The following is a 57041-nucleotide window of genomic DNA, read 5'->3' as shown; positions in this document are numbered from 1 at the left end:
GCGGTCGAGCAGGAGGGCGAACAGCGCGAACCCCACCAGGACCACGGCCGCCACCACCGCGGCCTGCAGGAGCAGGAGCTCGGTGGAGAACCGCAGGCGTCGTCGCCGCATCGGGTCACCGTAGCGGCCCGCGCCCGCATTGTGAGCAGAACGCTCAGAAGTACCGGCAAGGAGAACAAGTCCAGCAAAGAATGAGAAACGGGTGTGAGGTTGTGACGCGGGTTACCGTCCCCGCCTGTGCACTTCACCGTCGAAGGAGCCATCGTGACCACATCTGCGACCGGACGCCCGGTCGGGCCACCGGGGTCACCCCGTCGCCCCGGGGTCACGCCCCCCGACGACGCCGTGCCCCCGCACCACCCCGCCCGCCGTCGCCCCACCCTGTCCGGGAGTCCCGCATGACGATCCTCGCCGCCTACCAGCAGACCCCCGAGGGGCAGGCCGCGGTCGTCCGTGCCCTGGCCGAGGCCCGGCTGCGGGACACCGATCTGGTGGTCCTCACCGCCCCCGCGCACAGCGGGGGAGAGGCCGTGCACACCATCGACCACGTGGATGCCGCTGCGGCGGAGGGTCTCTCGGTCTCCATCCGGCCCGCCGTCCGCACCGATCACCTGGCCGACGAGATCGTCGACCTGGCCACCGAGCTGTCCGCCGACATGATCGTCATCGGGCTGCGCCGTCGCTCGCCGGTCGGCAAGTTGTTCCTGGGGTCGGCCGCACAGGACGTCCTGCTCAACGCGACCGTCCCGGTGCTGGCCGTCCGTTCCTCCTGATCCCGGGGCCGGCCCGACCGGTCCGCACCAGTGCATCCCGTCGCCGCACACCCCCGACCCGGTCGTCCCTCGACCGGTCCCGCGTCCTGGAAGGCCAACGATGGCATCCACCACCACCGGACCCTCGCCGTCCGCGTCCACCGCCGTCCCCCCACCCGGGAAGGGCGGGAAGCGTCGCAATCCCGCCCTGCTGGTGGCCTGGGGCGTCGTCGCCGTCCTCGTGATCGGCGCCGGATTCTGGAGCACCCTCGGGTCGGGGACCGGGCAGTCCGCCCGTAGCCGGCTCGCTCTCATCGCTCCCGCCGCCCCCGGTGGCGGCTGGGACGGCGTGGCCCGCGAGGCGCAGCGCGCGCTGCGCGACGAGGGCGTGGTCAACAACGTCCAGGTCGTCAACATCCCGGGCGCCGCCGGCACCATCGGTCTCGGTCAGCTCGCGGACATGACCGGCCAGGCCGGCACGCTCATGGTCACCGGCACCGTCATGGTGGGCGGCATCATCGCCAACGACAGCGACGTGACGCTGTCCGACGTCACGCCGATCGCCCGGCTCGCCGAGGACTACGAGGTGCTCGTCGTCCCGGCCGCGTCCCCGTACACCACGCTGGACGAGTTCCTGGCCGGCTGGAAGGCCGACCCGCAGGGCACCGCGATCGGCGGCGGCTCCAAGGGCGGGACCGATCACCTGCTTGCCGGTCTGATCGCCGAGAACGTGGGCATCGACCCGGAGCAGCTGAACTACCTGGCCTTCTCCGGTGGCGGTGAGGCGCTGAACGCGATCCTGGCCAACACCGTGGCCGCCAGCATCTCCGGCTACAACGAGTTCGCCGACCAGATCGAGGCGGGCAACGTCCGGGCGCTGGCCCTGGGCACCAAGGAGCGGGTCGAGGGCATCGACGTGCCCAGCCTGGGCGAGCAGGGGGTGGACGTCGAGCTGACCAACTGGCGCGGCCTGGTCGCGCCCCCCGGGCTGAGCACGGAGCAGCGGACAGCCCTGGACGAGATCGTCCGGGAGATGGTCGCCTCGCCCGACTGGCAGGACACCATCGCCCGCAACCGTTGGCAGGACACGTATCTCGCCGGCGACGAGTTCCAGCAGTTCCTCACCCAGAACACCCAGGAGATCCAGCAGATCGCCGACGAGCTCGGAATCGGGGCCTAGATGACCACCTCCCACTCCTCCCGCCCGGTCGGCGTGCCGGTCGGCACCACCGACCCGGCAGAAGGACCCAGCCCCGCCCATCCGCCTGTTCCCCCCGGCGTGCCGCGCACCTCCGGCCTGGCCGAGCTGATCGTCCCGGCGATCCTGGTCGCCGTCGCGGGCTTCCTCATCGTCGGCACCGTCTCCATGCAGCTGCCCCCGTCGGTGCAGGTGCCCGGCCCGACGTTCTTCCCCATCGTGGTCATCGTCCTGCTGCTGGGAATGGCCGTGCTGTCGACGGTGCAGATCCTCCGCAGCCGCCGGACCGTGGCCGCCACCGCCGAGCTCGGTGACGCGAATGTCGACATGGACGGCGAGGCGATCGTCGAGACCCCGCCGGACGTCCCGCCGGGCCGTGAGCCGTGGCCGCCGCGCGCGGTCAGCGACTGGCGGGCCCTGCTCACCGTGCTCGGGTCGCTGGTCGCGTTCATCGTGCTGCTGCGCCCGGCCGGCTGGATCATCGCCGCCGCCCTGCTGTTCTGGGGAGTCAGCTACGCCCTCGGCTCCCGTCGGCCGATCTTCGACATCTCCGTCGCGCTGGTCATGTCCTCGGCCATCCAGCTCATCTTCGGTGTCGCGCTCGGCCTCAACCTGCCCGCCGGCTTCCTGCAGGGGGTGCTCTGATGGGAGACCAGCTCGGGAACCTGATGAACGGGTTCGCCAACGCGCTCACCCCGATGAACCTGATGTGGGTGTTCGTCGGCTGTCTGCTCGGCACCGCCGTCGGTGTGCTGCCCGGCCTCGGCTCGTCCATGGCGGTGGCCCTGCTGCTGCCCGTCACCTTCAGCCTCGACCCGGTCGCCGCGTTCATCATGTTCGCCGGCATCTACTACGGCGGCCTGTTCGGTGACTCGACCACGGCCATCCTGCTCAACACCCCGGGCAACTCCAGCGCCATCGCGTCCACCTTCGAGGGCCACCGGATGGCCAAACGGGGGCGGGCGCCCCAGGCGTTGGCCACCTCGGCCATCGGCGCGTTCACCGGCGGCCTGCTGGCCACCATCCTGGTCGCGTTCTTCGCCCCGGTGCTCGCCGATCTGGCCACCGTGTTCGGTCCGGCCGAGTACTTCGCGCTGGCCGTCGTCGCGTTCATCGCCACCGCCGCGGTGGTGTCGGACTCCGCCGTCAAGGGCATCGCGGCGCTGGGCATCGGCCTGGCCCTCGCGCTGATCGGCATCGACGGCATCAGCGGTGCGTCCCGCTTCACCTTCGGCCTGCCGTCGCTGCTGGACGGCATCGACATCGTCGTCATCACCGTCGGTCTGCTCGCGCTGGGCGAGGTGCTGCACGTGGCCTCCCGCATCCACAAGGACTCCACGGCCACCGCGATGACCGTGGGCAAGCGGCCGTTCCTGTCCAAGGGCGAGTTCCGCGAGGCGATGCCGGCGTGGCTGCGCGGCACCGCGTGGGGGCTCCCGTTCGGGGCCATCCCGGCCGGCGGCTCGGAGATTCCGACGTTCCTGGCCTTCGGCACGGAGCGCCGGTTGGACCGCCGCCGCAAGGACCCCCAGTTCGGCAAGGGCGCCATCCGCGGCCTGGCCGCCCCGGAGGCCGCGGCGAACGCCACCGCCGGCTCGGCGATGGGGTCGCTACTGGCCCTGGGCCTGCCCACCTCGGCGACCGCGGCGATCATGCTGGCGGCGTTCCAGCAGTACGGCATGCAGCCCGGGCCGCTGCTGTTCACCCGCAACGGCGATCTGGTGTGGGCGCTGCTGGCCAGCCTGTTCATCGGCATGTTCGTGCTGCTGATCATCAACCTGCCGTTCGCACCGCTGTGGGCGAAGCTGCTGCTGATCCCCAAGCCGTACCTGTACGCCGGGATCACCGTGTTCGCCGCGCTGGGCGTCTACGCCACCAGCTCGTCGATCGTCGACCTCGTCCTGCTGGTGCTGCTCGGCCTGCTCGGGTTCGTGCTGCGCCGGTTCGGGATGCCGCTGGCCCCCGTGCTCATCGCCGTCATCCTCGGCCCGCTGGCCGAGACCAGCCTGCGGCGCACGCTCGCCGTCAGCGAGGGCGACGCCGGTGCGCTGTTCGCCTCCGGCATCACGCTGACCCTCTACGGGCTGCTCGCCGTGGGCATCGTCTGGGTCGTCATCAGCAAGATCCGCGGGCGGGCCCGGGTCGACATCTGATCCCGCGCAGTGCCTCTCGACACCCCGGGTGGGTCCCCGCCCGGGGTGTCGTGCTGTCCGCAGGGGGTGCCGTCGGGGACGGGACAGGATCGCCGGCCCGGTCCGCGTCGGGGGATCCCGGGCCGGCCCGCACCCCGCGCCGGTCGGGGGCTCACGCCGGGTTCAAGCGCAGGCTGTCAGGCTGATCGCTGTGCATCCTGCCGTCGAACCGCCGGTGACCGTGATCCGGGAGCTGCGCGCTGCCCTGGACCAGGCCTTCTCGGCCCCGGGTGCCGATGCCCGGGCCGACGAGCTGTTGGCCGGCGGCGGGGCCGGCCTTCCGGACGCCCACCCGGCGATCCTGGACCACGACGCCGTTCGGGCGGCCGATCCGCTCGGCCTGGACCGGGAATTCGGGGAGCTCCCGGCGGTCAACGCCGCCGGTGACGCCCGGACGTTGCTCGGGTGGGTCCGCACCGCCGCGCGCCGGGGGGATCCGGGATGGGCGGCCGAGGACGCGGTGGCCGCGCTGCGCGACGCCGGGATGCTCCTGGCCAGCCTGGGGCGTGCGGGTGTCGACCCGTCGGTCGCCGCGCCGGAGTGGGAACCACTGCTGACGGCGTGGGCCCTGCGCACGGACATGGTGCCCAGGGACACCGTCGTGCACTACGGGTTCTGGAACCCGGTGGGGGACAGGGAGCGACGCTTCCTCGACCGGGGCCCGCAGGAAGGGGCGCTGATCCAGAGCGTGCGGACCAGCTGTCGGCTGCTGCCGCTGGCCGGAACCGCCCTGGACGTCTCGTGGCGGTGTGGTCCGACGAGTCCCGCCGGGCTGGCGGCTCTGGCGGTGATGCGCGATGCCGTCGTCGCCTTCGCCGGCGAGTTCGCCCGGGTCCGGCAGATCGTGGACCCGCACTTCTTCATCGAGAAGCTGCGTCCGTTCTTCGAGCCGATCACCGTCGCGGGAAACCCCTGGAGCGGCCCGGCAGCCGCCTTCATCCCGCTCTACCTCGTGGACGAGGCGTTGTGGGGCGGCGGGGAGGCACTGGCCGCGATGCATGCCGAGGCCTTGCGCTACGGACGTCCGGAATGGCGGCGTGCGCGGGAACGGATGGCCGCGCGACCCGCCCTGTCGACCTGGCTCGAGGCGGGCGAGCGGGGTGATCACACGCCCGAGCTCGCGACCGCACTGGAACTGACCGACAGCGCGGTGCACGCTCTCCTGCGTTTCCGGGGCCAGCACGTCACGACGGCCCGGCGGGCGTACTCCGATCAGGACAGCGCCTTCCGCCACGGCAGCGGTGGATTCGTCCCGGAGGATCTCAAACGGGTGGTCGACGACGAGCGGGCGGCAGCCACCGGCCTGCACGCCGCCGAGCAACGGGCCGGGGCCTGATGAGCGCGGGATCGACGATCTTCGAGCCCGCCGAACTGGCGGGTGATCCGGACGTCCAGCGCTGCCTGGCCGCGTTGCGCGCGATGTACGACCACCCCGGGCCCGACGCGGTCGACGCGCTGAGACCCGTCCTGGACGCGTCGTTCACCTTCACCCCGGCCGGGACGAGCGATTCCGCTCTGCAGCAGACCTATGTGGGGGCCGAGGGGTTCACCGCGTTCCTCGAACGGCAGGCCGCCCTCACCGACGACTCGTGGTGGCCGGAGGTGCAGACCGTGCGGGTCGGACCGGAGGTCATCACGGTGGCCGTGATCGCTCGTCCACGCCGGCGGGACGGACTGCGGGCGGAGTTCGGCATCGTCCACCGCTGGACACGCCGGGCCGACACCCTGGTGTCCTTCGTCAGTCACACCGAACAGCAGCAGGAGTACGACCGGTTCCACGCCCACGACGCCGATCACTACGGCGGGACCGGCTCCCGCTCCTGACGATCCGGTCGTCGCGTCCGCCGCGCCGCGGCCGGATCGGGGTCAGACGGCCGGTCGGGAGTCGGCGCCGCCCAGCCATTCCGGCATCTCGGTGCCGAGCGTGGCGCGGGGGGAGACGGTCCGGGCCAGCACGGTACGCTGGGTGACGAAGTTGACCAGGCCCATGAGGCCGGTGCAGCCGTAGACGACGAACAGGGTGGTCAGGTCCTCCGCTCCGGGGTTCACGATGTTCCATCCCGCCAGGACCAGGCTGCTGACGACGAGCCCGACGGCGGCCATCCCGATACCGGCGGTCTGCCCGTGGCTCACCGAGCCCGGGCCGTGCGCCCGGAAGGTGAAACGGCGGTGCAGCTCACTGCTCAGCAGCGTGGAGCCGACGGTGGCCAGCAGGTTCACGGCGAGGTGCGGGACGGTGGTGGTCGCGCTGATGGCCAGGAACAGCAGCCCGTAGGCCGCGCTCCCGGTCGCGCCGACGGCCACGAACCGCAGGAAGGTCGCCAGGACGGAATCGCCGACGGCCGGTGCGGTCCCGGGCGCCGTCACCACATGGCGCCGCGTGCCCGGCCATGACGTCCACATCTGCAGTTCCTTCCGCGGGGTACCCGGTACCCATGGACTGCAACGGGAGCGGCCCGCGGTCATTCCGGTGATCCGGTCCCGGCGGGGTGATCTGTACGACCCCGCCGGGCGTCCGGGTCCGGGTCAGGGGCCGGTGAGGCCTTCCGCCTCCTCCGGGCCGGTGCGACCGTTGCCCCAGATGGTGCGGGTGTCGGTCTCCGACCGGTGGGCCTCGATCGCGCCCTCGGCCGCTTCGAGCTTGCGGTCCAGGGCCTCGGGGTAGGTGTCGGTCATCAGCGTGGGATCGTTCATCTCGTCGGAGTCGTCGGCCGGATCGCGGACGTCGTCGGACTGGTCGACGATGGCCTGCTGGTCGGCGGTGAGGTCTTCGGGTCGGGTCATCTGCTCTCGATACCCGCTCGCTCCGGGTTCAACCACGATGACGCCGAACGCACACGCCTCAGGCGAGGAACGCAGCCGGGTCGAAGTCCTCGATGGGGATGATCCGGACGCGGGGGAGCGGCACGTTGAACGCCTTGACCTGGTCCTCCAGGTCGATGATCTGCAGGCCCTGTTCCGTCAGCTCGGCATAGGCGGAGTTGACCAACTCGCGGAAGCCGACGAGGGCGACGCGGCGGGTGCCGTCCAGCAGCGGGCGGATCTCCTCGAGGAAGTCGCCGTCGTGGGAGAGCAGGGCGACGTCGGCCTCGCGGTCGGCCAGCGAGGCCAGGGTGCGCTGGATGGCCACGTCGACGACCTTGACGTCCGGCGGCCCGGACAGGATGACCGGCCGGTACTGCATCGTCATCAGGGCCTGGACGAACGGGCTGGGCAGCGGGGTCAGTGCGGCGTTCAGGAAGAACAGGCCGGTGACCTGGTCCTGCCACTCGGTCCGGACGTACTCCAGCACCCGCTCCCAGCGCGGGCGCTCACCCGGCGCCGGTCGCCGCCGGAAGATGCTCTGCCCCAGGGTGGCGTCGATGTTCTCGCCGTCGATCAGCACGTAGGCCTGCCCTGGCATGGTCATCGCGCCACCCTCTCACGATCACTGCACCAGGGCAGGCCATCACGCTGCGTTCAACGACGGGTCGGGGTCAGGACAGGTGCAGCGGCTGCGGCGTGGCTTTGTGGCCGTTGTCCGAGCCCACTGCGTCCTGTCCGTCCTGGCCGGCGGCCTTCGCATTGCCGGTCAGGGTGGGCACGATGGAGACGATCACCGACTTGGACGTAGGGGTGTTGCTCTCCAGTGCGGTCGAGTCCAGCGGGATGAGCGGGTTGGTCTCCGGGTAGTACGCCGCCGCCGAACCCCGCGGGGTGTCGTAGGAGACGACCCGGAAGCCGGAGACGCTGCGCTCGATGTCGTCCTCGACCCAGCGGGTGTGCAGGTCCACGAACTGGCCGTCGGTCAGCCCGAGGGCGGCGATGTCGTCCGGGTGCAGGAAGACGACCTTCCGACCGCCCTCTATCCCGCGGTACCGGTCGGACAGGCCGTAGATGGTGGTGTTGAACTGGTCGTGGCTGCGCAACGTCTGCAGCACGACGTGCCCCTCCGGCACCTGCAGGACCTCGATCGGGGAGGCGACGAACTCGCCGAGCCCCGACTTCGTCGGGAAGGTCCGGCTGTCCCGCGGGGGGTGCGGCAGGACGAACCCACCGGGCCGACCCACGTTCACCTCGTAGGCCGCACAGCCCGGCACGACCTTCGAGATGTGGGTGCGGATGACCGAGTAGTCGTCGCGCATGCCCTGCCAGTTCAGCCCGTACCGGTCGCCGATGGCGGCCTCGGCGATCCGGGTGATGATCTCCACCTCGGACTTCAGATACGGGCTGGCGGGCTTGAGCGGCCCCCGGGAGGAGTGCACCGAGCAGGTCGAGTCCTCCACCGAGATCCACTGCGGGCCGCTGGCCTGGATGTCCTTCTCGGTGCGGCCCTTGGTCGGCAGGATCAGCGCGGTGTCCCCGGTGACCAGGTGCGAGCGGTTGATCTTGGTGGAGATGTGCACCGTCATGCGGGTGTTGCGCAGCGCCTGGGCCGCGACGTCCGTGTCGGAGACGGCCTGGACGAAGTTGCCGCCCAGCCCCAGGAAGAAGTGCGCCTTGCCGTCCCGCATGGCCCGGATCGAGTCGACGGTGTCCAGCCCGTTCTCCCGCGGCGGGTCGAACCCGAACTCCTTCTGCAGGGAGTCCAGGAAGTGCGCCGGCGGCCGCTCCCAGATGCCCATCGTCCGGTCGCCCTGGACGTTGGAGTGCCCACGGACCGGGAACAGGCCCGCGCCGGGCTTGCCGATGTTGCCCTGGGCGAAGGCGAGGTTGACGACCTCCTTGATGGTGGCCACCGCGTTGCGGTGCTGGGTCAGCCCCATCGCCCAGCAGTAGATCGTCGCGTCGGACTCGCGGATCAGTTGCGCGGCCTCGGTGATCTGCGCGCGGCTGAGCCCGGTGGTCTCGACGACCGCGTCCCAGTCCAGCGCCTCGACGTGCGAGCGCCACTGCTCGAACCCGGTGGTGTGCTCGGCGATGAACTCGTGATCCAGCGCGTCCCACTGCACCAGCAGTGCGCCGATGGCCTGGAACAGGGCCAGGTCGCCGTTGATCTTGATGGGTAGGTGCAGATCGGAGATCTCGGTGCCACGCCCCACGACGCCACTGGGGTTCTGCGGGTTCTTGAAGCGGACCAGTCCGGCCTCGCGCAGCGGGTTGATCGAGATGATCTTCGCGCCGTTCTGCTTCGCGATCTCCAGGGCGGAGAGCATGCGCGGGTGGTTGGTCCCCGGGTTCTGCCCCGCGATGACCAGCAGCTTGGCGTTGTGCACGTCGTCGATGCTGACGCTGGCCTTGCCGATGCCGATCGACTCCTGCAGGGCGATGCTCGTCGACTCGTGGCACATGTTCGAGCAGTCGGGCAGGTTGTTCGTGCCGAAGGCGCGGACGAACAGCTGGTAGGCGAAGGCGACCTCGTTGGAGGCCCGGCCCGAGGTGTAGAAGATGGCCTCGTCGGGGGTGTTCAGGCTCTTGAGCTCGGCCCCGATCAGGGCGAACGCCTCGTCCCACTGCACCTCTTCGTAGTGCGTGGCACCGGGACGCTTGATCATCGGGTGGGTGATCCGGCCCTGCTGGCCCAGCCAGTACTCGGACTGCCGGTCCAGCTCGGCGATGCTGTACTGCGCGAAGAACTCCGGGGTGGCGCGCCGGGTGGTGGCCTCCTCGGCGACCGCCTTGGCGCCGTTCTCGCAGAACTCGGCCACGTGCCGGTGGCCCGGATCGGGATCCGGCCAGGCGCAGCTCATGCAGTCGAATCCCTCGAGCTGGTTGAGCTTGAGCAGCGTCTTGGCGGTGTTGATCGGGCCCATCCGCTCCAGGGAGCGCTTCATCGACACGGCCACGGCCGTCGGGCCGGCGGCGTGGTCCTTCGGGGACTCGACCTTCAGGTCGGCCTCGGAAAAATCGTCCGCGGGCCGCGGGTGGCGTGCACTCATCGTCAAGTTCCTCTCAGGAAGTACCCCACCGTACGCCCGGGGACCGACGCCGACCTCGCCCCGAGACCGTTCCGCCCCCGTCACGGACGATCCGGTGGACGGGGGCAGGACTGTTTGACCGTGGGCCGTTCCGGGAACGAGACCCGCTGCCGGGAGGCCGCTGTCGGCGCCGGTCAGGACGGGGCGGGGACGTCCTGCAGGTCGGTGAGCTCGGCCGGCACGTCGCCGGTGTGCACGACACCGAGCCGTTGGGTCGAGCGGGTGAGCGCGACGTACAGGTCGTTCCAGCCGCGCCGGGACGAGGCGACCACCGCGGCCGGCTCGACCACGACGACCACGTCGAACTCCAGACCCTTGGCGTCGCGGACCGTCATCACCTGCACCACCGGCGGCAGATCGTCCCCGCGTGGCTGCGTCAGATCGGGCAGCGCGGCGCGGACCGCTGCGTCGACCGCGGGCACGTCGTCCGGGGCGACGAGAACGGCCAGCTGCCGCCCGTCCAGGCTCGCCGCCTCCTGCGCGACGACCCGCGCCGCGGTGGCGGCCAGCTCGCCGTCGGCGGCCCGGACCCGCCAGGGCAGCACCCCGGCCTCGCGCACCGACGTCGGCCCGGCCAGACCCGGGTCGATGCGGTGCAGCACCCGGTCGGCCACGGCCATGATCTCGGCCGGTGTCCGGTAGTTCACCGTCAACGGCTCCAGCCGCCAGGCGTCCCGCACGTACGGCCGCAGCACCCGCCCCCAGGACGTCGCCCCGGCCGGGTCGCTGGTCTGGGCCAGATCTCCCACCAACGTCATGGAGCGCAACGGGTTCCGCCGCATGAGCAGCCGCCAGATCATCGGCGAGAGCTCCTGGGCCTCGTCGACGATGATGTGTCCGTAGGTCCACTCCCGATCGGACAGCGCGCGTTCCGCCGTCGAGGTGAGGGTGACCCGTTCCTCCTGCAGATCGGCCAGGTCCTCCGCGCTGACCATGCCCACCATGCCGGCCAGGCCCTCGCCCTCGCCGTCGGGCGAGGTGTCCAGGAGCTCCATGACCTCCTGCGCGTAGTCCGTGTTCTCGGTGCGCTCCCGGGCCAGCCGGTCGCGCTCGGCCTGGTCGTCCGGGCCGATGAGCTCGGCGGCCTCGTCGAGCAGGGCCACGTCCGAGGTGGTCCACACCCGGCGGACCCCCCGGGCGGGGGTGGCGCCGGGCGCCGGACGGGACAGCAGTTCCCGGTCGGCCGGGGAGTGGTCGGGCGCGGCGAACGCGAGACGTCGCTCGCTGCCGAGCAGATCGGCCAGCAGGGTCTGCGGGGTCAGCCGCGGCCACAGCTCGGCCAGCGCGTCCCGCACGTTCTCGTCGGTCATCAGCTCGCGGCGCAGGGCGTCCCTGTCCTCCGGGGTGACGATGCGGTCGCCCGCCTCGCCGCCGGCCCGCACCCCGCGGGAGTCGATCTTCTCGACGGTCTGCTTGAGCAGCCCGTCCAGGATCGTCCGGACGAAGACCCGTCGGGCCTGGTTGTGCGGTGCGCGGGTGCCCCAGGCGCGGGCCTGGGCTCGCTTCATCAGGGCCTTGTCGATGGTCAGCACCCGGCCGGGGACGGCCTCGAAGTCGATCTTCCGCGCCACTGCGGGCATCCGCTGGCGGTCGAGCAGGGCGTTGGCCAGCACCCCGGCCATCCGGGTCTGCCCCTTGAGCGCGGCCACGGCCGGCTCGTCGACGACGGTGGCGCGCAGCCCGGGGAACAGGTCGGCCGGGGTGGACAGCACGACGGCGTTCTCCCCGAGGGAGGGCAGCACCTGGCTGATGTAGCGGAGGAACGTCGCGTTCGGCCCGACCACCAGCACACCGCGGTGGGTGAGCTGCTCGCGGTGGGTGTAGAGCAGGTAGGCCGCGCGGTGCAGGGCGACCGCCGTCTTGCCGGTACCCGGGCCGCCCTGGACCACCATCACCCCGCGCTGGTCGGCGCGGATGATGCGGTCCTGCTCGGCCTGGATGGTCTCGACGATGTCGCCCATCCGCCCGGTGCGCGGGGCCTCGAGTGCGGCCAGCAACGCCGCCTCGCCGATCAGCGGCGCCCCGCCGCCCTCGAGTCCGGTGCCGGCCTCGCCGTCCGTACGGATCTGCAGGTACTCGTCGGACAGCGACTCGACCACGCGGCGGCGGGTGCGCAGGTGCCGGCGGCGATGGACGCCCAGCGGGGCGATGGCGGTGGCCACGTAGAACGGCCGGGCCGACGGGGCCCGCCAGTCCATCAGCAGCTGCTTCTGATCGCCCCGGTCGTCGAAGATGCCCATCCGGCCGATGTGGGCGTCCTCGCCGTCTTCGAAGTCCAGCCGGCCGAAGCACAGCTTGTCCTCGGCGGCGTTCAGCGCGACCAGGGAGGACGCGTGCCGGGCGTAGGCGATGTCGCGTTCCACCCGTCCGCCGGGTGTGCCGTCGCTGTCCCGCAGATAGCGGTCGCGCAGCTGGATCGTCTGCCGGCGGATGTCGTCCAGGCGTTCGTAGAGCCGCAGCACGTAGGCCTGCTCGGCCTTCAGCTCCGCCTCGGGTCCGGTGGCCGCGTCGTCCTGGCCGGGACCTGGGCGGGACGATCCGGTGGCCTGCACGCTGTCGGTCACGATCCCCCTGTCGCCGGTGCGCGCGGCGAGGGTCCGCCGCGGGCAGCCGATGACGTTACCCCGCCCGATGAACCGTTCCGGGGCGATGACGGGTGACGCCGGACTCGTCGGAACCCTCGTCGGGCGCAGCGGTGGACCGGGCGCGCAGGGACCAGGACGCGCCGGCCACCAGCCCGACCAGCAGGACCACGGCGACCGCGACGGTGAGCCCGTCGGGATGCACGATCGACTGGCCGCGCAGCGCCTGCCAGGTGAGCAGTGCGGTGACGGCGGTCCAGCCGACCGCGGCCACCGTGACGAGCCGGGCGCGCACCGGCACCGACCGGAGGAAGGGCACGCGGCGGGCGAGCAGCTCCAGGACGAGCAGGAACAGCGGGATCGCCTGCAGGGCATGCATCCCGATGAAGTGCGGGATGCGCAGATCGCCCCCGGTGGTGCTCCACCCCAGGAACGGCAGCCCGGTGCCCCCATCGGCCACACCGACCGCGTGGGCTCCCGCGACCCCGTCGAAGTCCTGGATCTGCGCCGCGGACGGGATGGTCATCAGGAACGCCACCGCCATGCCGAACACCGCGATCAGCGCGCCGAACCGGACGGCCAGGTTGCGGGCCTGGTCCGGCCCCGGGCTCGCGAAGAGCATCAGCGAGACCACGAAGGTGGCCACCCACACGACGCCGATGGCCACCCCCATGGCGGCCCACAGTGCCGTATTCAGGCCGGTGCTGACGTTGAAGTGGCTGGTGGTGCCGCGCAGGACGGCGGCCACGATCACGACCTGCTCGACACCCAGCATCACCGCGGAGACCGTGCCCAGCCACCACGCCGTGCGCCGGAAACGGGTGAGCTGGTGGACGAGCCACGCCCAGGTGAGCGCGTACACCGCGATCGACACCGAGAACTTGAGCGGCTTGGCCCAGATGGGCTGACCGACCAGCTCGCGGTCGTCGAACAGCAGCCCGCCGACGGAGACCACGGCGCACACCGCCATCACGGCGGCCAGCACGACCAGCGGGCGGTGCCACCGCAGGACGGTGGCGGGGGAGGGAAGAGCGGCGGGACGGGCCTGGACGGTGGTCATCGGGGCTCCTTCGTCAGGGCGGGGGGCATCGCCCGCCGACCCGGTACGGGGTCGGTGGTCTCGAGGTGCGGGGGTGCGGGGGTGCGGGGGTGCGGAGGTGCCGGACTGGCTGTCGGGTCAGGGGTACTGCTTGCGGGCGTGGTGTTCCTGGGCCATCCGGCGCAGGGCGATCATCAGCACATCGCCGAGAACCGTGCCGACCACGACGGTCTCGACCATCTCCTCGCGGCCGCCGGTGGTGGCCAGAACGGTCTGCAGGTCGGTCTCGGCGACCAGGTCGGCGGCCTCCGCGGCGGCCTGGACCAGGGCCGTGTAGTCGGGTCCACCCAGGTGGTCGAAGGTGGCGAGGACGTCGACGGCCGCGGCCCGGCCGGGGTTGTCCACGGACACCTGCCACCCGCGCGCGTCGATGACCCGCTCGAGATCGCCCCGGGCGTGCTCACGGCTCAGTGGGGTGGTGGTGGCGGCGAACCGGGACACCGAACGCTGGGCGGTGCTGAGCACCTCGCCGACGGGGGCGGCCTCGTCCTCCATGGCCGCGATGACCTCGGCGGTGTGGGCGACGGTCAGGCCGCCCACGTCGATCAACGCCCGGATCATGCCGAGCCGGCGGACGTGGGTGTCGTCGTACTCGGTCTGCGTGCGGCTGGTGCGTTCTCCGGCGTGCAGGAGGCCTTCGCGGAGGTAGTACTTCACCGTGGCCACCGGGATCCCCGATCGCTCGCTCAGAGCCGCCATCCGCATATTGGATACCATAACTATCGATAGCGGCGCTGTCCAGTGTTCCGGTGGCCGGACCCGAGTCGGTTCGTCAGGATCGGCCGATGACAGCGATCCAGCGGTTCGACCACATCGGCATCACCGTCGCCGATCTGAGCGCGGTGACCGAGTTCTTCGTCGGCCTCGGGCTGGAGGTCGAGGGCGAGCGCATGGCCGTGGAGGGGGAATTCCTGGACACCGTGATCGGGATCCCCGGTTCGCGCACCGAGATCGTGATGCTCCGGCCGCCGGACGGCGGCACGCGATTAGAGCTGTCCAGCTTCGTCCGGCCGGACCACCTGCCCGGCTCGCCCACGGCGATGGCCAACGAGCTGGGCCTGCGCAACATCGCCTTCGAGGTCGACGACCTGCAAGCCACCGTCGACCGGTTGCGGGCGGACGGCTACAAGACGGTCGGCGGGATCGGCCAGTACGAGAACGTCTGGCGGATGGCCTACGTGCGCGGTCCGGAGGGCATCATCGTCTCCCTCGCGGAACGGATCGGCTGACCCGCTGCGCGTCGGGTGCCCGGCCTCAGGTGCCCTGTTCTATGTACCGCAGTACGTCGTGTACGGGCCGAAGCTCTCCGGGGCGCCCACGGCGTAGCGCTCCGACCCGGGCCGCTCGTCGTAGGGGTGGGTGACCACCTCGACCAGATCCCGCACGGGGCCGAGATCGCCGTCGGTCGCCGCGTTCAGCGCCTCCTCGACCAGGTGATTGCGCGGCACGTACACCGGGTTGACCCGGTCCATCGCGTCGCCGTCCGGCCCCAGGGCCCGCCACCGGTCCAGCCAGCTGTCGGCGGCGGCCAGGTCGAGCACCAGGGCGCGGGCCGGTTCGGCGTCACCCCGCGCGGCGGCACCCAGGGCCCGGAAGAAGCCCGTCCAGTCCACGTGGTCGGTGTGCAGGAGGCTCAGCAGGTCGTCGATCAACGGACCGGTGACGGCCTCGTCCGCGGAATCCAGCCCGAGCTTGGCCCGCATGCCCGCCGACCACACCGCGCTGTACTGCACGCGGAACGTGCCCAGCACCTCGACGGCCAGGGCGACGGCCCGCTCCTGGTCGTCGTCCACGAGTCCGAGCAGCGCCTCGGCCAGCCGGGCCAGGTTCCACTCGGCAACGGCGGGCTGGTTGCCGTAGGCGTACCGCGCGCCGCTGTCGATGGAGCTGAAGACGGCGGCCGGGTCGAACGCGTCGACGAAGGCGCAGGGGCCGTAGTCGATGGTCTCGCCGGAGATCGTCATGTTGTCGGTGTTCATCACGCCGTGCACGAAGCCGAGCAGCATCCACCGGGCCACCAGGGCGGCCTGGGCGGCGACCACCGCGGCGAACAGGGCCAGGTACGGGTTCTCGGCGGAGGCCGCCTCGGGATGGTGCCGGGCGATGGCGTGATCGGCCAGCCGGCGCACCAGTTCGGGATCGCCGGTCGCCCGGGCGTACTGGAAACTGCCGACCCGCAGGTGGGAGCTCGCCACCCGGGCCAGCACCGCGCCGGGCAACAGCTCGTCGCGCTGCACGCCGCCACCGGTGGCCACCACCGACAGGGCCCGGGTGGTCGGCACGCCGAGGGCGTGCATGGCCCGGCTGATCACGTACTCCCGGAGCATCGGCCCGACCGCGGCCAGTCCGTCTCCGCCGCGGGAGAACGGGGTGCGGCCGGATCCCTTGAGGTGCAGGTCGCGCAGGGCGCCGTCCGGTCCGGTGATCTCGCCGAGCAGCAGGGCCCGCCCGTCGCCCAGGCGCGGGCTGTACCCGCCGAACTGGTGGCCCGCGTACGCCTGGGCCACCGGGGCGGCCCCCTCCGGCACGACCTGCCCGGACAGGAGGGCGACCCCGGCGGGGGTCCGCAGCCATGCCGGGTCCAGGCCGAGCTCGGCGGCGAGATCCTCGTCCAGCAGGACGAGCTGCGGATCGGGGAACCGGTCGGCCCGCCAGGGCATCGCGAGCTCCGGGAGCTCCTGGGCGAAACGACTGCCCAGGACGACGGCCGGGAGCATCTGGACGGGGGCGGCGGTACTCACGGCTCCGAGCGTACGGTCGCCGGTCGGCACCGTCAGGGGATCAGCACGACCTTGCCGTTCAGCGTGCGGGACTCGGCCAGCTCCAGGGCCCGGGCCACGTCGGCCAGGGGGAAGCGTGCGGCGATGCCGGCGGTGATCGCCCCGTCCTCCAGGAGGGCGAAGACCTGGGCCAGATCCTCGTGGAGTCGGCGGCGGAAGCGTGCCTTGCGGGTGGAGTGGCCGGACCAGAGGTCGTAGAAGGTGGCGCGCCGGCCGTTGGGCAGCACCTTCCACAGCAGGATCCGAGCCAGCGCCCGCAGGAACGGCGGCCACAGACTGCCGGTGCCGCCGACCTCCCCCACGATGGCGTAGGCCACCAGGGTCCCGCCGGGGGCCAGCAGGTTCCAGGCCGTGCGGGTGATGTCGCCGCCGAGGTTGTCGAAGACTGCGTCCACGCCGCCGGGAGCCAGTGCCCGCACCGCGGCGGCCAGCTCGGGATCGGTCGGGTCGACGGGCTCGACCCCCGCCGCGCGCAGGGCCTCGTGGTGGCGGGGTGCCGCGGCGCCGATCACCCGGACCCCCGCATGCCGGGCCAGCTGGATCAGCAGGCCGCCGACCCCGCCGTTGGCCCCGAACACCAGGACGGTCTGGCCGCTGCGGATGCGGGCGGCCCGGTGCAGCATCTGCCAGGCGGTGACCCCGTTGACGGTGGCCGCCTCGGCGTCCTCCGAGGCCAGGCCGTCGGGGACCGGCACCGCGTCCCGGGCCCGGACGACGGCGTGACCGGCCCAGGCCCCGGTCTTGGTCAGCGCGGCCACCCGGCGGCCCAGCAGCGCGGGGTCCGTGCCCGGGCCGCACTCCAGGACCGTGCCGACCAGGTCGTACCCGGGGGTGAACGGGAACGCGGGCTGTCCGAAGTAGCGCCCGCGCCGCATGGACTGCTCGGCGTAGGAGATCCCGGTCGCCTGGACGGCGACCAGCAGCTCGCCGTCCGCCGGGCGGGGCACGGGGGCGTTCTCGACCAGCAGGACGGCCGGTTCGACGAGGCCGGGCAGGACGACCCGGACGGTGGTGGGGGGCAGCGGGGTGGTGGCCATCGGGGTCTCCAGGTGAGTGATCGAACAGTCACTTCTGCGGGCGCAGGAGTGCGAGCCGGTGGGGGCCGGTTGGTCGGTCAGGCGGGGTGATCGGTCAGGCGGGGTGGGCGATGCCGGCGGTGAGGGTGCGGGCCCAGGAGGCGGGCTCGCCGTCGAGGTCGGTCTGGACGATCAGGTGACAGAGCTGCCCGTAGGCGATGAAGCGTTGGACAGCCGCGTCCGGGGCGCCGGACACGTTCGTCACCGCGGTGACGACCCCGGCCAGGCCCCGGCGGACGGCGGACCGGATCTCCGGCACCTCGCAGGCGCTCTGCGCATGGGCCTGCAGCATGATCAGGTCGCGATCGGCGATGAGCTCCACGTAGGCGGCGGTCATCGCCTCCAGCCGTTCCCGGGGACCGGCCGCCGACGCGCGTTCACCGGCCTCCGTGAGCACGGTCGCCACCCGGGAATAGCAGTGTTCGACCGCGGCGACGAAGAGGCCGAGCTTTCCGGGGAACAGCCGGAAGATGTACGCCGGGGAGACCTCGGCGGCCTCGGCCACCTCGGTGACCGGGGTGGCGTGGTAGCCCGTCCGGGCGAAGACGGCGACGGCGCACGTGGTGATGCGCCGGCGCTGGGCCTCTGCCGTGGAGCGACCCGCCGTGGCCTTCGTCGTCATGTAAGTGATTGAACAGTCACAACGGCCCAGTGTCAAGGACGGGATCGACCGCCGTCCCCGACGGCACGTCCGCGCCGGGGGTGGGCCCATGGGCCGCGGGTACCGTGCCCAGAGCTGACCGGGCCGGGAACGGCCGACGAAGGAGGAGCTCGACATGGCGGCTGTGCCCACGATCTCGACCGACGATCCCGCGGGCGACCCCGCCGTGCGCCCCCAGGACGACCTCTTCCGGGCGGTCAACGGGCGGTGGCTGCGCGAAGCCGTCATCCCGCCGGACCGCAGCGTCGACGGGGCGTTCCACGCGTTGCGGGACGACTCCGAGGCCGCCTGCCGGGAGATCGTCGAGGAGGTCGCCGGGCAGCAGGACGCGGCGCCCGGCACTCCGGAGCAGCTGATCGGCGGGCTCTACCGCAGCTTCATGGACACCGAGCGGATCGAGCAGATCGGTCTGGCCCCGGTGCGTGAGCAGGTGGCCCGCGTGCAGGGGATCGGCTCCGTCGGTGACCTGGTCGAGTCGGTGGGCGCCCTGCGCCGCGCGGGTGTCGGGGGGTTCTTCGCCGTCGACGTGGACTCCGACCCCGCGCAGCCGGACCGCAACGTCGCCAACCTGTGGCAGGCGGGGCTGGGCCTGCCGGACGAGTCGTACTACCGCGACGAGCAGTACGCCGAGATCCGCGAGCAGTACCGGACCCACCTGGCCGAGATGCTGACCCTGGCCGGCCTCGACGACGCGCCGGCCCGGGCCGATCGCGTCCTCGCCCTGGAGACCGACATCGCGTCCCGGCACTGGGATCGGGTCCGATGCCGCGACGCCGACCAGACCTACAACCCGATGGACCGGGCCGGCCTGGACGAGCTGCTGCCCAGCTGGGTGCTGGACCGCTGGTGCGCCGGCGCCCGGACCCCGGCCACGGCGTTCGACGCCGTCGTCGTGCGGCAGCCCGACTACTTCGCCGGGCTCGCGGACCTGCTGACCGACGAGCGAGTCGACGCCTGGCGCGACTGGCTCAGCGCGGAGATCCTGCACGCCACGGCACCGCTGGGCCCGGAAGCTCTGGTGCAGGCCAACTTCGACTTCTACGGCCGCATCATCTCCGGGACCCCGGAGCTGCGCGAACGGTGGAAGCGCGGGGTCGGGCTCGTCGAGCGGGCCGTGGGCGAGGCCCTGGGTGCGCTGTACGTGCAGCGGCACTTCCCGCCGGCGGCCAAGGAGCGGATGGACACGCTCGTCGAGCACCTGATGGACGCCTACCGGCTCAGCATCCGCGAGCTGGACTGGATGAGCGAGGACACCAAGGTCCGCGCGCTGGAAAAAGTGGAGGCGTTCACCCCCAAGGTCGGCTACCCCGTCCGGTTCCGCGACTACGCCGGCCTGACCATCGACCCGGCCGATCTGCTCGGCAACGCCGCCCGCGCCGCCGCCCTCGACTTCGACCGGGACATGGGCAAGATCGGGCAGCCGGTCGACCGGGACGAATGGTTCATGACGCCGCAGACGGTGAACGCGTACTACAACCCCGGCATGAACGAGATCGTCTTCCCCGCCGCCATCCTCCGTCCGCCGTTCTTCGACATGGACGCCGACGACGCCGCGAACTTCGGCGGGATCGGCGCCGTCATCGGCCACGAGATCGGCCACGGCTTCGACGACCAGGGCTCCAAGTACGACGGCACGGGCGCCCTGCACGACTGGTGGACCCAGGCCGACCGGGACGCCTTCGACGCGTTGACCCGGAAGTTGATCGACCAGTACTCCGCCCTCGAGCCGGCGCAGCTGCCCGGGCACCCCGTCAACGGGGCGCTCACCGTCGGCGAGAACATCGGTGATCTGGGTGGTCTCGGCATCGCCTTCCAGGCGTGGGTCATCGCTCGCGTCGAGGACGGCCTGCCCGGCACCCCGCCGGACGAGGACGTGCAGCGGATGTTCCTGCAGTGGGCGAAGCTGTGGCGCACCAAGATCCGCGACCAGGAGGCTCTGCGCTACCTGGCCATCGACCCGCACTCGCCGGCGGAGTTCCGCTGCAACCAGGTCGTCCGCAACCTGGACGAGTTCCACCGCGCCTTCGGGGTGACCGAGGGCGACGCGATGTGGCTCGCGCCCGAGGAGCGCGTGCGCATCTGGTGATCCGGGGCGGGCTGAGGCGCGGACGCGCCCGCGTTGCGTGAACGCGCTGCTGATGTGAGGCGCGTGCGTGAGTCCGAGGCGCGTTCACGGGATCGGGTCCCGACGCGGGCGCGGCGGGATCGGCCCGTGACGCGACGGGCGGCCCCGCCCGCCCGCCCGCCCGGCGTCGGCGACAGCAGCTCAACTGAGCGGGGCCCACCAGGGCTCGACGGGCAGCGGCTCGGCGACGACGACGCGCTGACCGGGGCGGGGGGCGACGATCCGCACCGGGGAGGCGGCGGAGCGGGCGGCGACCTGCAGGCGCTCGATCGGCTCGGCCCAGGAGTGCGCGGCGAGGTCGAACGAGGCCCAGTGGATCGGCAGCAGGAGCTGACCGCCCAGATCACCGTGCGCCCGGACGGCCTCCTCGGGGTCCATGTGGATCGACGGCCACTGCGCGCCGTACGCGCCGATGGGCAGGATCGTCAGGTCGAACGGGCCGTGCTGGGCGCCGATGCCGGCGAAGGCCGGGGTGTAGCCGGTGTCGCCGCCGAAGAACACCCGCTCCTGCGGGGAGGCGAACACCCAGGACGCCCAGAGGGTGGTGTTGCGGCGCAGGCTGCGGCCGGAGAAGTGACGGGATTCCGTGCAGGTGTAGGTGATCTCGCCGATGGTGACGCTCTCGTTCCAGCCGAGCTCGTGGATGCGGCTCTCCGGGACACCCCATCCGCGCAGGTGCTCGCCGATGCCGGTGGGCACCAGGAACGGGGCGCGTTGGGTGCGCAGCAGGGTGCGGACCGCGGCCAGCTCCAGGTGGTCGTAGTGGTCGTGCGAGATGACGATCGCGTCCACCTGCGGCAGCTCGACCAGGGCGAGCGGCATCGGGTGCAGCCGGGCCGGCCCGACCACCTGCGACGGGGACACCCGCTCCTGCCAGACCGGGTCGGTGAGGATGCGGGCCCCGCCCAGTTCGACCAGCGTCGACGCGTGCCCCAGCCAGGTCACCGCGAGCGGGCCGACCGGTCCGTCGAGATCCGGCCGGGCGAGTGGGATGTCACCGTTCGGGCGGCCGACGGAACCCCGGGTGAGCATGGTCTTCAGCAGCGTCGGACCGGATCCGGGCACCATCACCGCGGTCGGCAGGGTGTTGCGGAACGCGCCGTCACGGAACTCCGGCGACCCGGCTGCGGCCCGGGCGATGCGCCTGCGGGAGGCCCCGATGGCCGGCAGCACACCCCAGCAGGCCCGGATCAGCCAGACCGACGCGACCACCAGCAGGGTGGTGCGCGGCCGACGCCGCAGGAACAGGGTGGTCACGAGGCTGCTGATGGTCGTCAGGAGACGAGGCGGGGTCACGGTCTTAGTGTGGCAGGGGAGCGGCCGCAGCCTCCCGTGGACGGCGCGGATCGGACGGTCAGCCCGGCCCCAGGGGATGGTCGGGTGCGACCGCTGCGGCGATGGCGCGCAGGACGGGCAGGCTCGGGTCGCCGGCCACTCCCTGCTCGTCCCAGGCGTCGGGGGTCAGGGTGGTGACCAGGGCGATGGCGATGCGCTCGGACGGCAGATAGGCCATCGCCCCGCCCTCACCGGCGAAGTTCTTGCTCTGGGCGATCCAGTCCCCCAGCAGCAGCACCCCCATGCCGTACGTGCGGTCCGCCGTCAGGGGGCCGCACACGGGGCACTGCGGGGTGCGTTCGCCCACCCCGACCAGCCGCTTGCCCACCTGCTCGGCGAGCAGCGCGGGGGTCACCAGCGCGCCGGAGCCGATCGCCTCGGCCGTGGCAGCGAGATCGACGATGTCGGTGCTCTGCACGGCGCCGGTCGCGGTCGTCCAGGACGGGTTCCAGTACGTCGCGTCCTCGGTGAACGGTGTCCCGGCCGGTACCCCCAGGAAGGCCCGGCGCTCGGAGGTGTAGCTGTGCAGCACCGGTGGCGGAATCTGCGCGGTGTCGGCCGACGAGGTGTTCCGCAGGCCGAGGGGCCCGAGGATCTCCTCGTCCATCACCACGTCCAGCGGCTCGCCGGTGATCCGGGTGATCACCTGGCCGAGGATCAGGTAGTTGGTGTACGAGTAGCCCCAGTTGGTGCCGGGCTCGAACATCAGCGGCTGTGACGTACCGATGGCGATGAGCTCGTCGTCCGTCCACTGCCGGAAGGGGTCGGCGTCGGTGCCGTCCAACACCTCGGGTCGGTAGACGTAGTCGGCGTACCCGGACGTCATGGTGGCGAGCATGCGGACCGTGATCCGATCGGCGTGCGGCAGGCCCGGCAGCCAGCGGTCCAGGGTGCCGTCCAGGTCGAGCTCACCCCGCCCGGCCAGGATGGCCAGCAGCGTGCCGATGTAGCTGAAGGCCACCGCCCCGTTGCGGAAGTGCATGTCGGTCGTGGCGGGCACGCCGGTCATCGAGGTGCCGACGGCGCCGGTCCACACATCGCGGCCGTCGACGGTGACCCGGACGATCGCCGCCTGCAGATCGTGGTCCACGACCGCCTGCTGCACCGCCGCGGCCACCGCGTCACGGGCGCCACCCAGGCGGTCGTCCAGGACGGGGGAGGCCGGGGCGACCCCGGTCGTCATCACCGAGACAGCGGTCCTGGTGGCCGGTGGACGGGCCACCGGGGTCACCCCGCTGCAGGCGGTGACGGCGAGCAGAGCCACCGCGACACAGCCGAGTCGGGTGGATCGTCGCCGCGCCGGCATCCTCACCCGTGCCCCCCCGGTCGTGGTCGGGCAGTTCCTCCCGGTGGGGCCCTGCCTCGTCCACTCTGACGCGGCTCCGGGGCCGGAACCATGGACCTGGGTCCTGTGCCGACCGAGACCGACGGGATCGGTGCCGGGCCGGCCGGCGTCAGCTCGTACCCGATGATGACCCGATGGCCGCGCACCCCGACCCGACCCCCAGCCGTCCGCAGGTCCGGCTTCGCGGCCGCATCGCGGTCGGCCTGCTGGCTGCGGCCGTCCTGTCGGCCGCCGGGTGTGCGGGCCCGACGGCCCCCGTGCCCGCCGCGTCGAGCAGCGCGGTCATCGCGACCCTGCCAACCATGGACGTGTGGACCACCCTCACCGGCTCGGCCCTGACACAGCCATCCGACCCGACAGTGCCGACAGTGCCGTCCGTACCGACCGAGCCGGGGGTGTCGGAGATCGTGGTGGACCGGTGCGCCGACGGCGGTGTGCCGGTCGTCGTCGACGGCCGGGACGCCGCGATGGGTCAGCGGTTCATCCTGCTCACCGCGCTGAACTGCACCGACGCGCCGGTGGTGCTGGACGGTGTCCCGGCGGTCGATTTCCTGGCGGAGGACGGTCAGCGGTTCGACATCACCGCCGAACCGGGGACGGTGGGCGAGACGGACGGCCGGGCGACCACGGCCCCCGTCACCCTGGCCCCCGGGGCGGCCGCCGGCACCACGCTGAGCTGGCGGAACCTGACCGAGTACGACGGTCCGGAGACGGCGGAATCGATCGTCCTCACCCTGGGCGAGGGTCTGCCGCCGGTGACGGTCGAGTTGACCGTCGACCTGGGCACCACCCACCGCGCCTTCGTCAGCGGGTGGAGCGCGAACGATCCGGCCTACCCCGCGCCGGTCACGGTGACCGTCACCACCACGGCGACGCCCACCGGCTGAGCCGGCCGGCGGTCAGCTGCGCAGGGCCGCGGCGGGCAGGTCGGCGGGGTCGGCGGTCGGCCAGCTCAGCGGGTCGGGGCCGAGGGCGGCGAGCTGGTCGACCTGCAGCGCCCCCCAGGGGGACAGCGAGTCGTCGGCGAGTTCGACCGCGGCGACGAACTCCGGCCACGCCTGCCACCAGGTCTCGTCGACCTCGGCGGGATCGGGGCGCACCGGGGTGCCCTCGGGCACCACGGCCCGGAACACCGGGCACAGCTCGTTCTCCACCGTGCCGTCGGCCATGACGCTGCGGTAGCGGAACCGCGGCAGCAGCAGGTCGACCCGGTCCACCTCCAGGCCGAGCTCGGTGGAGAGTCGGCGGAGCACCGCGTCGGCGATGGGTTCGTCCGGTCCGGGATGGCCACAGCACGAATTGGTGCGCACACCGGGCCAGGTGATCTTGGCGGCGGCCCGGCGGGTGACCAGCAGGCGTCCGGCGGTGTCCAGCACGTAGCAGGAGAACGCCAGGTGCAGGGGGGTGTCGGTGGTGTGCACGCCGGCCTTGTCGGCGACGCCGGCGAAGGAGCCGTCGGGTGCGCAGAGCACCACCTGCTCGGGTCGGGCGGTGGTCAGGGACGGCGGGGACGACAGGGTCATCTCGCTCCTTCCAGGTGGTGCCATCGGGTGCGGGCGGATGTGGTCCGCCCGCCGTCGGAGTGACCGGCCAGGGCGTCGACCACCCCGCCGAACACGGCCGGCAGGGCGGACGCGGCCGGCACCAGCGCCCGGCGGACCGGGGTCACCCGGCTCGCGGCGAGCAGACCGGCCGTCAGCCAACGGTAGCGGCGGGTGGCGGCCGTCCACGCCGCCTCGTACTCCTGCGGTCGGTCCCGGGCCAGGCAGTCGACGGCGGCGGCCGCCCCGGCCAGGGCCACGGCGATGCCCTCGCCGGTGAGCGCGTCGACGTACCCGGCGGCGTCGCCGACCAGCAACACCCGACCCGCGACCCGGCGGCGGGCCCGCTGGCGCAGCGGTCCGGCGCCGCGCACCGGCGTCCCGGGGACGCCGGCCAGCCGGTCGGCCAGGGAGGCGAACGCGGCGAGGTGGTCGTCGAAGCTCCCCCGGACGCCGGACAGCACGGCCACGCCGACCTGGCCGGGTCCCACCGGGGTCACGTACGCCTCGGCGTGCCGGGACCAGTGCACCTCGACCAGATCCGTCCAGGGGGCGACCGGGAAGTGCCGGCGCAGTCCCCACCGGGGGGCGCCGCGGACCGGTGCGTCCAGGCCGAGCCCGCGGCGGACCGGGGAGTGCAGGCCGTCCGCGGCGATGAGATAGCGCGCCCGGATGCCGGCGACGGTGACGCCGTCCGCGTCCTGGGTGACGGGCCCGGCGGTCGCCCGGTGCACCTGGACGCCGCGGTCCTGCGCGGCCGTGGAGAGCGCGGCGGCCAGGTCGGTGCGGCGCACCCCGGCGCCCGGACCGGCGCGGAAGCGGGCCTCCGCGCACGATCCGGACGCGAGATACCGGATGCCGGCGATCGGCTGCCCCGTGACGGTGACGCCCAACCCGCGCAGGCCGGCCAGCGCACCGGGCATCAGCCCCTCCCCGCAGGCCTTGTCGATCGGTGCGACCCGCGGGTCCAGCACGGCGACCCGCAGGCCGCGGGCCCGGGCGTGCAGGGCGGCGGCCAACCCGGCCGGACCGGCCCCGACGACCAGCACGTCGGTGTCGAACCGTCGGGCCGGCGTGCTCACCGGGTGCCCGACGCGGACGCCAGGGCCGCGTTCTCCCGGGTGATGCGGGTGTACAGCAGGGCGGCGTTGGCCACCGTGAACACCGCGGCGGTGATCCACGCGCTGTGCACGAGCGGCAGAGCGATCCCCTCGATCACCACGGCCACGTAGTTCGGGTGGGTGAAGAAACGGTACGGCCCACCGGTGACGAGCGGCAGGCCGGGGATGACGACGATCTTCGTGTTCCAGCGGGGTCCCAGGGTGGTGATGCACCACCAGCGCAGCGCCTGGGAGGCGACGACCAGGGCCAGCATCGGCCAGCCCAGGGCGGGGACGAACGGACGGTCGGCCACGGTGACCTCGAGCAGGCAGCCGAGGAGCAGGCCGGTGTGCAGCACGACCATGAACGGGTAGTGGCCGCTGCCCACCTCGATCCCGCCGCGCCGCCGGGACCAGGCCAGATTGCGCTTCGAGACGACGAGCTCGGCCAGGCGTTCCAGCCCGACCAGGGCGATCAGCACCAGGTACGCGGTGGTCACCGGCCGCTCCCGGCCGACCGGCGGGCGCCGCTCACCACGTCAGCAGCACCAGCTCGGAGCAGAAACCGGGACCCATGGCCATGAGCATCCCGGGGGTGCCGGGCGTGGGCGACCGCTTGGCCAGGGTGTCGCGCAGGACGTGCAGCACGGACACCGACGACAGGTTGCCGACCTCGGCCAGCGATCGCCAGGTCATCTCCAGGGCGTCCGGGGGCAGACCCAGCTCGTCCTCGATGGCCTCGATCACCTTCGGGCCGCCGGGGTGCGAGACCCAGGCGCCCACCTCCGGGACGGACAGGCCGTGCTCGGCGAGGAACCCGCGGACGTCGATCCCGAGGTACTGCTTGACCAGCACCGGGACCTGCGCGTCCAGGACGATGGTCAGCCCGCGGGCGCCGATGTCCCAGCCCATGGTGCGGGTGGTGTCCGGGTAGAGATGGCTGCGGCTGTCCAGCACCCGAGGCCCGGTGATGTCGTGCTCGCGGGCGTAGTCGGCGCCGACGGCCACCACCGCGGCGGCACCGTCGCCGAACAGTCCGCTGGCGACCAGGTTGGCCACCGACCGGTCGTTGCGCTGCACGGTCAGCGAGCAGAGCTCGACGGCGAGCAGGACGGCGACCTGGTCGGGCCGGCCCAGCAGGTAGTCGTGCAGGCGGGCGATGCCGGCGGCGCCGGCCACGCAGCCCAGCCCGAACAGCGGCACCCGCCGCACGTCCGGCCGCAGGCCCACCCGGGCGGCGATGCGCGCCTCGAGGGAGGGGACGGCCAGTCCGGTGACCGTGGTGGAGACGATCAGGTCCACCTCGGACGGGGCGATCCCGGCCTGCTCGAGAGCACCGAGCAGGGCCTGGGCGCCGAGCTCCTCGGCCACGGCCAGGAAGGCGTCGTTGGCCTCGGTGAAATCGGCGAGCCCGGCGTACCGCTCCAGCGGCAGGGCCAGGTGCCGGCTCTCGACCCGGGTGTTGGTGTGCAGGCGCCGCACCACCTCCTGGTTGCCGTCCGGCCCCAGGCAGATGTCGGCGAACGTCCGGGTGATCTCGGCCTGCTCGTACCGGTGCTCGGGAAGGACGCCGTGCACGGCGGCCAGGATCGTCATGGACTTCACCCTACGGCGGTACCCCCGATCGGGGAGGGCGTTCAGACCCCGATGGCAGGACCGGGGCGGACAGCGGGCTCGACCTAGCATGACGGCCATGTCGTCCCGCCCGGAATCCGTCCACCCGCGGTCGGTCGTCCGGGCGTTGGCGCTGTCCTGCCACCCCGTCCCGACCGTGGCGGTCACGGCGGTGGGCACCGGTCTGGCCGTGCTGGCCGGGCTGTCGGCGGGCCGGGTGGCTCTCGTCGGTCTCGCGGTGCTGGCCGGTCAGCTGTCCATCGGGTGGTCCAACGACCGGATCGACGCGGCCCGCGACGCCGCGGTGGCCCGGGCGGACAAGCCGGTCGCGGCCGGCGCCCTGCCCCTGCGTCAGGTCGAGATCGCCGCCGGCGCAGCGGTCCTCGTCTGCGTCGCGGTCTCGCTGCTGCTCGGCCCGCCCGCTGCCGTCGCCTCGCTGCTCGTGGTGGTCTGCGGGTGGGCCTACAACCTCGGGCTCAAGGCGAGCGTGCTCTCGTTCCTGCCGTACGCGGTCGCGTTCGGGACGCTGCCGGCGGTGGCGACGCTGGCGCGGCCGGACCGGGTGCTGCCCGCCGGGTGGGCGATGGTGGCCGGCGCCCTGTTCGGGGTGGCCGCCCACCTGGCCAACGTGCTGCCCGATCTGGCCGCGGACCGGGCCACCGGGGTGCGCGGATTCCCGCACGTGCTGGGGGCACGGATCTGCGCGGTCCTCGCTCCCGCTCTGCTGTTCGTCTCCTCGGCGGTCGTGCTCTTCGGAGCGGGCCGCACGGCCGGGTGGGCCTGGGCGGCGGCCGCGGTGCTCGCCGGGGTGGCGGTGGCCGGCGCGATCGCCGGGTACCGGCGGCCGACCAGCCCGTGGTTGTTCCGGTGCCTGATCGTCGTGGTGCTGGCCGATGTGGCCCTGTTCGCGGTGTCCGGGGGGTCCCTCGTCTGAGCGGGCGCATCCCCGGGGGCTGCATCCACCGGGGGGCACCTGCCGGTATCTCGTCGGTTGTGCACCGGACGACGACACGGGCCCGGCCGGTGTGAGTGGCGGTCCTGCGGGGAACACCGCCGCGGACGGGGTGCTCGCCCGACCCGCCCGCCCCCGTACGCGTCGACCGGGGCCGGGACACGCATCGCAGAGAGACAGAGGACGACATGCTGAACTCCGACATCACGGCCCTGCGGGCCGGCCTGGACCGGCGCCGCTTCCTCGGCCTCGCGGGCGCCGTGGCCGGCGGCACCCTGCTCGCGGGCTGCGGCGGGTTCTCCACCTCCGGCAGTTCCGACGCCACGCCCACCAGCGGCGGCGCGCAGACCCTGTCCTTCACCACCTGGGGCACCGAGGCGGAGCTGACCGGGTTCCGGGCCGCGATCGCCCGGTTCGAGCAGGCCAACACCGGGGTGACCGTCGCGCTCAACGCGGTGCCGTACGAGCAGATGTTCACCAACATCGACGCCCAGCTGCAGGCCGGGAACCCGCCGGACGTCTTCCGGGTGCCGTACTACACCTTCGGCGGGTACGCGGGCCGTGGCCAGCTGCTCGACCTCACCCCGCACCTGGAGGCGAACTTCGGGGACCGCTTCACCCCGCAGGCCTGGGCCGCGGTGCAGAACGGCGGCAAGCCGTTCGGCGTCCCGCACCACACCGACACCTCGGTGATCCTCTACAACAAGGACGCCCTGGACTCCGCGGGCATCACGTCGGTGCCGACCGCGCTGGACCAGGCCTGGACGTGGGACGAGCTCGGCCAGGTCGCCACCACCCTGCGCGCCGCGCTGCCGGCCGACAAGTACCCGATGGCCTACAACTGGCAGGGCAACGGCGTCACCCGCTGGTTGAGTCTGCTGTTCCAGTCCGACGGCCGCTTCCTGGCCGACGACCTGATCACCCCGGCCATCGACTCGGACGCCGGCCGGGCCGCGCTGGACTTCAGCAAGAGCTTCTTCACGCAGAACTGGGTGCCGGCCAACAACTCGGTCAAGTCCACCACATATGCCAGTGACACCTGGTACAGCCAGACCGCGGCGATGACCTGGGGCGGGGCCTTCCTCATCCCGGACGCCACCTCCACGCTGGACTTCACCTGGGGCGCGACCTTCGCCCCGCGGAACGCCCGTGCCGGCAGCGACTTCGGCGGCAACGCCCTGGTCGCGACCGCGGCCACCCCGCGGGCCGAGCTGGCCGCGGCGTTCCTGTCCTCCCTCACCGAGGCCGACCCGATGCGGGACTTCTGCGCCGGGGCCTCGCTGCTGCCCACCCGCGGCGATCTGGTGGAGAGCGGGATCGAGTTCGCCGTGCGGCCCGAGCTGTCACCGGTCTTCGTCGGGCAGGCCTCGGCCGTGCAGGCGCAGGACGCCGGCCAGGTCGCGTCCCCGTCGATGCCCGGGATCATCACCGTGCTGAAGGACCAGCTGGAGAACGCGTTCGTGGGCGGGCAGAGCACCGACGACACCATCGCCGCGCTCACCGCCGGCATCGCCGCGGCCACCGCCCGGTGACCTCGCCGGTCACCACCGCCGCGGCCACGGCCGTGGCGGACCCGGCGGGGACGCAGCCGGCCGGCGGCGGTCGTCGCGCCCGGCGTCGCACCTCGGGCGGGGCGGGGGAGACGGCGGCGGGGTACGCCTTCCTGACCCCCACGCTGATCCTGCTCGGGGTCTTCGTGCTGCTCCCGCTGGGCGGCGCCGTCGTCACCAGCCTGCAGCGCACCAACGGGTTCGGGTCCGGATCGTTCGTCGGGCTGGACAACTACGCGCGGTTGGCCACCGACTCGTTGTTCTGGCGGTCCACGCTGAACACGTTCCTGTTCACGGTGATCGTCACCCCGGTGGCCATGGCCATCGGCCTGGGCGCGGCGGTGCTGCTGAACACCGTGTTGCCCGCCCGGGGGCTGCTCCGCTCGATTCTGATCCTGCCGATGGCCATCTCCGGGGTGGCCACCGCGCTGATGGGCCTGCTGGTGTTCGACGAGAACAACGGCCTGCTGGACAAGCTGCTCGGGTTCGTCGGTCTGCCGACCGTCCCGTGGCAGTCCGGCGGCACGGCCGCGTTCGCCTCCGTCGTGCTGGTGACCCTGTGGTGGCGGCTGGGTTTCAACATGCTGATCTACCTGGCCGGCCTGCAGGGCATCAGTCCCGAGGTGTACGAGGCGGCCAAGCTCGACGGGGCCGGCGGCTGGCAGCGGTTCCGCTACATGACCGTCCCGCTGGTCGGCCCGTCCACCTTCTTCCTGCTGATCATGAACGTCATCTACTCCTTCCAGGTCTTCGACCTGATCTTCGTGATGACCGGCGGCGGGCCGCAGAACGCGACGTCCGTGCTCGTCACCTACGCCTACGACACCGGGTTCGTCACCCGGGACCAGGGGTACGCGGCCGCCATCGGGGTCGTGCTGCTGGTGCTCATGCTGGCCTTCACCGCGGTGCAGTGGAAGACCAGCCGGACCCGGGACCAGGTGGGATGATGTTGCAGCTCAACGGGCCTCGTCCCGCTCCGGCGCACGCGCGGGGTCTGCGGTGACGCGCCCCGCCGTCCTGGACCGGGCGCCGGAGGCCCCGGCCCGGCGTCGCCCCACCGAGCGGCGCTGGATGTGGCTGCGGCTGCTGATCGCGCTGGTGATCGCCGTGATCATCCTGGTCCCGTTGTACTGGATGGTCGTCGTCGCGTTCACCAGTCGCGCGGAGCTGCTGGGCGGGAGCTTCCGGCTCTGGCCCCGGGCGCTGACCCTGGAGAACTTCCGCCGGGTGTTCGACAACTACCCGGTGGTGGCCTGGTTCGGGAACTCGGTGGCCATCGCCGCGGTGGTCGCGCTGATCTCGGTGACGGCCAGCATGCTCGGCGGGTACGCGTTCGCGCTCCTGCGGTTCCGCGGATCCTCGACCCTGTTCCTGGTCATCCTCTCCACCCTGATGATCCCGGTGCAGGTGATCATGGTGCCGCTGTTCAACCTGGTCACCGGACTCGGCCTGTACGGCAGCTACTGGGCCGTCATCCTGCCCACCGCGGGCTCGGCCTTCGGGGTGTTCCTGGCCCGCCAGTTCATCATCGCCATCCCCCGGGACCTCATCGAGGCGGCCCGGATCGACGGCGCCGGCCACGGCCGGGTGTTCTGGAGCGTGGTGCTCCCGCTGTGCAAGCCGTTGCTGGCGGTGTTGTTCTTCATGAACCTGCTGCAGACCTGGAACGACTTCGCCTGGCCGCTGATCGCCCTCAAGGAGAACGCGCTCTACACGCTGCCCATCGGCCTGCTGTACCTGCAGGGCCAGTTCGGGTCGGACTACGGCGGGACGATGGCCTTCGCCCTCATCAACGTGGTGCCCATGGTGGTCGTCTTCCTGGCCTTCCAGAAGTACTTCGTGCAGGGTTTCGCCCGGAGCGGCATCCGCTGACCTGGGCCGATGACTCATCGTGAGCACACATGGCTCAGCGCATCCTTGATCCATGCGTATCGGCCGCCCCGCCCTGATCCTGCTCCCCGTGCTGCTGGCCGGGTGCGCTGCTCCGGCCGCCACCTCCGCCGGGTCTGCCACAGCGGCATCGTCCTCAGCGGTGTCGTCCTCAGCGGTGTCGTCCTCAGCGGTGTAGTCCTCAGCGGTGTCGCCGGCGGCGTCGTCCACGGCGGGATCGGCGTCGGCGTCGGGGACGACATCGACGGTGGCCCCGAGCGGGTCGACGGTGTCCCTGCCCCTGACCACGCACGACGACAAGGGCATCTCCTTCACGGTGGACATCTCCGTCGGCGGCGGGGCGCCTTTCCCGGTCCTGCTCGACACCGGGTCCACCGGGCTCTACGTCGAGCAGGGCGTGGTCGGCTCGGCCGTCACCACACCCTCGCCCGCGCAGAACTTCTCCATGACCTACGCCAAGGGTCAGCTGACCGGCACCCTGCAGAGCGCGGTCGTCGACCTGGGGGGTGTGTCGACGAGCGGGCCGGTGACCTTCGGGACCTACGCCAGCGGGTCGGGCAACAGCAGCTTCGGGGTGGCGGCGAAGGGCATCCTGGGTATCGCCGCCGGTTCGGGCGGGGAGAACCCGACGGTGATGGCCGTCCAGGGGCTGCTCCCGGCTCCCTACGACAGCGGGTCCACCCTGACCGGTGCCCAGCTCGGAGGTTCCCCCGGGAGCTGGGTGCTGGGGCCCGTCGCGGCACCGGCTGCCGGCGCCGTCCAGGTGCCGTTGACCGCGGAGGGTTCCGGCGGCGGGGTCACCGGCTGGGGCAAGGACGTCACCCTGTGCTGGGCGTTCAACCAGGGCACGAGCACCTGCGGAGCCACCGACCTGGACTCCGGGGCGGGTTCGGTGCTGCTGGGGGAAGGCAAGCCCGGCGTCCCGGCCGCCTCCGAGACCCTCACCGACGTGGCCATCACCACCCCGTCGGGACAGGCCGTGTGGTCCTTCGCCCCGGGCTCGTCGACCGTGCAGACCGAGGTGATGACGCTGGGCGGCGCGACGGTGTTCAACACCTCCAACCACATCTACCTGGGCCGCACCATCGCCTTCGACTACGTCGGGGGAACCGTGACGATCGGACCGGCCTCCTCCTGAGCCGCCACCGCACCGGGGGCTGACGGGGCCGGGCAGTACCGTCCTCGGTCATGGGACCTGAGCGTCGGCGATCGCGGACCTTCCTCGTGTTCGACGGGGCCATCGCCGGGTTCGGCACGGCCAGCGGGACGCGCCTGGTCATCGGGATGTGGCCGCGTTCGCCGTTCGGGTCGGTCACCGACGTGATGATCGAACGTGGCGACGGGCACCGGATCCTGCTCGCCCCCACCCAGGAGCTCGCCGATTTCATCGCCGCCACCTACACGTTCGACGAGGTCCGGGTGACCCCTGTACGGCGCGGCCTGGAGGGCCGGCGCTGGGACGTGGTGGCTCCCGAGCTGGCCGTCGCCTTCCGGGTCGGCCGCCGGGCGCCGTTGGGCACCGCGCTGCAGCTGGTGCCGCGCACGCTGTCCCGGACCCGCTGGTGGACCAGCGCCATCGACCCGGTGGCCCGGGTGGCGCTGTCCGGGGTGCGCACCCGGGGGACCGCCGGTGGCGGGCGGCGGGAGTGGTACTCCGCCACCGATCTGCACCGCCTGGAGGGGGTCTCGGCCAACTTCGACGGCGAGGACCTGGGCGAGATCCGACCGGTCGACCCACCGGTGCACTTCGGGTTCGGGTCGACCCCGCCCGAGCCGGCCATCACCCGGTTGCGGACCACCATCGACCTGGGGCGGGCGGGCTGAGGGGTGGCCGGCGAATGGGTCGGCCGGTGGCGCGACCAGGTGGCCGAGACGGTGCGGGCCCTGGGCCCGGAGGACACCCAGCCGTTGCCGCGGCTGAGCCGCGAGCAGGTGCCGCCGCCGCGTGAGCTCGTCCTGCTGCTGCGTGCCCTGGGGGTCGCCCTGCTCAACAGCACCGAGTCGGCGTCCACGATCACCACCACGCTGGAGGACATCGCCGCCGCGTACGACGTCGACGCCCAGGTGCTGGTGCTGCCGACCGGCATCCTCTTCCGGATCGGCCGCGACGAGGTCGACCTCGCGGCGGCGCCGACCACCGCGCTCCGGCTGGACCAGATCGCCGGCATCGAGGACCTGGTGGTCGTCCTGCAGCGGGCCGGGATCAGCCCGGCGCAGGGGCTGTCGCAGCTCGAGCAGATCCTGGCCGCGCCACCCCGGTTCGGCGTCTGGGTCGGCGTGATCGGGCAGACGCTGCTGAGCCTGGGCTTCGGACTGCTGCTGAACCCCGAGCTCGACGCCCTGCCCGCCTACATCGCGCTCGGCCTGTTCGTCGGGTTGCTCCGGCTGGTCGCCGCGCGCTGGCCGACCCTGTCGGTGGCGTTGCCCGTGGTGGCGGCCCTGCTGGTCACCGTGCTCACGGTGCTGCTCGTGGTCCCGCTGGTCGGTGACGACCCGCTGCGCCTGGCCACCCCGGCGCTGGTCAGCTTCCTGCCCGGCGCCACGCTGACCATCGCCACCATCGAGCTGGCCACCGGGCAGATGGTGTCCGGGGCGAGTCGGCTGGTCTGGGGGGTCTCCCAGCTCCTGCTGCTCACCTTCGGTGTCTTCGTCGGGCTCAGCCTGGTCACCGTGCCCGCGGCCGGTCCGATCGACCGGCTCGGTGCCTGGGCGCCGTGGGTCGGGGTGCTCGTCGTCGGCGTCGGGTACCTGCTGTTCTCCTCCGCGCCGCGCGGGTCGCTGGTGTTCCTGTGGGTGGCGCTGGTCGCCGCCTACGGCGCCCAGGCGCTGGGGTCGGTGCTGCTCACCGCGCAGCTCTCCGGGTTCGTCGGCGGACTCGTCCTGGTGCCGTTGACCCAGGCTCTGTCCCGGATCCCCTACAGCCCGCCGGCCGCGGTGATGATGCTGCCCGCGTTCTGGCTGCTCGTGCCCGGCGCCCTGGGTTTCCGCGGGGTCTCCGAACTGGCCAACGGGCTGGGCGCCGGGTACGTGGTGGCCACCGCGATCTCCGTGTTCGCCATCGCGCTCGGCGTCCTGGTGGGCACCTCGCTCACCCGGGACGTGCAGGCCGTGCGCCGCAGCTGGCGGCCCCGCCGCGCCGGCTGATCCCGATCACGCACTGGTGACCCCGCGGACACGCGGCAGTCACGGCCCGGGTCCACCCTGGCCCGATGCCCACCCTCGGTGACCTGCAGGTACGGCGGCTCGGCGAGTGCACCCACGACTCCCCGCTGGCCAGGTACATCGGCGGCCGCCGCACCAACGAGCACTACGTGGACGAGGACGACCGTGTCCTGATGGACGACACCCTGTCCCTGCTCATCGCCCACGGACTGCCGCTGGACGAGGTGCCGAGTCTGGAACCGGGCGGGCCGCGCCGACGGCTGTTCTTCGCCCCCGGTGCCACCCGGGTCGCCGTGGTCACCTGCGGCGGGTTGTGCCCCGGCCTGAACGACGTGCTGCACGGTCTGGTCCAGGAGCTGTGCAACCACTACGGCGTCGCCCAGGTCACCGGGTTCCGCCACGGGTTCGCCGGGCTGGTGCCGGCGCTCGGGCACACGCCGCTCACCCTGACCCCGGCCGGGGTGGAGAAGATCCACGAGCAGGGCGGGACGATCCTGGGCAGCTCCCGCGGCGCCCAGGACCCGGAGGTGATGGTCGACCGACTCGTCGAGCTGGGCATCGACATCCTGTTCGTGGTCGGCGGGGACGGGTCGATGCGCGGCGCGTCCGGGATCGCCGGGGTTCTCCGGGCACGGGACCTCCCCATCGCGGTGATCGGCATCCCGAAGACCATCGACAACGACATCCCCTACATCGGGCAGAGTTTCGGCTTCCAGACCGCGTTCACCGAGGCAGCGAGGGCGATCACCGCGGCTCGGGTGGAGGCGCAGGCCGCGGTCAACGGGGTGGGTCTGGTCCGGCTGATGGGGCGGCACTCCGGGTTCATCGCCTGCTACGCGGCGCTGGCCAACCACGACGCCGATTTCGTCCTCGTCCCGGAGGTGCCGTTCGGGCTGGCCGGGGAGAACGGTCTGCTGGCCGCCCTGCGGCGCAAGGTCGCCGACCGTGGCCATGCCGTGGTGGTGGTCGCCGAGGGGGCGGGACAGTCGCTGGTGCAGGCGGAGCGGGCGGCGGACGCGTCCGGGAACGCCGGACTGGGCGACATCGGGCGGTTCCTGCAGCGGGCGATCACCGACGACTTCGCCGCCAGGGATGAGGAACTCACACTCAAGTACCTGGATCCGGGCTACCAGATCCGGTCGATCCCGGCCAGCGCACGATTCGGTGTACTGCGTGCGGCTGGCCCAGGCCGCGGTGCACGCCGGTATGGCCGGACGCACCGACATGGTGGTCGGCCGCCGGCACAACCGCTTCGTGCACGTCCCCATCGCGGTGGTCGTCGCCGAGCGCAACGAGGTCGCCCCCGACGGCGATCTGTGGTTGTCGGTGCTCGAGTCCACGGCGCAGCCGCTGGAGTTGCGCTGACCCCGTCCGGATCTCGCCCGGGGGATGCCGAACGCCCGGCCGCCGCGTCCGCGAGGACACGACGACCGGGCGCCGGGTGGTGCGGGGAGCCGGATCAGCTGGTGGGTGCCACCGGCCCGTAGGTCTGGCTGACCTCGGCCATCTCGATCTCCGCGCTGGCCTGGATGAGGGCGAGCAGATCGGCGTCCAGCCCCGGGGAGAACTCCTCGAAGCGCTCCTCGGCGATGGTCGACGGCACGCCCTGCGGCGCCTGCTCGTCGGCGACCAGGTTCGTGCCGTCCTTGGACGGCGACATGCCCTGGAAGATCCGGCCGGCCTCGGACTGCGCGGCCAGGTCGAACGTGTACTGCTTGCTCTGCAGGCCCAGGTCGGTCAACTTCTTGACCTCCGGGAACCGCTCGGCGTTGGTCTTGGGGATCGGCAGGAGGGTGTTCCAGTTGACCCCGAGCGACTCGAGCGCCTTGGCGTATCCGTTCTCGTGGGCCTGATCGCGCACGATCAGGTACGCGATGGTCGAACGCGCCGTCTTGTTGTTGGTCATCTCGTAGATGCGGCACTTCTGCAGGCGGCCGGTGGCCTCCAGCATCAGGTTGTACAGCAGGTCGAGCACGAGATTGCCGGAGTTGTAGACGTAGCTCCCGCTCCACGGATTACCCGCGGAGTCGACGGGCAGAGCGCCCTGCGCGGCCACCAGGTAGTGGTGGATGTTGCCCTGGTCCAGCGCCAGGTTCAGCGGGGTCGCCCCACCGGCTCCCGGAGTGTCCAGCGGGTCGGTCTTCTCGCCGTTGTAGCGCGGAGAACCGTCCAGCAGCCGGGAGATCGTGGTGCCGATCAGCTCGACGTGGCTGATCTCCTCGGTGCCGATGCCCTGGATGAGGTCACGGTAGGGCTTGCCCGCCGGCCCGCGGAAGTTCATCGACTGGAACAGGTACTGCATCATCGTGCGCATCTCGCCGAACTGCCCGCCCAGGCCCTCCTGGAGCGCGTTCGCCGCGGCCGGATCCGGCTCGTCGGCTTCGATGTCGTTGATCAGTCGCTGCACGTGGAAGTACACGGGCGGTCTCCTCGAGCTGGGGGACGGTGCGGGATCGAGCTGCTGGCGCTGGAGCGGTGGTGCACATCGGGCCGGAGCCCGACGGTCAGCCCTTCAGCAGGCCGGCGAGGAGCTGGGCAGGCTTCTGCTGCTCGCCCTGCTGGGCGCCGAGCACGATGAGCACGCCGGTGGCGGCGGGGATGACCCACTGCGCGATGCGGAGCTGCTTCTGGGCCGAGGCGACATCGGCGGGCGTGGCAGCGGACGGCACGACGGAACCCTCGGTCGGGAACGCGCCGGCCTTGCCGACCTTGGCGCCCTGGAGGCCGCTCCAGGCGGTGGCGGCCAGCGCGACACCGGTCAGTGCGGCCTTGACGGCGGTGTTGGAGCCGGCGCCCTTCTGCTCGGCGATGCGACCCTTGTTGGCGAGGATGAGGCCGACGCCGCCGATGGCGTGGATGCCGATCGCGGCGGCGTTCACCGGGGCCCAGCGGGCCCATCCGGCGGACGCGACGACGGGACGCTGGGTGGCGTCGTCGACGGAGTTGGCGCCACCGTTGAGGCCGACGGCGCCCATCAGCGAACCGCCGAACCAGGCGGCCAGGCCGACGTCGTGCATGCTGCGGATGACGGTGTTGCGAGACTTCATGAATGCTCCTCGTTCGACAGGCAGGACGCCGCTCACGTGGTCGGAGCGACGAAGAAGGGGACCGGTCGATCGCGCGGGGGCGACGATCGACAAGGTCGGTCTCTGAGCGGGTTCCCGGTTTCCACGGGGCCGAAACATGTTGGCTGCGTGGGAATGTGAGCCGAACAGGATGGCGACCGTGGCGGGAGAGGGCGCCGAGACGGGCGGCGCGGGGGCTGGAATCTCAACCCTTCCGTGACCTTACGCCGTTCTCGGGCGGAGCGCCGGGCGGGTGGTGGAGCGCTGGACCTGACAATTCGGCTCGAGCCGCCCCCGGTGGGAGCCGGACCGGTCGGGTGCGACTCAGCCCGCGTTCTGCAGCTGCTCCATCTCCCCGATCTCGGTCGCCTGCGTCTCGGCGATGGTCCGCGCCAGCTCCAGGGCGTCTGAATCGACCCCCGACTCCAGCTCGACGCCGGCCATCGTCACCGCTCCCCGGTGGTGGGCGATCATCAGTTCCAGCCAGCGCGCGTCGAAGTCCGCGCCGGTGGCGGCGGTCAGCTCCGCCATCTGCTCGGGCGTCATCATCCCGGCCATCCCGGCCATCCCGGACATCCCGCCACCGTCGGTGGCGACCTCACTGGTGGCGGTCCCTGTGGTGTCCGTCCCGCCCATGTCCATGCCGCTGTGGTCCATGCCGGTCATCTCGCCACCGGCCGTGTCCGTGGCCGTGTCGGTGTCCGTGGAGCCGGCGGCGGCACCCCAGGTGGCGAGCCAGCCGTTCATGACGTCGATCTCCGGGGCCTGCGCCGCCCGGATCCGTCCGGCGAGGTCGAGAACGGCGGGGTTCGTCGTGCGGCCCTGCACGAGGTCGGCCATCGCGACCGCTTCCTGATGGTGGACGACCATCGCCCGGGCGAAGGCCACGTCGGCATCGTTGTGCGACAACGGATCCTGCGCGGCCTCGGCGGTGTCACCGTTGGCGGGGGCATCGGCGGGGTCCGACGTCGCGGGTGCCGCGCTGCCCGGAGCGGCAGCCGTGGTGCTGCTCGTCGAAGCGGTCGTGTCGGTACCGCTGCAGGCGGCCAGGGCGAGGACACCCGTCAGAGCGAGGGTGGTCAGCACGGTGCGGGGTGCGCGGCTCAACGTGTCCTCCTGGGGTGGTCGCTCCGGGGCGGTATCCTCCCGACCCCGTGAGGATACCCACGGGGGGTATGCAGAATCGGATCGGGTGCCGGGGTGACACGGGCGGACGGGCCATCGACCGGCGGCGCCGGGGGCGGCCGGTCGTCAGGGCCTGTTTCCGTACCGGTGCAGGACCACACCTCCGGGGAAGGTCCTCGTCTCGACGAGATCGAGATCCACCCGGTCGTCCAGCGTCGCGAAGAAGGGCGTGCCGCCGCCCACCAGGACCGGGTGGGTGACGGTGACGTACTCGTCGATCAGCCCGGCCCGCATGGCCGTCGCGGCGAGGCCGGCGCCGGCCACGTCCATCGGGCCGCCGTCCTCGGCCTTGAGTCGGGCGATCTCGGCGACGGCGTCACGGGTGACGAGCCGGGCGCCCTGGACCGCGCTGATCGTCGAGGAGAACACCACCTTCGGCATGTCCCGCCAGCGGTGGGCGAACTGGATCTCCGCCGGTGTGGCCCCGGGCTGCTGGTCGGCGGTCGGCCAGTGGGAGCTCATCTCCTCCCACAGCCGCCGCCCGTACAGCGAGAGGCCGGTGGCCGCCACGCGGTCGGACCAGAACCGGAACAGCTCGTCGCTCGGTGCGCTCCAGTCGAGGTCGCCGCCGGGCGCGGTGATGTAGCCGTCCACGCTCAGGTTCATGGCGTAGGTCAGCGTGCGCACGGGGTGCCCTCCCGGATGTGTGGGTCTGTATGGGTCCAGGGCAGGTGGACCGGCGCAGTGCGGTGGACTCATCGGTGGGGACCACCGGTGGGCGCTGCCGCCCCGTCGGCCACCGGGGTGCCGGTCGCCTCATCGGTGGAGGTGGGCGCCCTTGAGGATCTTGTCGACGGCGTTCCTGGCGCCGTGCAGACCGATCCCGACCAGCTCGAGGTCGGCGCCGGCCACCGCGTGCACGGCGGCCCGGTTGTCGGCATCGTGACCGGTGGCGAACATGTCCCGCGTGTAGACCGCGAGCGGGAACTCCCGGCCCACCGCCCGGGAGCGGGCGGCGGCCAGGGTCTGTCCGCTCGCCTCGAACACGAGGACGGGGATCCCCAGCATGCGCAGGTACCGCTGCCCGTCGGCGTCCTGGTAGTCCGCGCCCACCAGTTCGGGATGGGCAGCGGTGACCGCGCTGATCAGGAACGCGGTCACGTTGAGGCGTTGCCAGGTCGCCAGGTCGTGGCGCACCGCGACGGCGACCTTGTCGGTGAACGGGGGGACGAGGGGATCGGTGGTCACCCGTCCAGTGCAGGCCATGCCGGGCGCCGCCGTCTTGGACGTCCTTGATGTCCTGCCGTTCGATGTCCTGCCGGTCGCCGTCCTGCCGGGCGCGGTCCCCGGCGTCACCGGTGCCACGGAGGTCAGCAGGCCCCGCGTCGGTAGCGGCCCGGGGTGGTGGCCAGCAACCGGGTGAAGTGGCGGCTCAGGTGTGCCTGGTCGTAGAACCCGGTCTCCGCCGCCACGTCGACGGGTGCGTCGCCGGCGAGCAGTCGACGTCGGGCCAGATCCAGCCGCCGACCCACCAGGTAGCGGTGCGGGGGGATGCCGTAGCTGCGGGTGAAGGACCGCACCAGATGGGCCGTGCTCACCCCGACGACCCCGGCCACGGCGGCGATCCCGGCGATGCCGCCCGGGTCGGCGTCCAGGATCTCCCGGGCGCGACGGGCCACCAGGGCCGGCGGTTGCGCGAGCGTGCCGTCGGGGCGACCGGTCAGGTGCCAGGCCACCCGTTCGACCACCAGCGCCAGCCGGCTCTCGGCCTCCAGGTCGTCGCCGCGCACCAGGGCCCGGTCCAACGAGGAGGACTCCCGGAGGAGTCCGGCGTCTGGGATGAGCGGCCCGTCGACCGCCGAGCCGGTGAGCGAGGTGGGGAAGACGTCCCCGTCGAGGTAGATCACCCGCTTGCGGAACCCTCGCGTCGTCGTCGGCCGGCCGTCGTGCACGACGTGCGGCGGGAGCACCGTCACCCCGGCTCGCGGGAGAGCGGCATGTCCCTGGCGATCCAGGTGGTAGCCGATCAGGCCGTCGTCGACCAGCAGCAGGGTCCAGGTGTCGTGGGTGTGCGCGGGGTAGGCGTGGTCACGCCACTGGGCGTGCAGCACCTCGGCGACCCCGTGCACCCTCGGCCGCCACGCCTGCACCCGGTCCCGCGCGTCCATCCGGCGGAGTCTCCCACCGGCGTCGGGAAGCACGTCGGGGTGGCTCCGTGCGGCGCCCCGTCCACCCACCGCAGACCTCCCCTGTGTCGCGGATCAGCTGCCCGCCGTCGCGACCGCGGCGCAGAACCGGTCGTGGTCGGCGCGGGCCTGCCGGAGCGGTGCGAGTACCTCGGTGTCGGCCACCTCGGCCACCCGGTCGGTCAGCCGCCGACGCACCTGCCCGGCCCGCCTGCGTGCCCCGGCCTGCACCAGCGGTGTGCTCACCAGCGCCAGCAGCAGGCCGGCGAGCAGCCCGCCGACCAGGAGCAGGGTGGGGACCGGGATGCCCTGCACCCGGGGCAGCGGGACGACGTCCGCCAACTGCAGCAGGCCCAGCCCGACGAGCGCGAGCAGCCACAGCGCCCCGGCCAGCGCCGCCAGCGTGAGGAGCCACTGCAGGCCACCGAGCGCCCGCTGCCAGATCGGCGTGCGGTCCGGCCCGAGATCGGTGCCGGCGACCGCGCGGTCCAGCCGGTCGGCCAGCCGGTCCTTCGACAGGTCCGCGGTGCGCCGCAGCTCGTCCCGCCAGGCCTGGGGCAGTCCCTCGCCGGCGGCGTCGCGGGCCCGGCGCAGGGCCGAGTCCACGCCGGCGGTCTGCACCGCGCCGGCCTCGGGCAGCGAGCTCCGGGCCGCCTCGTCGCCCAGGTGCAACCGACCCAGCGGGTCGGCCCGGAGCTTCGCGGTCCAGCGGAGCAGCGGCCAGCCGGTGTGCTGGTTGCCCCGGCGCCGGGCCGAGCGCTCGACCGCGCTGACGACAGCGGGCACCCCGGCGGCGTTCGCGAGCGCGGCCGCCAGCTCCCGGTCGTCGCGGCCCGGGTTGCGGTCACCGGCGGTGTCCGGCGCGCAGTGTTCAGCCAGTGCGGCCGCGACGGACCGGGCGTCCGCGGCCAGTCGGTCGGTGGCCGCCCGCCGGGCGGCCACCCGGGAGGCAAGCTCGGCGCGCAGCTCGGGGAGCCCGGCCCCGGTGCGGGCCGCGGTGGGGAGGATCGGCGTCGCGGCCAGCCCCTCCCGGTCGAGCAGCCCGCGCAGGTCGGCCAGGCACGCCCGGGCCGACGCGTCGTCCAGTCGGTCGACCTGGTTGAGGACGACGACCAGCACCCCCGCGTGCCCGGCCAGCGGCGCCAGGTACCGCGAGTGCACCGCGGCGTCGGCGTACTTCTGCGGGTCGAGCACCCAGACCAGCACGTCGACCAGGTCGACCAGGCGGTCGACCTCGAGCCGGTTCTCCAGCCGGATGCTGTCGTGGTCGGGCAGGTCGAGCAGCACCAGACCGTCCAGCGCGGGCTCGGCCGGCTCGAACCGGTGCCGGCGTGGCACCTGCAGCCAGTCCAGCAACCGGTCGGCGCCGTGCTCGCCCCACACGCCGGCGTGCGCGACCCCGGTGGTCGGCCGGCGGACGCCCGGGGTGCTCACCTCGCTCCCGCACAGCGCGTTGAACAGGGTGGACTTGCCGCTGCCGGTCGCCCCGGCGAGCGCCACGACGGTCGCGTCGCCGAGGGCCTCGCGGGCGCCGGCCTTGGCCAGCAGGGTGCGGGCCCGGGCCACCTCGGGGACCTCGAGCCTGTCCTGCGCGACCTCCACCGCCTCCCTCAGCGCGGCGAGTCGATCGCTCATCGGGAGCTCCGCGCGTCGATCCCGGCCCGTCCTCATGCCCGACCTCCCTGGGCGGCGGACAGACCGGCGACCGCGGCGCGCAGGTCGGCGGCGGCGTCCGCGGTGGGTGCGACGTCCGCGAGCAGCTCGGTGAACCGGTCCTGCTCCCTGCGCAGCACCCGGTCGGCGCGGGCGTCGAGGTCGGCCCGGGCCCGCGTCGCGAGCGCGCGGACGGCGTTGTCCCCGAAGACCGCCTCCAGCAGTCGCTGCCCGGCGGGTGGTGCCGCCGGCGATGACCACCTCGGCGCCGGAGAGCCCTGCGGTGGAGGCGAAGACGGCGATCATCAGCGCCGCGCCGGCGCCGTTGACGCCCCAGGACATCAGCCGGGCCCGGGACCGCTTGCCCGCGCCCTCCTTGCGGACGAGCTCGAGCACGAAGCCCTGCCAGTCCCGCACCTCGTCGCGGCCAGCCCGGCGAAGGCGGGGGAGACACCGTCCAGCTCGGTCTCCCGGCCCCCGATCAGCGCGATGCCGCCGGGCAGCGAGCGCCAGGCGACGACGGTGTCCTCCGCGGCCCGCTCGGCCTCGGCCCGCAGCAGCTGCTCCACGCCGGACTCCACCGCGCCCTGCAGGTCCGCCGCCGGGTTCGGTCGGCCGGTGAAGGCCGCGGTCACCCGGTCGCGGAGCCGACCGACCTGCCCCTGCAGGCTGCGCATCCACTCCCCGGTGCCCACGAACTCCTGCCAGCGGGCGAGCACCTCCCCGCGCAGCAGGCTGCCGTTGCCCACGCCCTCGTCGACCGCGGCGCGGGCCCGGGCGTAGGCGGTGTCCGCCGCGGCGTGCAGTGCCCGGGCGGCGACCACCTGCTCCTCGACACCGACGACGACCACGTCGACCCGACCGCGCAGGCTCTCCAGTGCGCCCGCCAGCGTCTGCCGGACGACGGCAGCCCGTTGCTCCTGGTCGGCGGAGAGCGCGTGCAACCAGTTCCGCAACGGCGCCACCTGCTCCGCGGGCAGGAATCCGTCGATCAGCGGTCGTTCCTCGACGACGAACAGTCGGGCCGCGCCCAGCCCGCCGCGCCGCAGCATCGCGGCGAGGTCGTCGGCCACCTCGCCGACCGCCTCGGCCGGCACCCGGTCCAGGACGACGGCCAGGGCGGTGCCGCGCTCCTGTGCGGTCCGCAGCAGGTCCCAGGGGACGGCGTCGGCGTACCGGGCCGCCGTGGTCACGAAGATCCACAGGTCCGCGGCCCCCAGCAGCTGGCCGGCGAGCGTGCGGTTGGCCTCGACGACCGAGTCGACGTCCGGGGCGTCGACCAGGGCCAGGCCCGGTGGGAGGGCGTCGGTGGGGACCAGCGTGATGCCGTTCAGGGTGTCGCCCTCGCCGGTGGTGCGGGCCAGCCCGGGGAGCACCCGGTCACCGGAGAACCACCCCACGTCGGCGGCCGAGCAGACGAGCACCGGCGATCGCGTCGTCGGCCGGAGCACGCCCGGCGTGGTCACCCGGGCGCCGAGCACGCTGTTGACCAGCGTGGACTTCCCGGCGCCGGTGGACCCACCGACGACGGCCAGCAGCGGGGCGTCCAGGTCGCGCAGGCGGGGGAGGAGGTAGTCGTCGACCTGGTCGACCACCGCGCGAGCGGTGCGGGCGGCCTCATCGCGACCGGTGGTGGCCAGGCCGAGCGGCGCCGCCGCGACGGAATCACGCAGCCACTGCAGGGCCTCCGGCAGCCCGGTCAGTGTGGTCATACCTGGAGTATCGGTCAGCGGAGCGGCGGCGGGATGACGTAGACCGCCCGGCGCTGCTGGCCCCAGCCGAACCGGGTCTCGCACACCCAGTCCTCCATGTCGGAGGCGAACTTGGCGGCGATCTGCTCGACGGTCTGATTCCCGAGGGCGGTCCAGGTGAGCCAGCCGCCGATCGATGCGTCCTCCGCCGCCACCACGTCGACCCGCATCGCATCGGGTGCGTCGCTCTGCCAGTAGACGCGGGTGGAGCGGTACTCGTCGTCGGTGAGCAGACTGCGGATCACCGGCTCGACCACCCGACGTCGCAGCTCGGCCAGGTCGGCGTCGTCCTCATGGGTGGCCAGCACCTGCGGCGGCTCCGGTGAGGGAGCGCCGAAGGTGATCGTCAGCGAGCTGGAATAGGCAGCCGACGGGGCGGGCGGGTCCGAGAACACAGAGGTCCGGCCGCCGCCGGGTGGACGCTGCGGTGCCGGGGCCGACGGATCGTCCCGCCCGCGTGCGTAGTGGACGGCAGGGCCGTCCAGCTCGTCCTCGAGGTCGGATGCCACGCTCCCGCCGGCCATCTGCCACCGGGTGTCCCGGTCGGAGAGAGATGTGGTGGACCAGTCCCGAAGGCGGGTCCGCAGCGTCTTCGTCAGCCCGAGGGAGTCCATGTCGACGGGCCGCGGGTGGGTCAGGTCGGTGATGTCGACCAGCGGTCCCTGTCCGTCGTCGGCCCGGAGCAGGAACCGCCGCTCATCGTCGGCGTGCATCTCGATGTGCACCATCAGTGCTCCTGCTTCCGATCGCCGACCAGCACGGACATGACCAGCTCGTCGTGCCAGGCGCCGTCGGCCCACAGGACGTCCCGGCGGCGGCCCTCCACCACGAACCCGCACTTCTCGTAGACCCGTCGCGCCCGGGGGTTGAAGGCGAAGACGGTGAGGGCGATGCGGTGCAGGCCGACCGCGAAGGCGTGGTCGCGGACCAGTGCGGTGGCCTGGGTGCCGTAGCCGCGTCCGACCGACGGGCCGCTCAGCCAGATCCGGAAGTTCACCGACGCGTTCTCCGGGTCCAGCTCGTTGAGCACGGCCTCGCCGAGGAAGGCGCTGTCGGTGCGCCGCAGCACGGCCCAGTCGGCCCGGTCGTGCTGGTCGGCGCGGGTGGCCAGCCAGCGCCGTACCGCCTCCGGCGCGAACTCGGCGCTGCTCCCGGTGAGCCGGGTGACCTCCGGATCGGCCAGGCCGAGCAGGTAGTCGTCCAGCACGGCCTCGGTGAGCGGCACCAGGGTGACGTCGATGCCGTGCAGCGCGGGCTGCAGGCGGAAGACGTCCGCCGGCACCGCGGGGCCGGCGGACGCGATCACGACGCGGTGCGCCGCCGACGTGGTGCGGTCTCGCCCTCTTGGGCGTCCGGGTCTGCCTTGGTGGCGGCTTTCTTCGCCGCCGGCTTGCGAGCGGGCTTGGCCGGGGCCGCGTCCTTCTCGGCGGTGTCCTTCTTCGCCGCGGGGGTGCGGCGTCGCGTCGGCTTGACCGGCGCCTCGTCGTCGTCCTTCGCTGCCGCCTTCGTGTCGGCGGTGTCCGTGCTCTCGCCCGACTCGTCCGCCTGGGCGCCGCCCTTGTGTCGCTGCACGCTCCTCCGCAGTGCGGCGAGCAGATCGACCACCTCCGCGTCCTCGTCGGAGGATTCGGTCTCCTGGGCCGGGAACGCTTCCCCTCCCTCGAGTTTCGCGTCAATCAGCTGCTCGAGCTCGGCCCGGTAGGTGTCGGTGTAGTCCTCGGGGCGGAAGTCGTCGGCGAAGCTGTCGACCAGGGTGGCGGCCATCTTCAGCTCGGCCGGCTTGATGTCCACGTCCTCGTCGAGGGAGGCGAAGTGGGCGGCGCGCACCTCGTCGGGCCAGAGCAGCGTCTGCACGACGAGCACGTCGTCGCGCACGCGGAGCGCGGCCAGCCGGGTCTTCTGGCGCAGGGCGAAGTGCACGATGGCGATGCGGTCGGTGCTCTCCAGGGTGCGCTGCAGCAACACGTACGCCTTGGTCGACTTGGACGCGGGCTCGAGGTAGTAGCTCTTGTCGAACAGCACCGGGTCGATCTGGTCGGCGGGAACGAAGCTGGACACCTCGATCTCGCGGCTCTGGCTCACCGGGAGCTGCTGGAAGTCCTCGTCGGTGAGGATGACGGTGCGGCCGTCCTCGGCCTGGTAGGCCTTGTCGATCTCGGCGAACTCCACCTTCTCCCCGCACACCTCGCAGACCCGCTGGTAGCGGATCCGGCCGCCGTCGGCTGCGTGGACCTGGTGGAAGCGGATGTCGTTGTCCTCGGTGGCCGTGTAGACCTTGATCGGGACGTTGACCAGGCCGAACGCCAGGGAGCCTTTCCAGATGGAGCGCATCGACCCATGATGGACGGCCGGCACGGCTTTGGCGAGGGGGTACGGGGGTGGCCCCAGCAGGCACCGGACGTGCGCGCGCCGGGGGGAAGGCGAGCGGCGGCACGGGCGACAGCACCCTGGTCGACCTGGACGGACACCGTTTCACCCTGACCAACCTGGGGAAGGTGCTGTACCCGGACGCGGGTACCACCAAGGCCGAGGTCATCGGCTACTACGCCGCCGTCGCGCATCTGATGGTCCCGCACACCGCGGGGCGGCCCTGCACCCGCAAGCGGTGGCCGAACGGGGTCCGGTCCGAGCCGTTCTTCCAGAAGAACGTGGACGCCGCGACGCCGGCGTGGGTCCGCCGGGTCAGCATCGAGCACTCGTCGGGCCCGAACGTGTACCCGGTGGTCGACAACCCGGCGACCCTGGCCTGGATGGCCCAGAACGCCGCGCTGGAGATCCACGTCCCGCAATGGCGTTTCGACTCCGGCGATGTTCCGCAGAACCCCGACCGGCTGGTCTTCGACCTCGACCCGGGGCCCGGCGTCGGCCTCGACGTGTGCGTGGAGGTGGCGTTCGCCGTCCGGGAACGGTTGGCCGGCGGCGGGATCGACCTGCCGATGATCCCGGTGACCAGTGGGTCCAAGGGCATCCACCTCTATCTCGCCCTGGACGGGTCGTTGACCTCCGCGCAGGCGTCGGACCAGGCCCGGGAGCTGGCCGAGGCGGTCGAACGGGACCTTCCCGCCCTGGTGGTCTCCCGGATGAGCAAGGCGCTGCGCCCGGGAAAGGTGTTCATCGACTGGTCGCAGAACAACGGGAACAAGACGACCATTGCGCCGTGGTCGCTGCGCGGTCGGGAGCGGCCCACGGTCGCCGTCCCCCGGACGTGGGAGGAGCTGGGCCGGTCCGGTCTGGCCCATCTGGAGCTGGCGGAGGTCCTCGATCGCATCGCGGGCGACCCGACCCCGGGTGACGCGCAGGACGTCGACCCGATGGCCGGGCTGGAGGACGCCGACCGACCCCGGGTGACCACCGGCGGTACGCCCCCGGGCCCGGACAAGCTGGCCACCTACCGGTCCATGCGATCTCCCGACCGGACCCCCGAGCCGGTGCCGGGGCCGGCGGAACTGCCGCACGGTGCCGACGACACGTTCGTCATCCAGGAGCACCACGCCAGTCGGCTGCACTACGACTTCCGACTGGAACGCGGCGGCGTCCTCGTCTCCTGGGCCGTCCCCAAGAACCTGCCCACCGACACCAAGGGCAACCGGCTGGCCGTGCACACCGAGGATCACCCGATGGACTACGCCGCGTTTGCCGGCGACATCCCGGCCGGGGAGTACGGCGGGGGTCACGTCGAGATCTGGGATGCCGGAACCTATGTCACCGAGAAGTGGCGGGACGACGAGGTCATCGTGGTGCTGACCGGGCGGCGGGTGGCCGGTCGCTTCGCGTTGATCCGGACGAACGGCAAGAACTGGTTGGTGCACCGGATGGCCGATCAGAGCCCGGCCAAGGCCGCTGCCGCGGCGGCGCCCGCCCGTCCCCGCCGTTCGCCCGCGCCGCCGCCGGCCCGCGCAGCGCAGCAGGACACCGCCGGGGACGACACCGACGCTGCCGCCGACGCCGCGACCGGCCGGGCCCCCACCGATCTGTCCCCGATGCTGGCCGGCCCCGGAACCCTGACCGACCTCGACCCGGCCACCACCTGGCGGCTGGAGGGCAAGTGGGACGGCATCCGTGCCCTGGTCTCCGTCGACGACGGGGGGCTCACCATCCGCAGCCGTACCGGCCGGGACATCACCGCCGGCTATCCCGAGCTGGCCGGGCTCGCCGACGCCCTGGCCGGGTTGACCGTGGTGCTGGACGGGGAGATCGTCGCCTTCGCCAACGGCGCCACCCACCGCGGGGGAGACCTCGAGGGGCGCAGTGACTTCGGCCTGCTGCAGCAGCGGATGAACACCAGCCGCGCCGCCGACGTCGCCCGGCTGGCCGGCACCGTGCCGGTGGTCTTCCTGGCGTTCGACGTCCTGCACCTGAACGGGGTGTCGCTGCTGCGCAAGACCCTCGACGATCGACGCACCCTGCTCGAGGCCCTGCACCTGGACGACGAGCACTGGCGGACCCCGGCACGCCTGGACGGCGATCCCGAGCAGGCTCTGGCCGACAGTCGCCGCCGCGGGTGGGAGGGGATCCTCGCCAAGAAGGCATCCTCGACGTATCTGCCGGGCAAGCGCGCGGGGACCTGGGTGAAGCTGAAGAACCAACGGATGCAGGAGGTCGTCGTCGTCGGGTGGAAGCCCGGGAACGGGCGCCGCGCCGGCGGCATCGGATCGTTGCTGCTGGCCGTCGCGGACGACGACGGGACGCTGCGGTACGCCGGCAAGGTCGGCACCGGGTTCACCGAGGCCATCCTGGACGACCTGCTGACGCGACTGACCCCGCTGAAGGCCGACCGGGCCCCGGTGGACGGAGTCAGCCGCCCCGAGGCCCGGGATGCGGTGTGGGTGCGCCCCGAGCTGGTCGGCGAGGTCCGCTTCGTGGAGTGGACGCACGACGGGCATCTGCGGGCGTCCAGCTGGCGCGGGCTGCGGCCGGACAAGCGCCCTGCCGACGTCCGGGTGGAGTGAGACCGGCGGATCTGCGCCCGGCCGAGGTCCTGGCGCGGAGCGCCAGCCGACCTGGGAGACGCACCGGAAATCCGGTCAGATTCCTCGCGAACGGACCCATCCGGGCGACCGCGCTCACCGAACCCCAGGACGACGGCCACATGGGCCGCACCTGCGCCACCCGATGAAGGAGTGAGCTGATGGGATCGAACGAGGTGTTCGGCGGCAAGCCGGTGCTGGAGTTCAGCACTGGGCTGCAGCGTCGGAGTTTCCTGAAGTACGCGGGGATGGTGGGGGTGGGTGCCGGTTTCGTCGCCGGTGGCCTGCTCGGCGCCCCGTCTGCGGGTGCGGTGACCAAGGCGCGTCGTGAGGCGGGGCTGGCGGCCACGGATGTGGACATCCTGAACTACGCGTTGACTCTGGAGTATCTGGAGGCCGATTTCTACGCGATGGGCCTGCAGGCGGGGTTGCTGACCGACCGCGAGTTGGAGTTGGTCACGCCGATCGGTGATCACGAGAAGCAGCACGTGGCTGCGGTGACGGCGGCGGTGTCCTCGTTCGGTGGGACGCCGGTGGCGAAGCCGAATATCACGTATCCGGCGGGGACGTTCGACTCGCGGGACTCGTTCCTGAAGAACGCGTCGGCGTTCGAGGAGCTGGGTGTGACGGCGTATCACGGGCAGGTGCCGTTGATCCAGTCGCTGGAGGTGCTGGCTGCGGCGGCGTCGATCGCGGGGGTCGAGTCGCGGCATGCCGCGGTGGTCGCTTCGCTGTTGGGGACGAACCCGTTCCCGAACCCGATCGAGAAGAACGCCTCGATGGACACCGTCCTGGCCGCCGTCAAGCCGCTGATCGCCTGAGCGGGAGAGAAGATCATCATGAGCAAGCGTGCAGAGTTCGTGCGGGGCGAGATGGCGTCGGTTCCGGCGTCGGTGGCGTTGGGGGCGTTGAACAACCGGTGGGCCTACGCGGCGCCGGGTGATTTCGCGACCGACATCGATGTCCTGAACTACGCGTTGACGTTGGAGTACCTGGAGGCGGCGTTCTACGTGCAGGGCAACAAGGCCGGTCTGGTCTCGGGTGTGGAGGCTGATTACCTCAAGCAGATCCAGGCCGATGAGGAGTTCCACGTCACGGCGTTGACCGACACGATCACGTCTCTGGGTGGCACTCCGGTGTCGGCTCCGGGGGTGGATTTCGGGGGTGCGTTCGATTCCCGGACGTCGTATCTGACGACGTCGGTGACGTTCGAGAACGTGGGTGTGGGTGCGTATCTGGGGGCGGCCGGGTTCATCAAGGACAAGGCCATCCTGCAGGCTGCGGCGGGGATCTTCGGGGTCGAGGCGCGGCATGCCGCGGTCGTCGCGGTGCTGTTGGGTCTGCCTGCTGAGGGTGGGGTCTACAAGGGTGCGTACGAGACGCCGATCGACAAGGCCACCGTGCTGGCCGCGGTCACCCCCTTCCTGACGCAGATGGCCGGCCCCATGCCGGTCGGTGCACCCGACACCGGTGGTGGCAGCACCACGTCGTCCGACAACAGCGGTCTGCTCGCCGTCGGCGGAGCGGCCCTGCTCGGCGCGGCCGGGGTGGCGGCCTACGCCGCGCACCAGCGGTCGTCCGGGACGGCCACGGAGTCGACCCAGGTCTGATCTCCGGATCGAACCGGCAGTCCCTGCCGCCCTGCACCTCCTCGGACGTGCAGGGCGGCATTCTGCTGTCCGGGGGAGCGTGCACCCGAGCGCTCTCTCAGGCGGGACGAGCGGCGCGGATCCGGGCCAGGCCGCCGCAGCGTGCGCTGGTCCTGCCCTGGGCGGCGTGTGTTCTGGAAGTCGTGAGACGAATCGGATCGTCACCCCGTCCGGTCCGGCGGCGGGGGTGCGTGCGCACCCGCCCCTGATCCTCGGCCGGATCCGGCTGGGGCAGGGGAGGTCACCGCAGCCGTCGAACGATGGTTCGTGCAACCTGCGTGAGCAGCTCCGCGGTCCGCACCTCCTCGCCGGCGGTCCAACGAGCTGTGGGCTTCGAGCAGCTGAGGCCGTAGTTGCGGCCCTGCGCCGAGAAGGAAACGGCTACGCAGCACAGTCCAGGAGTGCCCTCTTCCCGATCGACGGCGTACTGCTGCTGTCGGATCCTGGTCAGCTCGGCGTCCAGCAACGCGGGCTCGACGATGGTGTGCTCGGTCAGCGGGGTCAACGTCACGGGCAGGTGGTGCGGCACGTCCGCCGGGTCCAGGCTCGACAGGATGGCCTTGCCGAGGCCGGTCGCGTACACCGGGAGCCGGCGCCCGGAGTGGAAGCGCACACCCAGGGCATGACGGGAGTAGCGCGACGCCAGATAGAGGATGTCGGTGTCCACCAGGGTGGCGAGATGGACCGTCTCGCCGAGCTCGTCCCGGGCGCCTTCCAGCAGATCCACGGCCGCGTCGACCACTGAGTCGTCGTCGCGATGCCCGGCCGCGGCGATCATCTGCAGCTGCCGTCCGACGCGGTAACGGTGGGCCGCGTCCATCTGCAGCCAGGATCGCTGGACCAACGTCGCCAGCAGGGCGTGAAGGCTGCTCTTGGGCAGTTCCAGGCGGTGCTGGATCTCCGAGAACGTCACCCCGTCGGCCTCGGCCGCGACCAGTTCGACGACCGCGACGGTCCGGTCCGCAGATTTGACCGACGGTTCGGACGAGGCGGTCCTCCGTGGGGGTGACGAATCGGAAGAGTTCATGGATGTGAACGTAGCAAACGCAGCCAGTCACGCAACTTCACGGCGCGACGAGTAGTCGGCGCTGACAGCCCTTGCGCAGACGCCGAAGATCACCTAATTTTCCTTCCAGCGTCTCACCGAAGAGTTCGCATATGAGAACTGGAGAATCCTCCTTGACATCGCTGTCGCCAGGTTCCCCGCAGCCCGTGACGGCTGCGCTCCGGGAGATGTTGTTCTTCCCGGTCACTCCGTTCCGATCGGACGGCACCGTCGATCACGATCTGCTCGCCGAGCATCTGCAGAGCGGACTGCGGTTCGATCCGCCGGCGGTGTTCGCAGCCTGCGGCACCGGCGAGCTCGCGTCCCTCTCGATGGGTGAGCACAGGCGCGTCGTGGAGACGGCCGTGCAGAGCTGCGGGACGACCCCCGTCTTCGCCGGCGTCGGTGGGGGGCTGGGATCAGCCACGGCCCAGGCGGTCGCGGCGCAGGAAGCAGGAGCCGGCGGCCTGTTGATCCTGCCGCCCTACCTGAACGAGGCCCCTCAGCAGGGCTGGGTGGAGTACTACAGCCGGTTGGCCGAGTGCACCGATCTGCCGGTCGTGCTCTACCAGCGCAACCAGGTCCGCTTCGACCTCGACACCTGCCGTGCGCTGGCTGATGTTCCCGGAGTGATCGCGTTCAAGGACGGGCTGGGGGACCTGCGGCAGATGCGCGAGCTGGTCGACGAACTGGGGGATCGATGGGTCTTCTGCAACGGGCTGCCGACGGCCGAACTCACCCAGATCGACTATCAGGCCCTGGGTGCCCGCAGCTATTCATCCGCCGTGTTCGCCTTCTTCCCGGAGATGGCCGTCGCCTTCCGTGATGCACTGGTGGCCGGGGACGCCGGTCGCGCCGAGTACCTGCTCGCCACCTTCTTCCGACCGCTGGGGCAGCTCCGGGACGAGGTGCCCGGCTACGCCGTCGCCCTGGTCAAGGCTGCACTCCGCCTGGGCAACCCGGGTTTCGGCCCCGTCCGCGAACCGCTGGTCGGACCGTCCCCCGAGCACCTGCGCCGTCTGCAGGTGCTCATCGACATCGGCCACGAAGCTCTCGCCTCGTCAGCGCCGGTCCTCCCGGCGTCGGCGCCGGCGTGAGTACCGGCACGCTCGACCGGGCCAGTTCGACAGTTCCGGCCTCCAGCCGTGTCGCCGCGTTCGTCGATCGGCGCATCGGCTGGATCCTGGTCCTGCCCACCGCCGCCGCCGTCGTCCTGGTCTGCATCTTCCCGCTCATCCAGGCGGTCCAGATCTCGTTCCAGGACAACAAGCTCCGCAACCCCTCTCCGCAGTTCATCGGCCTGGACAACTACCAGGCGCTGCTGTCGGACCCGGCGGTGTGGCATTCCCTGTGGATCTCCGCGGTCTTCGTGGGTCTGTCCGTCTTGTTCTCCTACGTCATCGGGTTGGGCCTGGCCGTGCTGCTCAACCGGCCGATGCGTGGACGAGGCCTGGTCAGGGCCGCGATCATCATCCCGTGGGCGGTGCCGGCGTTCGTCGCTGCACTGGTCTGGGCGTGGATGTACAACGACCAGTTCGGCATCATCAACTCGATGCTCAACGACGTCGGGGTCGACAACCCGCCGACGTGGCTGGATCAGACCTGGGCGCTGCTCTCGCTTATCGTCGTCATGGTGTGGAAGAGCTTCCCGTTCCAGTTCGTCATGCTGCTGGCCGGTCTGCAGTCCATCCCCAAGGAGCTGTACGAGTCGGCCAGCGTGGACGGGGCCGGCAAGTGGCGGCAGTTCTTCTCCATCACGCTGCCGATGCTGCGTCCGGTGTCCTCCATCGCCATTCTTCTGGCTGCCATCAACGCTTTCCACTACTTCCCCATCCCCTGGATCATGACCCAGGGGGGACCGTCCAAGGCCACCGACGTCATCCCGGTCGCGACGTACAACATCGCCTTCAACGCCGGTGATCTGGGCTACGGATCGGCCGCCGCCGTCTTCATGTTCCTGGTCATCCTGCTGGCGGCGTTGCCGTTCCTGCGTTCCTACTACCGAGAGCTCAAGCAATCATGACGAGTCCCCTGATGACCGGTGAGGCGGTACAGGTGACACGGAACGTGCCGCGGCCGGCTCGACGACGTCGACGTGGCCTGGACGAGCCGTCCTGGCTGGAATCCACCATCGTGTTCCTCACCCTGGCCATCACGGTGCTGGTCTGCCTGTTCCCGTTCCTGTGGATGATCCGCACCGCACTCACCCCGACGAAGGATGCCTTCTCGACCGATCCCAGCATCCTGCCCAGCTCGTTGACCCTCGGGAACTTCGGGCGGGTGCTGACCTCACCCAGCACGCCCTTCGTCCAGCAGTTCTTCAACACTCTGCTGGTCTCGACGGCCACCACCGTTCTGGTGATCATCTTCGGCATCACCGGCGCCTACGCCCTGGCCCGGCTGAAGTTCGTGGGGCGGCGGGCCTTCGGCATGACCCTGCTGATCGTCCAGCTCTTCCCCGGGGTCCTGCTGGTCATCCCACTGTTCGTGGTGCTGGTCAACCTGAACCTGACCAACTCCTACCTCGGTCTGATCCTGGCCTACAGCACCACGAACCTCCCCTTCGTCGTGTGGTTCCTGCGGGGCTACTTCCTCTCCATCCCGGAGGAACTGGGGGAGGCGGCCAGGATCGACGGCTGTACCCACCTGGGGGTGCTGTTCCGCATCGTGCTGCCGCTGGCCCGGCCCGGGATCGCGGCTGCGGCGACGCTGGCCATGGTCAGTGCCTGGAACGAGTACCTGTTCGCCTTCATCCTCATCAAGGACAGCGACAAGCGGGTGCTGTCCACCGGTCTGGCCTCGTTCATCGAGCAGTTCACCGCGGACTACAGCGGCCTGTTCGCGATGGCCACCCTCACCACGATCCCGATCGTCGCCGTCTTCCTGCTCTTCCAGCGCCACCTCGTGGGTGGGCTGGCCGCCGGCGGGGTCAAAGGATGACCCCGCCCGTCTTCTCAGGAGCCCTCGTGACCCACCAGATGAACCGACGTCAACTGCTGCAGGCGATGTCGGCGCTCGCCGCGATCCCCGCCCTGGGTGGGCTCGCCGCCTGCTCGACCTCGACCGCGCCGGCCGGTGCAGCGGCAGGTTCCGGCGCCACGGCCGGTGCGGCGCTCGAGTTCTGGACGCGGGAGACCCAGGACAACGGTGCTCGCCAACCGCGCATCATCGAGCGTCTGGCCGCCTTCGACGCCGAGCGGGGGACCACGGTCACCCCGCAATTCCTGGTCTTCCAGGAGTCCGTGCAGAAGACGCAGGCCGCTTTGGCGGCCGGCAACCCACCCGATGTCGGCCAGCAGGGCCCCGATGTCACCCTCGGGTTCGCAGCGGCGGGCAACCTGCTGAACATCGACGACGTCTTCGCCGGCCTGGAGGATCGGCTGCTCGACCTGCAGAAGGACGCCTTCGTGGTGTACGAGGACGCCACCTTCGGCGTGCCGTGGTACGTGGAGACGAGGGTGCTCTTCTACCACAAGGATCTGCTGGAGCAGGCCGGCGTCGAGCCTCCCACCACCTGGGACGAATGGTTGGCCGTGGCCAAGGCGACCACCCGCGGGGATGACCAGTTCGGGTTCCTGTTCGGGCCGGAGGGTCCCCAGCCCGGCCAGCTGTTCATCCCCCTGGCAACCGCTGCCGGCGCGCCGCTGCTCGATGCCCAGGGACAGATCTCGGCGGACACCGAAGGACACCGCGCCGCGCTCCAGTTGCTCAAGGACATGTACGACGCCGGGGCGATCCCCGCAGCTTTCCCCACCTACAAGAACAATGACGTCACCCAGTTGTTCGCGCAGAAGAAGTCGGCGATGTACTGGGCCAACGGTGAGGTGCTGCTCGCGTTGAACACCATCGACCCCTCCCTCTCGGAGAACATCGGTGCGGTGCTCACCCCGGTGCCGAAGGCCGGTGATGTTTCCCGGTCCTTCCTGGGCGGATTCGAATTGTTCGCCTTCGCCGGCACGCAGGCACCGGAGGATGCCAAGGCGTTGATCAACTACCTGTTCGATCCGACGTGGTACGGCGAGTACGTCAAGGCCACCAAGGGCGCCGCCCTCCCGGTGACCAAGGAGCTGGCGGCGGACCCCTTCTTCACCGACGACCCCAACCTCAAGGTGCTCATCGAACAACTCCAGACCGCCGTGCGGTACGGCGGACCGGATTACGGCAATGTGCCCTACCTCGGCGAGGCCGAGGGCAAGGCATTGTTCAGCAAGGCGGTCCTGGACGTGTTCACCGGAGCGCAGACCGTCGACGGGGCGGTCACCACCCTGGACGGCGAACTCAAGGCGATCGCGGGTCAGCAGTGACGATCACGAACGAGGCCGTGGTCACGACGAACGGGGCGAAGCGGAACTCGAGGACCGCAGCCGTGTACGTCGGTGGGGAGACGGCCGGGCCGGTGCGTCGGCTCTGGCACGGGGTCGGCTATGACGAACTCAACTGGACCTCGACCCGTCGGGGCGTCGGTCTGCTCGCTCTCCTGGGTGACGACGTCCTCCCCGCCGGCTTCAGCATCCGTATGCACAACACCCTGACCAGCGGGAACGGGTGGTCCATCCCGGCATGGGGGTCCGGCGACGTCTTCCATCGCCTACCGGACGGGTCCGTCCGGTACCGCTGGGACATCCTGGACGCCACCTACGACGCGATCACTGCCGGGGGCGGGACACCCCTGGTCGAGCTCGGGTTCATGCCCCGCGAGTTGTCCCGCATCAGCAGCCGCAGCGCCGGCTTCGAACCGGGAGCGGACGT

At 71.9% G+C, this 57041-nt stretch carries 54 protein-coding genes and 1 pseudogene (2 of these 55 running past the window's edge); 25 read left to right on the top strand and 30 right to left on the bottom strand.

Translation table 11 applies throughout. The features are described from left to right. Positions 1 to 111: the start of a sensor histidine kinase gene (locus J2S58_RS10115; protein ID WP_205258016.1), read on the bottom strand. Its footprint begins 1623 nt before the window's first position; only the first 111 of its 1734 coding nucleotides appear in the window; its start codon is at positions 109 to 111; the stop codon falls past the left edge of the window. 287 nt (positions 112 to 398) lie between these two features. Here J2S58_RS10115 and J2S58_RS10110 point away from each other — a divergent pair, with 287 nt between their 5' ends. From J2S58_RS10110 to J2S58_RS10085, 6 genes are all read left to right on the top strand, one after another. Next, positions 399 to 773, top strand: coding sequence for a universal stress protein (locus J2S58_RS10110; RefSeq protein ID WP_205258017.1), 375 nt, complete (start codon positions 399 to 401; stop codon positions 771 to 773). A 100-nt stretch (positions 774 to 873) separates the two neighbouring features. Further along, complete coding sequence (locus tag J2S58_RS10105; RefSeq protein ID WP_205258018.1) at positions 874 to 1932, top strand: Bug family tripartite tricarboxylate transporter substrate binding protein; 1059 nt, start codon at positions 874 to 876, stop codon at positions 1930 to 1932. Beyond that, complete coding sequence (locus J2S58_RS10100) at positions 1933 to 2595, top strand: tripartite tricarboxylate transporter TctB family protein (RefSeq protein WP_205258019.1); 663 nt, start codon at positions 1933 to 1935, stop codon at positions 2593 to 2595. It abuts the gene before it with no gap. Then, a complete protein-coding gene (locus tag J2S58_RS10095; RefSeq protein ID WP_205258020.1) occupies positions 2595 to 4103 on the top strand; it encodes a tripartite tricarboxylate transporter permease in 1509 nt (502 codons plus the stop codon). The genes J2S58_RS10100 and J2S58_RS10095 overlap by 1 nt, the downstream gene beginning before the upstream one ends. Positions 4104 to 4317: 214 nt before the next feature. Then, on the top strand, positions 4318 to 5478 hold the full coding sequence (locus tag J2S58_RS10090; RefSeq protein WP_306827945.1) for a monodechloroaminopyrrolnitrin synthase PrnB family protein: 1161 nt from the start codon (positions 4318 to 4320) through the stop codon (positions 5476 to 5478). Continuing rightward, positions 5478 to 5966 carry a hypothetical protein gene (locus J2S58_RS10085; protein ID WP_205258022.1) on the top strand — a complete coding sequence of 163 codons (489 nt, stop codon included), beginning with the start codon at positions 5478 to 5480 and terminating at the stop codon, positions 5964 to 5966. The genes J2S58_RS10090 and J2S58_RS10085 overlap by 1 nt, the downstream gene beginning before the upstream one ends. Positions 5967 to 6008: 42 nt before the next feature. Here the strand turns inward: J2S58_RS10085 and J2S58_RS10080 are convergent, their stop codons facing one another. The 7 genes from J2S58_RS10080 to J2S58_RS10050 form a co-directional block, all read right to left on the bottom strand. After that, on the bottom strand, positions 6009 to 6545 hold the full coding sequence (locus tag J2S58_RS10080; protein ID WP_205258023.1) for a GtrA family protein: 537 nt from the start codon (positions 6543 to 6545) through the stop codon (positions 6009 to 6011). Positions 6546 to 6668: 123 nt separating this feature from the next. Then, a complete protein-coding gene (locus J2S58_RS10075) occupies positions 6669 to 6926 on the bottom strand; it encodes a hypothetical protein (RefSeq protein ID WP_205258024.1) in 258 nt (85 codons plus the stop codon). Between the two features lie 58 nt (positions 6927 to 6984). After that, positions 6985 to 7551, bottom strand: a complete 567-nt coding sequence (locus J2S58_RS10070; RefSeq protein WP_205258025.1) for an NYN domain-containing protein — start codon at positions 7549 to 7551, stop codon at positions 6985 to 6987. 67 nt (positions 7552 to 7618) lie between these two features. Beyond that, positions 7619 to 10000: an FdhF/YdeP family oxidoreductase gene (locus J2S58_RS10065; RefSeq protein WP_205258026.1), complete on the bottom strand. Its 2382-nt coding sequence runs from the start codon at positions 9998 to 10000 to the stop codon at positions 7619 to 7621. Positions 10001 to 10173: 173 nt separating this feature from the next. Continuing rightward, positions 10174 to 12603: an ATP-binding domain-containing protein gene (locus tag J2S58_RS10060; protein ID WP_306827938.1), complete on the bottom strand. Its 2430-nt coding sequence runs from the start codon at positions 12601 to 12603 to the stop codon at positions 10174 to 10176. Between the two features lie 55 nt (positions 12604 to 12658). Then, on the bottom strand, positions 12659 to 13681 hold the full coding sequence (locus tag J2S58_RS10055) for a hypothetical protein (protein WP_240189314.1): 1023 nt from the start codon (positions 13679 to 13681) through the stop codon (positions 12659 to 12661). A gap of 117 nt (positions 13682 to 13798) precedes the next feature. Beyond that, the gene (locus J2S58_RS10050; protein ID WP_205258028.1) at positions 13799 to 14419 is read right to left on the bottom strand and encodes a MerR family transcriptional regulator; all 621 of its coding nucleotides are present in this window, start codon (positions 14417 to 14419) and stop codon (positions 13799 to 13801) included. A gap of 86 nt (positions 14420 to 14505) precedes the next feature. On the opposite strand from J2S58_RS10050, the gene J2S58_RS10045 reads away from it, so the two are divergent. After that, entirely contained in the window at positions 14506 to 14949 is a 444-nt protein-coding gene (locus J2S58_RS10045) for a VOC family protein (RefSeq protein ID WP_205258029.1), read from the top strand. A gap of 39 nt (positions 14950 to 14988) precedes the next feature. On the opposite strand, the gene J2S58_RS10040 is transcribed toward J2S58_RS10045, so the two are convergent. The 3 genes from J2S58_RS10040 to J2S58_RS10030 all read right to left on the bottom strand — a co-directional run bounded on the left by J2S58_RS10040 (position 14989) and on the right by J2S58_RS10030 (position 18198). Then, positions 14989 to 16437 carry a protein adenylyltransferase SelO gene (locus tag J2S58_RS10040; RefSeq protein ID WP_205258189.1) on the bottom strand — a complete coding sequence of 483 codons (1449 nt, stop codon included), beginning with the start codon at positions 16435 to 16437 and terminating at the stop codon, positions 14989 to 14991. Between the two features lie 56 nt (positions 16438 to 16493). Beyond that, on the bottom strand, positions 16494 to 17537 hold the full coding sequence (locus tag J2S58_RS10035) for a medium chain dehydrogenase/reductase family protein (RefSeq protein WP_205258030.1): 1044 nt from the start codon (positions 17535 to 17537) through the stop codon (positions 16494 to 16496). Between the two features lie 94 nt (positions 17538 to 17631). Further along, entirely contained in the window at positions 17632 to 18198 is a 567-nt protein-coding gene (locus J2S58_RS10030; protein ID WP_205258031.1) for a TetR/AcrR family transcriptional regulator, read from the bottom strand. A 154-nt stretch (positions 18199 to 18352) separates the two neighbouring features. On the opposite strand from J2S58_RS10030, the gene J2S58_RS10025 reads away from it, so the two are divergent. Then, entirely contained in the window at positions 18353 to 20323 is a 1971-nt protein-coding gene (locus J2S58_RS10025; RefSeq protein WP_205258032.1) for a M13 family metallopeptidase, read from the top strand. A 180-nt stretch (positions 20324 to 20503) separates the two neighbouring features. Here J2S58_RS10025 and J2S58_RS10020 read toward each other — a convergent pair whose 3' ends face one another. Beyond that, a complete protein-coding gene (locus J2S58_RS10020; protein WP_370881865.1) occupies positions 20504 to 21580 on the bottom strand; it encodes an MBL fold metallo-hydrolase in 1077 nt (358 codons plus the stop codon). Between the two features lie 136 nt (positions 21581 to 21716). Continuing rightward, positions 21717 to 22961, bottom strand: a complete 1245-nt coding sequence (locus J2S58_RS10015; protein ID WP_205258033.1) for a serine hydrolase domain-containing protein — start codon at positions 22959 to 22961, stop codon at positions 21717 to 21719. A gap of 215 nt (positions 22962 to 23176) precedes the next feature. Here J2S58_RS10015 and J2S58_RS10010 point away from each other — a divergent pair, with 215 nt between their 5' ends. After that, complete coding sequence (locus J2S58_RS10010; RefSeq protein ID WP_306827929.1) at positions 23177 to 23929, top strand: DUF4232 domain-containing protein; 753 nt, start codon at positions 23177 to 23179, stop codon at positions 23927 to 23929. A gap of 12 nt (positions 23930 to 23941) precedes the next feature. Here the strand turns inward: J2S58_RS10010 and idi are convergent, their stop codons facing one another. The 4 genes from idi to J2S58_RS09990 are packed head-to-tail and all read right to left on the bottom strand — an operon-like array spanning position 23942 to position 27279. After that, a complete protein-coding gene (idi, locus tag J2S58_RS10005) occupies positions 23942 to 24565 on the bottom strand; it encodes an isopentenyl-diphosphate Delta-isomerase (protein ID WP_205258035.1) in 624 nt (207 codons plus the stop codon). Further along, positions 24562 to 25665: an NAD(P)/FAD-dependent oxidoreductase gene (locus tag J2S58_RS10000; protein ID WP_205258036.1), complete on the bottom strand. Its 1104-nt coding sequence runs from the start codon at positions 25663 to 25665 to the stop codon at positions 24562 to 24564. Before J2S58_RS10000 ends, idi begins: the two co-directional genes overlap by 4 nt. After that, a complete protein-coding gene (locus tag J2S58_RS09995) occupies positions 25662 to 26183 on the bottom strand; it encodes an isoprenylcysteine carboxyl methyltransferase family protein (RefSeq protein ID WP_205258037.1) in 522 nt (173 codons plus the stop codon). The genes J2S58_RS10000 and J2S58_RS09995 overlap by 4 nt, the downstream gene beginning before the upstream one ends. A 31-nt stretch (positions 26184 to 26214) precedes the next feature. Continuing rightward, the gene (locus J2S58_RS09990) at positions 26215 to 27279 is read right to left on the bottom strand and encodes a type III polyketide synthase (RefSeq protein ID WP_205258038.1); all 1065 of its coding nucleotides are present in this window, start codon (positions 27277 to 27279) and stop codon (positions 26215 to 26217) included. Between the two features lie 97 nt (positions 27280 to 27376). Here J2S58_RS09990 and J2S58_RS09985 point away from each other — a divergent pair, with 97 nt between their 5' ends. The 8 genes and pseudogenes from J2S58_RS09985 (at position 27377) to J2S58_RS09950 (ending at position 36216) form a co-directional block, all read left to right on the top strand. Next, the gene (locus J2S58_RS09985; protein ID WP_205258039.1) at positions 27377 to 28231 is read left to right on the top strand and encodes a UbiA family prenyltransferase; all 855 of its coding nucleotides are present in this window, start codon (positions 27377 to 27379) and stop codon (positions 28229 to 28231) included. Positions 28232 to 28437: 206 nt separating this feature from the next. After that, on the top strand, positions 28438 to 29781 hold the full coding sequence (locus J2S58_RS09980) for an ABC transporter substrate-binding protein (protein ID WP_205258040.1): 1344 nt from the start codon (positions 28438 to 28440) through the stop codon (positions 29779 to 29781). Next, a complete protein-coding gene (locus J2S58_RS09975) occupies positions 29778 to 30746 on the top strand; it encodes a carbohydrate ABC transporter permease (RefSeq protein ID WP_205258041.1) in 969 nt (322 codons plus the stop codon). The genes J2S58_RS09980 and J2S58_RS09975 overlap by 4 nt, the downstream gene beginning before the upstream one ends. Before the next feature lie 52 nt (positions 30747 to 30798). After that, on the top strand, positions 30799 to 31671 hold the full coding sequence (locus tag J2S58_RS09970) for a carbohydrate ABC transporter permease (protein ID WP_205258042.1): 873 nt from the start codon (positions 30799 to 30801) through the stop codon (positions 31669 to 31671). 286 nt (positions 31672 to 31957) lie between these two features. Further along, a complete protein-coding gene (locus J2S58_RS09965) occupies positions 31958 to 32827 on the top strand; it encodes a pepsin/retropepsin-like aspartic protease family protein (protein WP_205258043.1) in 870 nt (289 codons plus the stop codon). A 50-nt stretch (positions 32828 to 32877) separates the two neighbouring features. Next, positions 32878 to 33513, top strand: coding sequence for a hypothetical protein (locus J2S58_RS09960; protein ID WP_205258044.1), 636 nt, complete (start codon positions 32878 to 32880; stop codon positions 33511 to 33513). Between the two features lie 3 nt (positions 33514 to 33516). Continuing rightward, entirely contained in the window at positions 33517 to 34833 is a 1317-nt protein-coding gene (locus J2S58_RS09955; RefSeq protein ID WP_205258045.1) for a threonine/serine exporter family protein, read from the top strand. A 65-nt stretch (positions 34834 to 34898) separates the two neighbouring features. Next, positions 34899 to 36216 (top strand): annotated as a pseudogene (locus tag J2S58_RS09950) (ATP-dependent 6-phosphofructokinase). 94 nt (positions 36217 to 36310) lie between these two features. Here the strand turns inward: J2S58_RS09950 and J2S58_RS09945 are convergent. From J2S58_RS09945 to ku, 12 genes are all read right to left on the bottom strand, one after another. Beyond that, positions 36311 to 37270, bottom strand: a complete 960-nt coding sequence (locus J2S58_RS09945; protein WP_205258047.1) for a manganese catalase family protein — start codon at positions 37268 to 37270, stop codon at positions 36311 to 36313. 85 nt (positions 37271 to 37355) lie between these two features. Then, on the bottom strand, positions 37356 to 37898 hold the full coding sequence (locus J2S58_RS09940) for a hypothetical protein (protein ID WP_205258048.1): 543 nt from the start codon (positions 37896 to 37898) through the stop codon (positions 37356 to 37358). 342 nt (positions 37899 to 38240) lie between these two features. Then, positions 38241 to 39023: a DUF305 domain-containing protein gene (locus J2S58_RS09935; RefSeq protein ID WP_205258049.1), complete on the bottom strand. Its 783-nt coding sequence runs from the start codon at positions 39021 to 39023 to the stop codon at positions 38241 to 38243. 144 nt (positions 39024 to 39167) lie between these two features. Beyond that, positions 39168 to 39728 carry a dihydrofolate reductase family protein gene (locus J2S58_RS09930; RefSeq protein WP_205258050.1) on the bottom strand — a complete coding sequence of 187 codons (561 nt, stop codon included), beginning with the start codon at positions 39726 to 39728 and terminating at the stop codon, positions 39168 to 39170. A 129-nt stretch (positions 39729 to 39857) separates the two neighbouring features. Continuing rightward, on the bottom strand, positions 39858 to 40289 hold the full coding sequence (locus J2S58_RS09925) for a DUF2000 domain-containing protein (RefSeq protein ID WP_205258051.1): 432 nt from the start codon (positions 40287 to 40289) through the stop codon (positions 39858 to 39860). A gap of 122 nt (positions 40290 to 40411) precedes the next feature. Further along, positions 40412 to 41209: a helix-turn-helix transcriptional regulator gene (locus tag J2S58_RS09920; protein WP_205258052.1), complete on the bottom strand. Its 798-nt coding sequence runs from the start codon at positions 41207 to 41209 to the stop codon at positions 40412 to 40414. Positions 41210 to 41302: 93 nt separating this feature from the next. Next, positions 41303 to 42862 (bottom strand): GTPase, encoded by a 1560-nt coding sequence (locus J2S58_RS19200; protein ID WP_205258053.1) that lies wholly within the window; start codon positions 42860 to 42862, stop codon positions 41303 to 41305. A 32-nt stretch (positions 42863 to 42894) separates the two neighbouring features. After that, positions 42895 to 43020, bottom strand: a complete 126-nt coding sequence (locus J2S58_RS09910) for a hypothetical protein (protein ID WP_275889533.1) — start codon at positions 43018 to 43020, stop codon at positions 42895 to 42897. 201 nt (positions 43021 to 43221) lie between these two features. Further along, positions 43222 to 44592 carry a GTPase family protein gene (locus tag J2S58_RS09905; protein ID WP_205258054.1) on the bottom strand — a complete coding sequence of 457 codons (1371 nt, stop codon included), beginning with the start codon at positions 44590 to 44592 and terminating at the stop codon, positions 43222 to 43224. 14 nt (positions 44593 to 44606) lie between these two features. Beyond that, positions 44607 to 45359, bottom strand: coding sequence for a hypothetical protein (locus J2S58_RS09900; RefSeq protein ID WP_205258055.1), 753 nt, complete (start codon positions 45357 to 45359; stop codon positions 44607 to 44609). Beyond that, entirely contained in the window at positions 45359 to 45937 is a 579-nt protein-coding gene (locus J2S58_RS09895) for a GNAT family N-acetyltransferase (RefSeq protein WP_205258056.1), read from the bottom strand. The genes J2S58_RS09900 and J2S58_RS09895 overlap by 1 nt, the downstream gene beginning before the upstream one ends. After that, positions 45934 to 46962 (bottom strand): non-homologous end joining protein Ku, encoded by a 1029-nt coding sequence (gene ku, locus J2S58_RS09890; RefSeq protein WP_205258057.1) that lies wholly within the window; start codon positions 46960 to 46962, stop codon positions 45934 to 45936. The genes J2S58_RS09895 and ku overlap by 4 nt, the downstream gene beginning before the upstream one ends. Positions 46963 to 47009: 47 nt before the next feature. Between ku and J2S58_RS09885 the strand changes: the two genes are divergently transcribed. From J2S58_RS09885 to J2S58_RS09875, 3 genes are all read left to right on the top strand, one after another. Continuing rightward, positions 47010 to 49580: an ATP-dependent DNA ligase gene (locus tag J2S58_RS09885; RefSeq protein ID WP_205258058.1), complete on the top strand. Its 2571-nt coding sequence runs from the start codon at positions 47010 to 47012 to the stop codon at positions 49578 to 49580. Positions 49581 to 49759: 179 nt separating this feature from the next. Next, a complete protein-coding gene (locus J2S58_RS09880; RefSeq protein ID WP_205258059.1) occupies positions 49760 to 50419 on the top strand; it encodes a ferritin-like domain-containing protein in 660 nt (219 codons plus the stop codon). Positions 50420 to 50437: 18 nt separating this feature from the next. After that, the gene (locus J2S58_RS09875; RefSeq protein ID WP_205258060.1) at positions 50438 to 51208 is read left to right on the top strand and encodes a ferritin-like domain-containing protein; all 771 of its coding nucleotides are present in this window, start codon (positions 50438 to 50440) and stop codon (positions 51206 to 51208) included. A 280-nt stretch (positions 51209 to 51488) separates the two neighbouring features. Here the strand turns inward: J2S58_RS09875 and J2S58_RS09870 are convergent, their stop codons facing one another. Continuing rightward, positions 51489 to 52274, bottom strand: a complete 786-nt coding sequence (locus J2S58_RS09870; protein WP_205258061.1) for an IclR family transcriptional regulator — start codon at positions 52272 to 52274, stop codon at positions 51489 to 51491. A gap of 185 nt (positions 52275 to 52459) precedes the next feature. Here J2S58_RS09870 and J2S58_RS09865 point away from each other — a divergent pair, with 185 nt between their 5' ends. The 5 genes in view from J2S58_RS09865 to J2S58_RS09845 are tightly spaced (at most 26 nt apart) and all read left to right on the top strand, a layout consistent with a single transcriptional unit that may run on beyond the window. Further along, positions 52460 to 53389, top strand: coding sequence for a 5-dehydro-4-deoxyglucarate dehydratase (locus J2S58_RS09865; RefSeq protein WP_205258062.1), 930 nt, complete (start codon positions 52460 to 52462; stop codon positions 53387 to 53389). Beyond that, complete coding sequence (locus tag J2S58_RS09860; RefSeq protein WP_205258063.1) at positions 53386 to 54315, top strand: carbohydrate ABC transporter permease; 930 nt, start codon at positions 53386 to 53388, stop codon at positions 54313 to 54315. Before J2S58_RS09865 ends, J2S58_RS09860 begins: the two co-directional genes overlap by 4 nt. Beyond that, entirely contained in the window at positions 54312 to 55232 is a 921-nt protein-coding gene (locus J2S58_RS09855) for a carbohydrate ABC transporter permease (RefSeq protein WP_205258064.1), read from the top strand. The genes J2S58_RS09860 and J2S58_RS09855 overlap by 4 nt, the downstream gene beginning before the upstream one ends. Before the next feature lie 26 nt (positions 55233 to 55258). Beyond that, positions 55259 to 56596, top strand: a complete 1338-nt coding sequence (locus J2S58_RS09850) for an ABC transporter substrate-binding protein (protein WP_205258065.1) — start codon at positions 55259 to 55261, stop codon at positions 56594 to 56596. Then, positions 56593 to 57041 carry the 5' portion of a GH39 family glycosyl hydrolase gene (locus J2S58_RS09845; RefSeq protein ID WP_205258066.1) on the top strand. The gene runs 1174 nt beyond the window's last position, so only the first 449 of its 1623 coding nucleotides appear in the window; the start codon lies at positions 56593 to 56595; its stop codon lies off the right edge, out of view. Before J2S58_RS09850 ends, J2S58_RS09845 begins: the two co-directional genes overlap by 4 nt.

The sequence above is a fragment of the Nakamurella flavida genome, from assembly GCF_030811475.1.
Taxonomy (GTDB): domain Bacteria; phylum Actinomycetota; class Actinomycetes; order Mycobacteriales; family Nakamurellaceae; genus Nakamurella; species Nakamurella flavida.
The sequence above is the reverse complement of the archived record's forward strand: the minus strand, read 5'-3'. Positions and strand labels throughout refer to the sequence as shown.

Bases quoted from the DNA above. Each gene is read 5' to 3' on its own strand.
- J2S58_RS10110 (WP_205258017.1), top strand. From the start codon at position 399: ATGACGATCCTCGCCGCCTACCAGCAGACCCCCGAGGGGCAGGCCGCG.
- J2S58_RS10105 (WP_205258018.1), top strand. From the start codon at position 874: ATGGCATCCACCACCACCGGACCCTCGCCGTCCGCGTCCACCGCCGTC.
- J2S58_RS10100 (WP_205258019.1), top strand. From the start codon at position 1,933: ATGACCACCTCCCACTCCTCCCGCCCGGTCGGCGTGCCGGTCGGCACC.
- J2S58_RS10095 (WP_205258020.1), top strand. From the start codon at position 2,595: ATGGGAGACCAGCTCGGGAACCTGATGAACGGGTTCGCCAACGCGCTC.
- J2S58_RS10085 (WP_205258022.1), top strand. From the start codon at position 5,478: ATGAGCGCGGGATCGACGATCTTCGAGCCCGCCGAACTGGCGGGTGAT.
- J2S58_RS10080 (WP_205258023.1), bottom strand. From the start codon at position 6,545: ATGTGGACGTCATGGCCGGGCACGCGGCGCCATGTGGTGACGGCGCCC.
- J2S58_RS10075 (WP_205258024.1), bottom strand. From the start codon at position 6,926: ATGACCCGACCCGAAGACCTCACCGCCGACCAGCAGGCCATCGTCGAC.
- J2S58_RS10070 (WP_205258025.1), bottom strand. From the start codon at position 7,551: ATGACCATGCCAGGGCAGGCCTACGTGCTGATCGACGGCGAGAACATC.
- J2S58_RS10065 (WP_205258026.1), bottom strand. From the start codon at position 10,000: ATGAGTGCACGCCACCCGCGGCCCGCGGACGATTTTTCCGAGGCCGAC.
- J2S58_RS10055 (WP_240189314.1), bottom strand. From the start codon at position 13,681: ATGACCACCGTCCAGGCCCGTCCCGCCGCTCTTCCCTCCCCCGCCACC.
- J2S58_RS10050 (WP_205258028.1), bottom strand. From the start codon at position 14,419: ATGGCGGCTCTGAGCGAGCGATCGGGGATCCCGGTGGCCACGGTGAAG.
- J2S58_RS10045 (WP_205258029.1), top strand. From the start codon at position 14,506: ATGACAGCGATCCAGCGGTTCGACCACATCGGCATCACCGTCGCCGAT.
- J2S58_RS10040 (WP_205258189.1), bottom strand. From the start codon at position 16,437: ATGCTCCCGGCCGTCGTCCTGGGCAGTCGTTTCGCCCAGGAGCTCCCG.
- J2S58_RS10035 (WP_205258030.1), bottom strand. From the start codon at position 17,537: ATGGCCACCACCCCGCTGCCCCCCACCACCGTCCGGGTCGTCCTGCCC.
- J2S58_RS10030 (WP_205258031.1), bottom strand. From the start codon at position 18,198: ATGACGACGAAGGCCACGGCGGGTCGCTCCACGGCAGAGGCCCAGCGC.
- J2S58_RS10025 (WP_205258032.1), top strand. From the start codon at position 18,353: ATGGCGGCTGTGCCCACGATCTCGACCGACGATCCCGCGGGCGACCCC.
- J2S58_RS10010 (WP_306827929.1), top strand. From the start codon at position 23,177: ATGGCCGCGCACCCCGACCCGACCCCCAGCCGTCCGCAGGTCCGGCTT.
- idi (WP_205258035.1), bottom strand. From the start codon at position 24,565: ATGACCCTGTCGTCCCCGCCGTCCCTGACCACCGCCCGACCCGAGCAG.
- J2S58_RS09990 (WP_205258038.1), bottom strand. From the start codon at position 27,279: ATGACGATCCTGGCCGCCGTGCACGGCGTCCTTCCCGAGCACCGGTAC.
- J2S58_RS09985 (WP_205258039.1), top strand. From the start codon at position 27,377: ATGTCGTCCCGCCCGGAATCCGTCCACCCGCGGTCGGTCGTCCGGGCG.
- J2S58_RS09980 (WP_205258040.1), top strand. From the start codon at position 28,438: ATGCTGAACTCCGACATCACGGCCCTGCGGGCCGGCCTGGACCGGCGC.
- J2S58_RS09960 (WP_205258044.1), top strand. From the start codon at position 32,878: ATGGGACCTGAGCGTCGGCGATCGCGGACCTTCCTCGTGTTCGACGGG.
- J2S58_RS09940 (WP_205258048.1), bottom strand. From the start codon at position 37,898: ATGAAGTCTCGCAACACCGTCATCCGCAGCATGCACGACGTCGGCCTG.
- J2S58_RS09920 (WP_205258052.1), bottom strand. From the start codon at position 41,209: ATGGACGCGCGGGACCGGGTGCAGGCGTGGCGGCCGAGGGTGCACGGG.
- J2S58_RS19200 (WP_205258053.1), bottom strand. From the start codon at position 42,862: ATGAGCGATCGACTCGCCGCGCTGAGGGAGGCGGTGGAGGTCGCGCAG.
- J2S58_RS09905 (WP_205258054.1), bottom strand. From the start codon at position 44,592: ATGACCACACTGACCGGGCTGCCGGAGGCCCTGCAGTGGCTGCGTGAT.
- J2S58_RS09900 (WP_205258055.1), bottom strand. From the start codon at position 45,359: ATGGTGCACATCGAGATGCACGCCGACGATGAGCGGCGGTTCCTGCTC.
- ku (WP_205258057.1), bottom strand. From the start codon at position 46,962: ATGCGCTCCATCTGGAAAGGCTCCCTGGCGTTCGGCCTGGTCAACGTC.
- J2S58_RS09880 (WP_205258059.1), top strand. From the start codon at position 49,760: ATGGGATCGAACGAGGTGTTCGGCGGCAAGCCGGTGCTGGAGTTCAGC.
- J2S58_RS09875 (WP_205258060.1), top strand. From the start codon at position 50,438: ATGAGCAAGCGTGCAGAGTTCGTGCGGGGCGAGATGGCGTCGGTTCCG.
- J2S58_RS09870 (WP_205258061.1), bottom strand. From the start codon at position 52,274: ATGAACTCTTCCGATTCGTCACCCCCACGGAGGACCGCCTCGTCCGAA.
- J2S58_RS09855 (WP_205258064.1), top strand. From the start codon at position 54,312: ATGACGAGTCCCCTGATGACCGGTGAGGCGGTACAGGTGACACGGAAC.